The organism is Enterococcus sp. 9D6_DIV0238 (assembly GCF_002174455.2).
Classification (GTDB): domain Bacteria; phylum Bacillota; class Bacilli; order Lactobacillales; family Enterococcaceae; genus Enterococcus_L; species Enterococcus_L dunnyi.
This window is the reverse complement of sequence record NZ_CP147246.1, coordinates 3,371,713-3,429,383: the sequence shown is the minus strand read 5'-3', so window position 1 is coordinate 3,429,383 and position 57,671 is coordinate 3,371,713. Positions and strand designations below refer to the sequence as shown.

The 57,671-nt window shown below is 39.6% G+C and carries 51 protein-coding genes (2 of these 51 only partly in view); 5 read left to right on the top strand and 46 right to left on the bottom strand.

The window, feature by feature from the left end:
• From A5889_RS16130 to ssnA, 31 genes are all read right to left on the bottom strand, one after another.
• Positions 1-169 carry the beginning of an NCS2 family permease gene (locus tag A5889_RS16130; RefSeq protein WP_087639794.1) on the bottom strand. 1,106 nt of this gene lie to the left of the window's left edge, so only the first 169 of its 1,275 coding nucleotides appear in the window; the start codon lies at positions 167-169; its stop codon lies beyond the left edge, outside the window.
• Positions 170-473: 304 nt separating this feature from the next.
• Complete coding sequence (gene nifJ, locus A5889_RS16125) at positions 474-4,013, bottom strand: pyruvate:ferredoxin (flavodoxin) oxidoreductase (RefSeq protein ID WP_087639793.1); 3,540 nt, start codon at positions 4,011-4,013, stop codon at positions 474-476.
• Positions 4,014-4,036: 23 nt separating this feature from the next.
• Positions 4,037-5,464 (bottom strand): NADPH-dependent glutamate synthase, encoded by a 1,428-nt coding sequence (gltA, locus tag A5889_RS16120; RefSeq protein WP_087639792.1) that lies wholly within the window; start codon positions 5,462-5,464, stop codon positions 4,037-4,039.
• Positions 5,464-6,297 (bottom strand): sulfide/dihydroorotate dehydrogenase-like FAD/NAD-binding protein, encoded by an 834-nt coding sequence (locus A5889_RS16115; RefSeq protein ID WP_087639791.1) that lies wholly within the window; start codon positions 6,295-6,297, stop codon positions 5,464-5,466. Before A5889_RS16115 ends, gltA begins: the two co-directional genes overlap by 1 nt.
• A gap of 61 nt (positions 6,298-6,358) precedes the next feature.
• On the bottom strand, positions 6,359-6,802 hold the full coding sequence (locus A5889_RS16110) for a flavodoxin (protein ID WP_087639790.1): 444 nt from the start codon (positions 6,800-6,802) through the stop codon (positions 6,359-6,361).
• A 306-nt stretch (positions 6,803-7,108) separates the two neighbouring features.
• Complete coding sequence (gene yqeB, locus A5889_RS16105) at positions 7,109-7,939, bottom strand: selenium-dependent molybdenum cofactor biosynthesis protein YqeB (protein ID WP_087639789.1); 831 nt, start codon at positions 7,937-7,939, stop codon at positions 7,109-7,111.
• Positions 7,927-8,655 carry a selenium cofactor biosynthesis protein YqeC gene (yqeC, locus tag A5889_RS16100; protein ID WP_087639788.1) on the bottom strand — a complete coding sequence of 243 codons (729 nt, stop codon included), beginning with the start codon at positions 8,653-8,655 and terminating at the stop codon, positions 7,927-7,929. The genes yqeB and yqeC overlap by 13 nt, the downstream gene beginning before the upstream one ends.
• The gene (locus A5889_RS16095) at positions 8,643-8,900 is read right to left on the bottom strand and encodes a DUF3343 domain-containing protein (RefSeq protein WP_087639787.1); all 258 of its coding nucleotides are present in this window, start codon (positions 8,898-8,900) and stop codon (positions 8,643-8,645) included. The genes yqeC and A5889_RS16095 overlap by 13 nt, the downstream gene beginning before the upstream one ends.
• Before the next feature lie 16 nt (positions 8,901-8,916).
• Positions 8,917-9,507, bottom strand: a complete 591-nt coding sequence (gene yedF / locus A5889_RS16090; RefSeq protein WP_087639786.1) for a sulfurtransferase-like selenium metabolism protein YedF — start codon at positions 9,505-9,507, stop codon at positions 8,917-8,919.
• Between the two features lie 16 nt (positions 9,508-9,523).
• The gene (gene selD, locus A5889_RS16085; protein ID WP_087639785.1) at positions 9,524-10,546 is read right to left on the bottom strand and encodes a selenide, water dikinase SelD; all 1,023 of its coding nucleotides are present in this window, start codon (positions 10,544-10,546) and stop codon (positions 9,524-9,526) included.
• Positions 10,547-10,566: 20 nt separating this feature from the next.
• Complete coding sequence (gene sclA, locus A5889_RS16080; RefSeq protein WP_087639784.1) at positions 10,567-11,718, bottom strand: selenocysteine lyase SclA; 1,152 nt, start codon at positions 11,716-11,718, stop codon at positions 10,567-10,569.
• The gene (locus A5889_RS16075) at positions 11,715-12,311 is read right to left on the bottom strand and encodes a nucleotidyltransferase family protein (RefSeq protein WP_087639783.1); all 597 of its coding nucleotides are present in this window, start codon (positions 12,309-12,311) and stop codon (positions 11,715-11,717) included. Before A5889_RS16075 ends, sclA begins: the two co-directional genes overlap by 4 nt.
• Positions 12,312-12,431: 120 nt before the next feature.
• Positions 12,432-15,008 (bottom strand): selenium-dependent xanthine dehydrogenase, encoded by a 2,577-nt coding sequence (xdh, locus tag A5889_RS16070; RefSeq protein ID WP_087639782.1) that lies wholly within the window; start codon positions 15,006-15,008, stop codon positions 12,432-12,434.
• A 106-nt stretch (positions 15,009-15,114) separates the two neighbouring features.
• Complete coding sequence (locus tag A5889_RS16065; protein WP_087639781.1) at positions 15,115-15,867, bottom strand: acyl-CoA dehydratase activase; 753 nt, start codon at positions 15,865-15,867, stop codon at positions 15,115-15,117.
• A 4-nt stretch (positions 15,868-15,871) separates the two neighbouring features.
• Positions 15,872-17,032 (bottom strand): double-cubane-cluster-containing anaerobic reductase, encoded by a 1,161-nt coding sequence (locus A5889_RS16060; RefSeq protein ID WP_087639780.1) that lies wholly within the window; start codon positions 17,030-17,032, stop codon positions 15,872-15,874.
• A gap of 22 nt (positions 17,033-17,054) precedes the next feature.
• The gene (locus tag A5889_RS16055; protein WP_087639779.1) at positions 17,055-18,149 is read right to left on the bottom strand and encodes an ABC transporter substrate-binding protein; all 1,095 of its coding nucleotides are present in this window, start codon (positions 18,147-18,149) and stop codon (positions 17,055-17,057) included.
• A gap of 5 nt (positions 18,150-18,154) precedes the next feature.
• Positions 18,155-18,889 (bottom strand): Rossmann-like domain-containing protein, encoded by a 735-nt coding sequence (locus tag A5889_RS16050; RefSeq protein ID WP_087639778.1) that lies wholly within the window; start codon positions 18,887-18,889, stop codon positions 18,155-18,157.
• 14 nt (positions 18,890-18,903) lie between these two features.
• Positions 18,904-19,683, bottom strand: coding sequence for an ABC transporter ATP-binding protein (locus A5889_RS16045; RefSeq protein ID WP_087639777.1), 780 nt, complete (start codon positions 19,681-19,683; stop codon positions 18,904-18,906).
• 16 nt (positions 19,684-19,699) lie between these two features.
• On the bottom strand, positions 19,700-20,725 hold the full coding sequence (locus A5889_RS16040) for a FecCD family ABC transporter permease (protein WP_087640409.1): 1,026 nt from the start codon (positions 20,723-20,725) through the stop codon (positions 19,700-19,702).
• Between the two features lie 30 nt (positions 20,726-20,755).
• Entirely contained in the window at positions 20,756-21,766 is a 1,011-nt protein-coding gene (locus A5889_RS16035) for an XdhC family protein (protein WP_087639776.1), read from the bottom strand.
• Positions 21,763-22,137 (bottom strand): winged helix-turn-helix domain-containing protein, encoded by a 375-nt coding sequence (locus A5889_RS16030; protein WP_087639775.1) that lies wholly within the window; start codon positions 22,135-22,137, stop codon positions 21,763-21,765. The genes A5889_RS16035 and A5889_RS16030 overlap by 4 nt, the downstream gene beginning before the upstream one ends.
• A gap of 64 nt (positions 22,138-22,201) precedes the next feature.
• The gene (locus A5889_RS16025; RefSeq protein WP_087639774.1) at positions 22,202-22,786 is read right to left on the bottom strand and encodes a nucleoside-triphosphatase; all 585 of its coding nucleotides are present in this window, start codon (positions 22,784-22,786) and stop codon (positions 22,202-22,204) included.
• A 102-nt stretch (positions 22,787-22,888) separates the two neighbouring features.
• Positions 22,889-24,208 (bottom strand): nucleobase:cation symporter-2 family protein, encoded by a 1,320-nt coding sequence (locus tag A5889_RS16020; protein ID WP_087639773.1) that lies wholly within the window; start codon positions 24,206-24,208, stop codon positions 22,889-22,891.
• 97 nt (positions 24,209-24,305) lie between these two features.
• A complete protein-coding gene (locus A5889_RS16015; protein WP_087639772.1) occupies positions 24,306-24,686 on the bottom strand; it encodes a RidA family protein in 381 nt (126 codons plus the stop codon).
• 39 nt (positions 24,687-24,725) lie between these two features.
• On the bottom strand, positions 24,726-25,664 hold the full coding sequence (gene arcC, locus A5889_RS16010; RefSeq protein ID WP_087639771.1) for a carbamate kinase: 939 nt from the start codon (positions 25,662-25,664) through the stop codon (positions 24,726-24,728).
• Positions 25,665-25,962: 298 nt separating this feature from the next.
• Positions 25,963-27,156: a knotted carbamoyltransferase YgeW gene (gene ygeW, locus A5889_RS16005; protein ID WP_087639770.1), complete on the bottom strand. Its 1,194-nt coding sequence runs from the start codon at positions 27,154-27,156 to the stop codon at positions 25,963-25,965.
• A 120-nt stretch (positions 27,157-27,276) separates the two neighbouring features.
• A complete protein-coding gene (locus A5889_RS16000; protein WP_087639769.1) occupies positions 27,277-28,593 on the bottom strand; it encodes a YgeY family selenium metabolism-linked hydrolase in 1,317 nt (438 codons plus the stop codon).
• A 6-nt stretch (positions 28,594-28,599) separates the two neighbouring features.
• Positions 28,600-29,793, bottom strand: coding sequence for a diaminopropionate ammonia-lyase (dpaL, locus tag A5889_RS15995; RefSeq protein ID WP_087639768.1), 1,194 nt, complete (start codon positions 29,791-29,793; stop codon positions 28,600-28,602).
• Positions 29,794-29,846: 53 nt separating this feature from the next.
• Positions 29,847-31,229 carry a dihydropyrimidinase gene (gene hydA, locus A5889_RS15990; protein WP_087639767.1) on the bottom strand — a complete coding sequence of 461 codons (1,383 nt, stop codon included), beginning with the start codon at positions 31,227-31,229 and terminating at the stop codon, positions 29,847-29,849.
• Positions 31,230-31,279: 50 nt separating this feature from the next.
• The gene (gene ygfK, locus A5889_RS15985; RefSeq protein ID WP_087639766.1) at positions 31,280-34,285 is read right to left on the bottom strand and encodes a putative selenate reductase subunit YgfK; all 3,006 of its coding nucleotides are present in this window, start codon (positions 34,283-34,285) and stop codon (positions 31,280-31,282) included.
• 123 nt (positions 34,286-34,408) lie between these two features.
• Positions 34,409-35,743 (bottom strand): putative aminohydrolase SsnA, encoded by a 1,335-nt coding sequence (gene ssnA / locus A5889_RS15980; protein ID WP_087639765.1) that lies wholly within the window; start codon positions 35,741-35,743, stop codon positions 34,409-34,411.
• A 432-nt stretch (positions 35,744-36,175) separates the two neighbouring features.
• Here ssnA and A5889_RS15975 point away from each other — a divergent pair, with 432 nt between their 5' ends.
• From A5889_RS15975 to A5889_RS15960, 4 genes are all read left to right on the top strand, one after another.
• Positions 36,176-36,817, top strand: a complete 642-nt coding sequence (locus A5889_RS15975) for a helix-turn-helix transcriptional regulator (RefSeq protein ID WP_087639764.1) — start codon at positions 36,176-36,178, stop codon at positions 36,815-36,817.
• Positions 36,818-37,010: 193 nt separating this feature from the next.
• The gene (locus A5889_RS15970; RefSeq protein ID WP_087639763.1) at positions 37,011-38,363 is read left to right on the top strand and encodes a Mur ligase family protein; all 1,353 of its coding nucleotides are present in this window, start codon (positions 37,011-37,013) and stop codon (positions 38,361-38,363) included.
• Positions 38,353-39,048 (top strand): type 1 glutamine amidotransferase, encoded by a 696-nt coding sequence (locus A5889_RS15965; protein WP_087639762.1) that lies wholly within the window; start codon positions 38,353-38,355, stop codon positions 39,046-39,048. The genes A5889_RS15970 and A5889_RS15965 overlap by 11 nt, the downstream gene beginning before the upstream one ends.
• A gap of 558 nt (positions 39,049-39,606) precedes the next feature.
• Positions 39,607-41,757 (top strand): C39 family peptidase, encoded by a 2,151-nt coding sequence (locus tag A5889_RS15960; RefSeq protein ID WP_176372756.1) that lies wholly within the window; start codon positions 39,607-39,609, stop codon positions 41,755-41,757.
• A 109-nt stretch (positions 41,758-41,866) separates the two neighbouring features.
• Here the strand turns inward: A5889_RS15960 and manA are convergent, their stop codons facing one another.
• From manA to licT, 7 genes are all read right to left on the bottom strand, one after another.
• Positions 41,867-42,841: a mannose-6-phosphate isomerase, class I gene (gene manA / locus A5889_RS15955; RefSeq protein ID WP_087639760.1), complete on the bottom strand. Its 975-nt coding sequence runs from the start codon at positions 42,839-42,841 to the stop codon at positions 41,867-41,869.
• 71 nt (positions 42,842-42,912) lie between these two features.
• A complete protein-coding gene (locus tag A5889_RS15950) occupies positions 42,913-43,920 on the bottom strand; it encodes a serine hydrolase domain-containing protein (RefSeq protein ID WP_176372755.1) in 1,008 nt (335 codons plus the stop codon).
• A gap of 13 nt (positions 43,921-43,933) precedes the next feature.
• The gene (locus A5889_RS15945; RefSeq protein ID WP_087639759.1) at positions 43,934-44,761 is read right to left on the bottom strand and encodes a VOC family protein; all 828 of its coding nucleotides are present in this window, start codon (positions 44,759-44,761) and stop codon (positions 43,934-43,936) included.
• Positions 44,762-44,902: 141 nt separating this feature from the next.
• The gene (locus tag A5889_RS15940; protein ID WP_087639758.1) at positions 44,903-45,487 is read right to left on the bottom strand and encodes a guanylate kinase; all 585 of its coding nucleotides are present in this window, start codon (positions 45,485-45,487) and stop codon (positions 44,903-44,905) included.
• A 112-nt stretch (positions 45,488-45,599) separates the two neighbouring features.
• Complete coding sequence (locus A5889_RS15935) at positions 45,600-47,048, bottom strand: glycoside hydrolase family 1 protein (RefSeq protein WP_087639757.1); 1,449 nt, start codon at positions 47,046-47,048, stop codon at positions 45,600-45,602.
• A 133-nt stretch (positions 47,049-47,181) separates the two neighbouring features.
• Positions 47,182-49,053, bottom strand: coding sequence for a beta-glucoside-specific PTS transporter subunit IIABC (locus A5889_RS15930; protein WP_087639756.1), 1,872 nt, complete (start codon positions 49,051-49,053; stop codon positions 47,182-47,184).
• Positions 49,054-49,283: 230 nt separating this feature from the next.
• Positions 49,284-50,123 carry a BglG family transcription antiterminator LicT gene (licT, locus tag A5889_RS15925; protein ID WP_087639755.1) on the bottom strand — a complete coding sequence of 280 codons (840 nt, stop codon included), beginning with the start codon at positions 50,121-50,123 and terminating at the stop codon, positions 49,284-49,286.
• 406 nt (positions 50,124-50,529) lie between these two features.
• Here licT and A5889_RS15920 point away from each other — a divergent pair, with 406 nt between their 5' ends.
• Positions 50,530-51,150 carry an FMN-dependent NADH-azoreductase gene (locus A5889_RS15920; RefSeq protein WP_087639754.1) on the top strand — a complete coding sequence of 207 codons (621 nt, stop codon included), beginning with the start codon at positions 50,530-50,532 and terminating at the stop codon, positions 51,148-51,150.
• Between the two features lie 57 nt (positions 51,151-51,207).
• Here A5889_RS15920 and A5889_RS15915 read toward each other — a convergent pair whose 3' ends face one another.
• The 8 genes from A5889_RS15915 to A5889_RS15880 all read right to left on the bottom strand — a co-directional run.
• Positions 51,208-52,374, bottom strand: a complete 1,167-nt coding sequence (locus tag A5889_RS15915) for an AI-2E family transporter (protein ID WP_087639753.1) — start codon at positions 52,372-52,374, stop codon at positions 51,208-51,210.
• A gap of 4 nt (positions 52,375-52,378) precedes the next feature.
• Positions 52,379-52,741, bottom strand: a complete 363-nt coding sequence (locus A5889_RS15910) for a PTS glucitol/sorbitol transporter subunit IIA (protein ID WP_087639752.1) — start codon at positions 52,739-52,741, stop codon at positions 52,379-52,381.
• A 160-nt stretch (positions 52,742-52,901) separates the two neighbouring features.
• Complete coding sequence (locus A5889_RS15905; RefSeq protein WP_087639751.1) at positions 52,902-53,081, bottom strand: DNA-directed RNA polymerase subunit beta; 180 nt, start codon at positions 53,079-53,081, stop codon at positions 52,902-52,904.
• A 14-nt stretch (positions 53,082-53,095) separates the two neighbouring features.
• A complete protein-coding gene (gene murA, locus A5889_RS15900; RefSeq protein ID WP_087639750.1) occupies positions 53,096-54,394 on the bottom strand; it encodes a UDP-N-acetylglucosamine 1-carboxyvinyltransferase in 1,299 nt (432 codons plus the stop codon).
• A gap of 105 nt (positions 54,395-54,499) precedes the next feature.
• Positions 54,500-54,736, bottom strand: coding sequence for a DUF1146 family protein (locus A5889_RS15895; protein ID WP_087639749.1), 237 nt, complete (start codon positions 54,734-54,736; stop codon positions 54,500-54,502).
• 550 nt (positions 54,737-55,286) lie between these two features.
• Positions 55,287-55,706, bottom strand: coding sequence for a F0F1 ATP synthase subunit epsilon (locus tag A5889_RS15890; protein ID WP_087639748.1), 420 nt, complete (start codon positions 55,704-55,706; stop codon positions 55,287-55,289).
• 15 nt (positions 55,707-55,721) lie between these two features.
• Positions 55,722-57,128, bottom strand: a complete 1,407-nt coding sequence (gene atpD / locus A5889_RS15885) for a F0F1 ATP synthase subunit beta (RefSeq protein ID WP_087639747.1) — start codon at positions 57,126-57,128, stop codon at positions 55,722-55,724.
• Between the two features lie 280 nt (positions 57,129-57,408).
• Positions 57,409-57,671: the 3' portion of a F0F1 ATP synthase subunit gamma gene (locus A5889_RS15880; protein WP_087639746.1), read on the bottom strand. The gene runs 655 nt beyond the window's last position; only the last 263 of its 918 coding nucleotides appear in the window; its start codon lies off the right edge, out of view — the gene reads right to left on this strand; the stop codon is at positions 57,409-57,411.

The window sequence follows — 57,671 nt, the reverse complement described above, 5'->3', positions numbered from 1 at the left end:
TGATCGAAATGAAGATCGTCCCAAAAATCGTCAGTTCCTTCGGCATTCCCGCTTCAGACAAAATGACTGTATTCACCATGATAATATATGAAATAGCAAAAAACGATGTTGTTCCCGCAACTATTTCACGTTTTAGCCCTTCTTTAGTCAGCTTTTTTATTCGAAACATATAACTCCTCCTAATAATCCACAAATCAAATTTCTATGTATCAATATAATTTGGTATTTTTTACTTAAATATCGAACATAAGGATAACACAATGGAAACGTTTTTTTCAGGTTTCTGATAAATTTTTTATTTTTGGCAAGAAAAAAAGAAGAGATAAAAATTGCTTATGTTTGAGTGATTGCTCATTCCTTGCGAAATCACTGAAAAATCTGACTCTTGATCATTATTCATTAAAAATTAAAGTCCGGGCAAAACTATTTTCTAGTTTTGTCCCGGACTATTTGGTCTTCAGTTGTACGAAGCTTTATTTCTTGATCTGGCTCACTAATTTTACATAGTTTTCTGAGCGGTCTTCCGCGTCTTCCTTTGTTTTCGTCAAAAGATGCTCAACTACTTCTTGATTATCTTTGATCGTGTGTAACGCAGAGAAACGAGTTTGTTTTTCAAGGAAGTCTCTCATCTTACTGAAATCAGCTTTTTTGTAATCGATGATCATTGGGTCTTTGCCCTTTTCAATCAGTTGCGGATTGTAGCGATACAATTGCCAATAACCAGATTCAACTGCTTCTTTGGCTAAAGATAACGTTTCGATCATTCCGCCTTTCACTCCATGATTGATACAAGGAGTGTAACCAATGATCAAAGATGGACCCGGATAACGTTCTGCTTCATCGATCGCTTTGATTGTTTGCATTGAATTTGCACCAAGTGCGATTTGCGCAACGTAAACATTGCCATAGGTCATTGCCATCATACCTAAATCTTTTTTAGAGGTTTGTTTTCCTCCAGCTGAGAATTTCGCAATTGCTGCAGCCGGCGTTGCTTTGGATGTTTGTCCGCCAGTATTCGCATAAACTTCATTATCCATGACAAAAATATTGACATCTGCCCCGCTAGCTAATACATGGTCGATTCCACTGAATCCAATATCATACGCCCATCCATCTCCACCGACGATCCATTGGCTTGTTTTGACGAACAAATCACTTTGCTTATAGATTTGTTCTAATAATGGATCTGATCGATATTCTTCACTTAACACAGCTGCAAGTTTCGTTGCACGCTGCTGTGTTCCTTCACCTTCTAAGTAATGCTCATGCCAATCTTGAAGTAACGCTTGAAGATCTTCCGAGCCTACCTTCTTATCGATAGCCTCTTGAACTTGGTCAGCTAGATATTGACGCTTCGTGTTATTTGCCACATACATACCGTAGCCATATTCTGCATTATCTTCAAATAATGAATTGCTCCATGCAGGTCCTTGCCCGCATTCATTTGTCGTATATGGTGTAACAGGCGAAGAACCACCCCAAATAGAAGAACAGCCTGTAGCATTGGCCATCATCATTCGATCACCGAACAGCTGAGTCAATAACTTGATATATGGTGTTTCACCACAGCCTTCACAGGCCCCGGAAAATTCCATCAACGGTTGATTGAACTGTGAACCTTTTACAGATAATTTGCGGACAGGATTTTCTTTTTGCTGTAACGTCATCGCAAAAGCCCAATTGATTGCTTGTTCTTTTTGTTCTTCGTATGGTTTCATCAGGATCGCTTTTTCTTTTACTGGACATGCTTGAACACACAAGCCGCAGCCTGTACAGTCCTCTAAAGAAACTTGAATACGGTACATCAAGCCGTCAGCGCCGCGCATTTCTCTCGCTACGAAGCCTTCAGGTGCCTCCTGCATTTCTTCTTCATCTGCTAAAAACGGCCGGATCGCAGCATGTGGGCAGACAAAGGCGCACTCATTACACATCGTACATTTATCCATTTGCCACTCTGGAACTTCTAATGCAATGCCGCGTTTTTCGTAGGCTGCTGTTCCCATTGGCATCTCACCAGTTTTCATGCCATTATCGATCAAATCTCCAACAGTCAAGTCATTTCCTTCTTGACGATTGATCGGTTGTAAAATATTCGTGATATATTTTGGCAGCGTTGGATCGACTTTTTCTGGTTCAACTTCGATCGTTGCCCATTCTGCCGGAACCTCTACTTTTTGTAAAGAATCAAACGTACCATCGATCGCTTGGTAGTTTTTCTCAACGATCTCCATTGATTTTTTACCATATGTTTTTTTAACTTCTGCTTTTAATAATGGTAGATATTCGTCGCGTGACATCAAATCTGTGACTTCAAAAAATGCGGTAGACATCACCGTATTGATGCGCCGTCCCAACCCAACTTCACGAGCTAGCTCCACCGCATTGATGATATAAAACTGAATATTGTGTTCTCCAATATATTTTTTCAGTTTAGCTGGTAATAAACGATAGACTTTTTCCTTATCCCAAATCGTGTTGAGTAAGAAAGTCCCGCCATCTTTTAATCCTTTAAGCAAATCATAGTTATGGATATAAGAGGCATTATGACAGGCGATAAAATCAGCCTGCTCTACTAAATAAGTGGATGTGATCGGTTCTTTACCAAACCGTAAATGAGACATGGTCAATCCGCCAGATTTTTTTGAATCATAACTAAAATAAGCTTGGGCATATAAATCGGTATTATCACCGATGATCTTGATTGCTTGTTTGTTCGCACCCACCGTTCCATCTGAACCAAAGCCCCAGAATTTGGCTTGGAAAGTTGTTGGAGCCGTTAAATCTAACGTTTCTCCCTGCGGTAATGAACGATATGTCACATCATCAACGATCCCGATCGTAAAACGTTGTTTTAAATCAGCAAATGGCAATAATAAATGATCATATACTGCTTTGATTTGATTTGGTGTAACATCTTTTGAACCTAGTCCGTATCGTCCGCCAATCACGATTGGACGACTTTCATGTTGATAAAGCGCACTTTGAACATCTAAAAGCAATGGTTCGCCATCTGCACCTGCTTCTTTGGTTCGGTCTAGCACAGCTACCTTTTGAACGGTCTTCGGTAATTTTTCTAATAAGTTTTCTGTTGGGAATGGGCGGTATAAATGAATATTGATAAAGCCGACTTTTCTGCCTTGCCCATTTAGATAATCAACTGTTTGCTGGATCACAGGTGAAGCCGACCCCATTGAAATAATGACTTCAGTCGCATCTTCTGCACCATAATAATCTGTCAAATCATAAGAAGTACCTCTTATTTCGTTGATTTGTTTCATATATTTTTGAACGATCGCCGGCATCGCTTCATAATTTGCATTAACAGTTTCACGTTGTTGGAAATGGATGTCTGGATTTTGAGCCGTTCCTGAAACAGTCGGATGATTAGGATTCATCCCTCTGCGGCGGAAACGATCAACAGCATCTTGATCCAGCATTCCTTTTAAATCATCGTACTCAAGAACTTCGATTTTTTGTAGCTCATGACTCGTTCTAAAACCATCAAAAAAGTTAACGAACGGCAAGCTCCCTTCGATACTCGCTAAATGAGCCACAGCAGATAAATCCATTACTTCTTGGACACTTGATTCTGCCAGCATACAAAAACCAGTTTGACGAGTGGCCATAACATCCCCATGATCACCGAAAATACTCAATGCACTTGTGGTGATCGCTCTAGCTGCCACATGGAAAACAGACGGTAAAAGTTCTCCTGCGATCTTATACATGTTAGGAATCATCAGCAGTAGCCCTTGTGAAGCTGTATAAGTCGTTGTCAATGCTCCTGTCTTCAATGATCCGTGAACCACACCGGCTGCGCCAGCTTCTGACTGCATCTCGATGACCTGAACTTTTTGTCCATATATATTTTTCAACCCATTTTCAGCCCATTCATCTACTAATTCTGCCATTGTAGAACTGGGTGTGATCGGATAAATCGCTGCCACTTCCGTAAATGCATAGGAAATGTAAGCTGCTGCTGTATTCCCATCCATTGTTTTTGTTCTTTTCATGTCTTTTCACCTTTTATCTTTCCTCAGACTTTTGTTGTTGCGGGTATTTTCTTTTGTTCCTGGACATATTTATCCATTTGAACTGCAGCAACTTTTCCGGCGCCCATCGCCAAAATAACTGTTGCTGCTCCTGTCACGATATCTCCGCCGGCAAAGACGCCGGGAATCGATGTTTCTCCCGTTTTTGGATCCGCTTCAATATAACCCCATTTCGTCAACGCAAGCTCTGGGAAAGTGGATAACAACACTTTGTTGGATCCTTGACCGATTGCCTCGATCACTGTGTCAGCTTCGATAATAAATTCACTATTTTTGATTGGAACTGGTCTGCGGCGGCCTGATGAATCAGGTTCGCCTAATTCCATTTTGATACATTTGACCCCTAATAGGTTTCCATTGTCATCGCTTAAATATTCGATTGGATTAGTAAGCCAGTGGTAATTGATCTCTTCTTCAACAGAATGGTGATATTCTTCGATACGTGCCGGCAGTTCTTCCAACGAACGACGATAAACGATACTGACATTCTCTGCACCCATCCGTTTAGCTGACCTTGCTGCATCCATCGCAACATTTCCCCCGCCTATAACAACAACATTTTTCGACTTTTTGATCGGTGTATCATATTTAGGAAATTCATAGCTATGCATCAAGTTGATTCTTGTTAGGTACTCACTAGAAGAATAGACGCCGTTTAAAGAGGTTCCAGGAATCCCCATAAAATTAGGAGCCCCAGCGCCTACCGAGATATAACACGCATCAAATTCTTCCATGATCTCATCCATCGTGATCGTTTTTCCAACGACAACATTTGTTTCGATTTTGACCCCTAATGCTTCAATACTTTCGATTTCTTTTTTTACGATTCTTTTTGGTAAGCGAAATTCTGGAATGCCGTAGGTCAACACACCACCTGCATCATGGAGTGCTTCATAAATCGTAACCTCATAATTCAGTTTAGCTAAATCACCTGCTACAGTAAGCCCTGATGGTCCTGAACCGATCACCGCAATTTTTCCGATGATCGGTCTATCGTTCGATGTCTGCTTTGAAAAATCTTGATTTTCCAAAGCCCAATCAGCAACTAAACGTTCTAATTTTCCAATAGCCACAGGTTCAAAATTTTTCGCTTTGCCTAATTTACAAACTTCCTCACATTGTTTTTCTTGAGGACAAACACGACCGCAAATTGCTGGTAGGTTCGTATATTTTCCTAAAACGTCTGCAGCTTCCTGCATATCACCTTCTTTGATCGCTAGTATAAATCCTGGAATATCGATCATTACAGGGCAACTGGCAATACATGGAGCATTTTTGCATTGAAGGCAACGCTCTGCCTCTGCTTGACCTTCTTCGATCGTATATCCTAAACAAACTTCCTCAAAATTCGTTTTGCGAATTTCCGGCGCTTGTTCTGAAATAGGTGTTTTCGTTCTGCTTTTTCTCGCCATTAGTTTGTCACCTGCGCTTTTTCATAATCCGCCAGACACGTTTCTTCTTCTGCTTTATATTGTTTCATGCGATTGATGAATTCATCCCAATTGACTTCTGTTCCTTTAAACTCTGGTCCATCGACACAAGCAAATTTGATGCTATTATTCACCGTAACACGGCAACCTCCACACATCCCCGTTCCATCGATCATGATCGGATTCAGGGAAACATAGATAGGCAAGTCATGTTTTGATGCGGTTAGTGTACAAAATTTCATCATCAAGCTTGGTCCAATCGCCCAGCTACAATGAACAGGCTCCCTTCTAATCACTTGCTCCATCGCTTCAGTGACTAGACCTTTCATACCTAAAGAGCCATCGTCTGTCGTAATGATCAACTCATCCGAAAACTGTTCGCATTCTTCTTGTAGAATCACTAATTCTGCTGTTTTTGCGCCAAGAATCGTAATCACACGATTTCCGGCTTTTTTCAGCCCTTTGACGATTGGAAAAATCGCTGCAATCCCTACACCGCCGCCAACGATCATCACTGTCCCATAATTTTTGATCTCTGTAGGCATGCCTAGAGGACCCGTTAAGTCTAATAAACTATCACCAGCTTTTAATTTTGACAGCTCGGCAGTCGTCTTGCCAATGACTTGAAAAATCAGACGGATCAGTCCTTTTTCTGAGTCTGTATCTGCAATCGTTAAAGGAACTCTTTCACCGACTTCATTGATGCGTAAAATCACAAACTGACCAGGTTGCGCTTTTGAAGCGATCCGTGGCGCTTCGATCCAAAAATCAAATTCATTTGTTGAAAGTACTTCACTTTTGGTTATCTTATACATATGCTTTACCGTTAATGAATGAATTCATTCATTTTTCCTTCTTTCATATGATTTACAAGCTTTATAAACCTGCTGTCAATTCAGTGACAAACTTCTTCAATGCTTCGACATCTTCATCTTCAGCGTTATTTTCGATTTCGACTGTTTCTGCTACTTTTTTTGCGCCTGCTTTTTCCAACGCTTCAACGAAATCATGAGCGGATTTACAGAACAAGTCCCCATATTCCCGATCTCCCGAACCAACGACACCAAAGATCTTTCCTGATAAGTCTTTATCTTCCAGTTCATCAAAGAAATCTTCAAACTCAAATGGTAATTCTCCATCTCCATAAGTATAAGTCGCGATGACACATGCATCTGCGTCATCAAAGAAGTCTACATCTACCTCTGAGCACTCTTCTCTTTCAACCTCAAAGCCTGCGTCCTGAACAGTACTTTCCAAAATTTCTGAAATCTCCTCAGTGTTTCCTGTCATACTTGCATAAACGATTTTTACTAGTGCCATATTTGCTCATCCTCTCATCTTTTTTACAAAATATTTTAAAGTATAAAAGCTGAACGAAACCCCTTTCATTTCTCTCATACTTATTATCAAAAATATGAATTATTCTACTAGCTTTCAATCAAATTACCTTTTTCACATAATTAAAAATCCAAATAAAACGCTTTCTCTTTTTGAAGACGGAAAGAATCAAAAACTTCACTTATACTATACCATAAACTCAACGTTTAAAACAATAATTTTTAGGTAAAAAAAATAATTTTTAGATAGCAAGATCAATTCTTAAAAGTGATGTCAAAAAGAGCGTCTCTATAGCAACTCCTTTTGACGTCCTATCAACAGAACTGCATCTAAAACAGCGCCGCCTAATGCTCGTGCTTTATCTGAAATAGTATAGCAATCGACCTCTTCTGCCGCTCTCGGGTCGACATCTGCACATTTTAGACCTTTTTGACAAATTACTTGATCAGAAATCAAGCCTCTTAAAACACCTTTTAATGGTGAAAATACTGGTTGATTCCCAACATAAAATAAAAGTTCATCCTTTTGAACGCTGTCTCCAATTTTTTTTATATGCTTTACTTGACCAGAGTCTGGGGAATGAATCACTCGCTCAGCACTTTTTCCGCCAATTTCACCTGGAATGCCCGTATTTGCTAATGCACTTCCTTCAAAATAAAGTCTTCCTAAATAATGACCTCTCATCGTCTCTACAACTACATCAACATCCTCTGATGCAGAAAAACCAGGACCTAATGCAATCGTGATCGGCGCCATCGATCGATTCGTTCCGATATTTCGTTTCGCTAAAATAGCATCAACTAAAATCAACGGTTTTAACTCGTTCAAAGATTCCGCTTTTGTATCCACTAATAAAGGTAAATAACCATTTTTCCAACACTCATGGCATTCATTTTTTGATTCGACTAGCACGGCTTTCATATCTTCAACTTGCTGTTCTTTTTGAAAAACCGCATTACACAAAGCTACAGTTCGTCTAATTGCCAAGGGTTTTTCCGTTTCCAAGATAATGACCTTGAATCCTGCATGGTACAATTTTTGAATGACGCCAGTAGCAAGATCGCCACCGCCACGCACAGCAACAAGGGTTTCAGCAAATGTGTCTGTCACTTTTCCCATAGTACGACTCCTTTTCCAGATTGAACATTACAGGCAATAATTTTAGTCAGCCGCTTCATCAACATGCACGGCAGCAAGGATAAAACTTTTTTCGCCTGATTTAATTGTTCTGAGGTTTCTACCTGATTGATACATAAAATACGATGACCGCGACTCTTTGCCCAGAGACCTTTGGGACTGGAAATAACCTCAGCTAATGTCTCCTCGCAAATCACCTCTCCTGTTTTAGTTCCAGTAGCTCTCAAAAATAAGGGCAAGCGATGGACAGTTGTCTCATCGATTTTTTGATTTAAAACAGAAATCGGAATCAGCCCGATCGTCACAGTGGTCTCAGGAATGACCACCGGCTCAAAAGTTTCCCAGCCTTTCAAAGGCAATTGTTTTGAGCCGTCTGCTTCTAGAAAAATTTTATCGAAGGACGGAAAGCTTTGCTGAACTATACTAGGCGGCGCACTTAATTTATGTGCACCCAGCATATGTGTTCCAGCTAATGTGATCCCTCTACCATCAGTTCCTACTTTAGAGAAATCTTGACAATAGAAAAAGTCGTACAGCTGATGAAGCGGATAGCCAATTTTCGTCGTCGTACTGACTAACACTTTTTCGTGACGATAGCAGTCCGCTAAATACCACATCAAGCTTGTTTTACCGCCGCTTCCAATCAGTGAGATCACTTGTTTCCCCTGAAATGCAAAGCAATCGCTCAATCGTTCCATTCCCTATAGCTCCTTTCGTTATTTTGTTCTTCAATGATAAAAATTTTTTCAATCGGTAAGTCAGCCTGTGATAAACACTGCCGTCCTTTTTCAACATAAGAAGCGTCCAGTCGTAAGCAGATCCCGCAAAAATCACCCAGACTTGTCGGCAACGCCATAACAGAAACTGGGATCTTATGTGCGTCCAAAATTTTTTCACTATGGACAGCATAATGCGTATTTTGAAAAGTCAAAAGGTATTCCATCTTTACACCTCTTTTACTAAAAGTTGATCACTTTTTTTGCTTGAGCCATCACTTCTGTGATTCCATACATATTAGTGATTTCACCGATCGCTAAGCTTTCTTTGATTTGATAAAAGTCCAGACAAGCACCACACGTGCTGATCTGCGTTCCTTTCTCTTCCAGTCTATGCAGATCCTTCAAAGCATTTGACCCTTTATTTGTCAGATATGCTCCACTATTGAAAAACAGTAGATGTTCTGGTGGTGTCTCTAGTTCTGTCAGTGAGTAGATAAAATTTTTAAGTAAAATTTCGCCAAGATCAGGATCTCCTTCACCCATCGTTTTTCTTCCAAAAGCAATCACAAGCTCCTGGTCCGGCTGCTCTGAATCTGCTTGTATTTGTTTTTTAGGTACAGCAATTTGAACAGTCCATTCTGCTTCGTTCACCTGTTTGATCTTAGCCTTCAATTTTAGACCGTGGACCATTTTTTCTATGTTTTTAACTGCGACCTCGTTATCGACCAGTATTTCGATCGATCCACCTTCTGCTTGAATTTCCCGAATGGCCTTTTTGGCTTCAATGACTGGAATCGGGCAGGGTTTTCCTAAAGCATTGATTTTATTCATTTTGTATCCTTCTTTCTTATAAAATAAGCAACGGCTGCTCTGTGACTCTTTCACAGACTTCCCCAATAATGGCAGCAACTGGGTCTTCTTTTTTGATAGCAGTCAAACAAGCCTCTGCTTGTTCTGGTGCTACGCTCAACAAAAGTCCTCCGGATGTTTGCGGATCAAATAATATCTCTTGAAAAGCTGGCGTAACAGCGGATAGATCAATTTTACCAGCCATAAACTGGCGATTTCTTTGTCCAGCAGCTGTCGCTAAAAATTCTTCTGCATAATGATACGCTTCCGGCAATAACGGCAGTTGCTCTGTGTCTATGACGAGTGTTACATGTTTGTCTGCCATCTCTGTAGCATGAACTAACAAACCAAAACCAGTCACATCCGTACAAGCGTGGACTGCAAAATCCTGCATTTTTTCTGCAGCATATTTATTCAGCCGCTCCATCGAGTCAATAGCCGCTTGCTCTGCTTTCTTTGAAGCAACCTGTCCTCTTACAGCTGCTTGTATCAAGCCTACACCCAATGCTTTGGTCAAAATCAAGATATCTCCAGGTTCTGCTGTGTTGTTGCGGATGATTTTTTGTGGATCGATCCTTCCCATTACAGCCAAACCATACTTCGGTTCATGATCATAAATCGAATGGCCTCCTGCCAAAGATGCTTGTGCTTCCTTCAGTTTTTCGGCTCCACCATATAGAATGTCTGAAAGCATCTGCTTGTCCATCTTTTCAGGAAAGCAAACCAAATTCAGAGCAAACAGCACCTCACCGCCCATCGCATACACATCACTCATAGCATTTGCTGCGGCGATCCGACCAAAGGTTTTAGGATCATCGACCATTGGAGAGAAAAAATCAACTGTAGAAATCAGTGCCGTGTCTTCCGAAATTTGATAAACTGCCGCGTCATCAGATGAGTCAAAGTCCACTAATATGCGTTTGTCCGTAAATGTTGGTAAATGATTCAAAAAGCTGGCTAATTCGTTTGGTCCGATTTTAGCGCCGCAGCCTCCTGATGTACATTGTGATAAAAATTCCATCGGTCTCTCCTTACTTTCTATCATTGAGATAAAATTTTTTCTAATGCTGATAATGCATAATCGACTTCTGCTAGCGTTGTCTCCCAGCCAAAGCTAAAGCGGACAGCTCCTGTCTTGAGTGACCCTGCTGTTTCATGAGCCAATGGTGCACAGTGCAAGCCTGATCTCGTAACGATTTGAAACTCATCAGCTAATCGTTGAGCAAGCTCACCGCTATCTATTTGGGGACTAACGAGGGAAACAACAGGGACTGACCGTTCTGCATCCTGGCATCCCAAGATTTCAACCGGCATTCCTTTGACACCATCTAAAAATCTTTTCGTCAACAGTCGTTCATGCATTAAAATTCGATCTAAACCAAGCCGCTGTATTTCTGTGACAGCACTTTTCAAGCTAATGATCCCAAGCATATTCAAGGTGCCCGGCTCAAATTTATCTGGTAAAAATTCCGGCTGTGTCAATAAATGAGAAGCACTACCCGTTCCCCCTGTCAACCAAGGATCAATTTTCTTTTCTATGTCTTTTCCTAAAACAAAACCGCCGATTCCAGACAGCCCCATCAGGCTTTTGTGTCCTGTAAACGTTAAAATATCTATTGACTGCTCTTTCATATCAAGCGGTAAAAAGCCGGCCGTCTGTGCACTATCCAAAACCGTGATGATCCCATGCTTTTTGGCTTTATCAAAACATTCTTTAATAGGAAGTATCGTTCCTAAAACATTTGAGGCATGGGTCATCACCAGCACCTTCGTTTCTCCTCGAATAGCCGTTTCGATCTGCTCAGGGTCAAAGCTACCATCTTTCGCACATACTAAATGTGTAACAGCAACATTTCGTTCCGTCTCAAGAAGATGCAGTGGTCTGGTTACTGCATTATGCTCCACCATTGTTGTCAATACATGATCTCCTGGTTTTAGTAAGCCATGCAATACCATATTCAACGCCATCGTCGCATTAGATGTAAAAATCACATGCGCTGGATCTGGGGCATGAAAAAAATCAGCAAGTACTTGGCGCGCATCAAAAAGTGCACCAAGATCGCCTAAAGCATTGACGCTGCGGTTTGTATTTGTACTATTATTTTCTTTTAAATATGCACAAAGCTCATCGATCGTTGTGTCAAATTTCTGGTTAGAGGTTGCCGCATAATTTAGATAGACAGGTAGTTTCATGATCGTGTCCTTTCCTCTACTTTATTGGCGATCAGCTTTTGATAATCGCTATATGTATCAATGTCCGCTAACCGGTAAGGTTCGTCGACTGGCACCTGATGCCACGCATCAGGATATTTATTTCGGACCTCACGACCGCCAGTACTGCCTGAAACCTGTAATAAATCTGTCCGAAATCGCTTCCCGAAAAAGATTGGACTACTTGGTTTTCCTTCTAATGTAACTGGAAAAACAATATTTTCTGTGGTATATGCTGCTAAAAGCGGTGCAAATAAGCTTTCATCCAACAAAGGCTGATCTACGGTCAGATAAAGGTAACCAGCTCCAGAAGCAAATTGTGTCCCTAAACGTACGCTGGTGCTTTGACCTTGGTCAGCATCGTGGTTCAGTACAACTTTGACGCCTTCAGGTAAAGATATTCCTGCTAGATTTTCAGGTGAAATGACTAAAATTTGTTCAAAAAAGCCAAGCTTCTTCGATAACAAAAGAACGTGTTCCAAAAAAGTTTTCCCCTGATATTCAAGGAATAGTTTATTGGTGCCCATTCTTTTTGAAAAACCAGAGGCCATAATGATCGCACTGATCTTTAGCATCACTTTTTCTCCTTTACGTCTGTTTTACAAAAAAGAAAAAACGCATCCAACTCTTTCAAATAGATGCGTTTTTTCGCCTGTTATGAGCGATTTTCCCAGCACATCACAGTATTACTTTTTTTACTTTTTCTTTTTTTGATAGAAGGTATCTTCCATTGGTAATGTCGGACGCAGCTTACCGTCCAGTGCATAATAAGCACCCGCTAATGCAGGAGCCGTCGGAATCGTTGCCAATTCTCCAACTCCTTTGATTCCGTAGGCCAAACCGTCATGAATATTATCAGCTTGAACTAAGATCGTTTCGATCGGCGGTACTTGTGCCGCGTTCAACAAGCCTAATGTGGCATATTTTGCTTTTACGTACCCATCTTCCATCGCAAATTTTTCTGTCAGCGCATAGCCCATGCCCATGACGATCCCACCTTCGATTTGTCCTTCCGCAGCTTTAGGATTCACAACTTGGCCCATGTCATAAGCAGCAACAAATTTCTCGACTTTCCCTTTTTCATCTAAAATCGCCACTTCAGAAGCATAGCCATAGCCAGCATGACTAACAGGATTCGTCTTGTCATTGATTAATGGATCTGTTTTAGCAGAATATTCACCATAAAATTCTTGCCCTTCTAAATCTGATAACGAACGTCCCATATCCAGCTCATAACGTAACTGCATGGCAGCTCTTCTTGTCGCTTCACCTGTAAATAAAGACTGACGAGAAGCCGTTGTTGTCCCGGAATCCGGTGTACGACGAGTATCTGGTGCTTCTGCTATGATCATTTCCGGTGGTAGATTCAGTGTCTCACAGGCCACTTGCGTGGTAACTGTCGCCATGCCTTGACCAATACATGCTGCACTCGTTCTCACATGAACTTTACCATCTTCTACTGAAACAATACAACGGCCAACATCGGATAAGCCAACACCGATCCCGCTGTTTTTAAAGAAGCAGGAAATACCAGCAATTTCTGCATTTTCGTATGCTTCTTTGACTTCCAACAAGGTCTCTTTTAATGCAGCATTATTTGACACAAGCTGTCCATTTGGTAACGAGTCTCCTGGTGCTACGGCATTTTTATAGCGTATATCCCATTGCGAAATCCCTACTTTTTCTGCCAATAGATTTAAATTACTCTCAATTGCAAAGGCCGTCTGACAAACACCAAAGCCGCGGAACGCTCCAGCTGGCGGATTATTCGTGTATACGGCAAAACCTTCAACATCGATATGTTGATATTTATAGGGACCTGCCGCATGAGTGCACGCTCTTTGCAAGACTGGCCCCCCCAACGAAGCATAGGCTCCAGTATCTGAATAGATAACAGCTTTCATTGCCGTTAGATTTCCTTCTTCGTCACAGCCAGTTGTGAAGTCCATCTCCATACCGTGACGCTTCGGATGGACCATCAAACTTTCTTGGCGACTAAGCAAGACTTTCACAGGTTTCTGCAAACACCAAGCTGCAAGTGACGCATGATGCTGGACACTCATATCTTCTTTTCCGCCAAAGCCACCGCCGACTAATTTTGCTTGGACATGGACTTTTTCTTTTTCTACTCCAAGCATTCTTGCAACTTCTCGTTGTTCATCATAAATACTTTGCCCAGCACTATAAAGTAAAATTCCGTCTTCACCTTCCGGCATTGCAATCGCACATTCCGGCTCCATAAACGCATGTTCATTGATCGGTACAGAATAATGTTGGGTGACGACATGAGCAGAAGCAGCTAGCTGTTCATCTGCATTTCCACGAACAAGGTGCTCATGAGATAGAACATTGCCTTTTTCATGGATCAATGGAGCTCCTTCAGCTAATGCTTCTTCACAGGTGACCACCGGTTTCAACTCTTCATACTCAATTTCGACAAGCTCTTTGATTTCTTCTAATGCTTCTTTGTCTTTAGAAACGACTAACGCTACTGCATCCCCCACATAACGTGTGATTTCTCCTTCTGGAATCATTACATCCCAATCAGATATAAATTCCAAGTGACCGATTTTATTATTTCCCGGTACATCTTTAGCAGTCAGTACCGCTTCACACTCAGGATGCTCTAAAGCTTTGGATGTATCGATGTTCAGGACTTTTGCTCTTGGGTATTTACTACGGATCGCAGAAGCATGCAGCATACCTTCGACTGTGATATCATCTACATAAAGCCCCGTACCTAAAGTCTTCTCAACCGCATCGACACGTTTGAAGTCTTCACCAAGTTTGCCCGTTGAAGCTTCTTCTGGTATGCTCAAATCTTCACGAAACATTTTAGCAGCTAATTGGATCGCTTCGATGATTTTAACATAGCCAGTACATCGGCAAATATTCCCTCTAATTGCTTTACGAACCTCTTCATCGCTTGGTTCTTCTTTTTTGTTCAGTAAGCCTTGCGCTGAGATCACGATTCCCGGTATACAATATCCGCACTGAACTGCGCCCATTTTTGCAAAAGCATATGAGTAAACATCTTTTTGTCTTTGACTGATTCCTTCGATCGTGGTGATTTCCTTACCTTCAAGCTTTTCCAAATTGAATAAACACGCTTTGGAAACCCTTCCATTAATCAGCACTGAACAAGCGCCGCATGAGCCTTGGTTACAACCATCTTTCGTTCCGGTCAGCGATAGATCTTCCCGTAGAAAGTCCATCAATTTTTTGTTTGTGCTGCAAGTTTCAGGTTTGCCATTTACTACGAATGAATACATTTTTTCTTTACACCCCAATTTCTATTATAATATAGCTTTTTATCACTATGATTATAACACAAATTGTTAAGCTAAAAATTATTTTTTAGCAAAAAAATAATTTTATTTAATTCTGCTGCAAACCAATCTGTGCAGCACCGATCGCACCTGCATATTGCGAAAGCTCCTGATCGTAATAGACTGCCATCTTCGTATATTCTTCAATCAATTGTGCCATCGTTTGACTATGTGATAAGCCCCCGGAAAAAAAGATGGGACCTGTTTCTGGATTTACCTGCCTTAATTGATTGCTGATTCGGCTGGCTATCGAATGAAGAACACCTAAAGCAATATTCTCTCTTTTTTCACCTTTTCCGATCAAACTGATCACTTCAGATTCTGCGAAGACGGTACACATGCTATTGATTTTTACTGGTACTGCATGCGCGACAAATGAATCGATCTGCTCAATTTTTTCACCTAACGTTCTCATCAGCACTTCTACAAAACGTCCAGTGCCAGCCGCACATTTATCATTCATACTAAAATCCAGCACTCTGCCAAACTGATCCATTCGAATCGCTTTGCTGTCCTGACCGCCAATATCGATCACATTTTTGATGTCGTCTCTCAAATAAGCGGCTCCTTTTGCATGACAAGTGATCTCTGTTACAATTTTGTCTGCCTGGATCAATTTCCGTCCATAACCTGTTGTAACAATAAACGTTTCTGGTGTATTACCTAATTCCGTAAAAATTTTTTCACTAGCTACTTTGGGGTCACCAGATGTTGATACGAGTTTCTTTTTTTGAAGTTTACCATGTTCAAAAAGAACGCCTTTAGTAGTTGTAGAGCCGCTATCTAGACCAATCACTCGCATAGCTCTATTCCTCCAGCATTTCAATGAATGCGGCAACACGTGTATTGATTTGTTCGATATCTGCTGTCGAATAGTCCGTTTCCAAATAAAGATATGGGACATTCTTTTCTTCTTGGCAAAAACGGCGAACTTTCAATGATTCAATGGAATAGGGATGACATGACTGCAGTACCATATCCAGCACGCCGTCAACTTGATATTCATCGATCATTCGATCCAGCAAATCAAAACGACTTGTATTATTCGACATACAGGCACAGCCGATATCGATATACTTTTCAGCTAACGCTTCATAGACATCTTCTTTTTCTTCATCGACTAATTTTTCCACTGCTTTGGCTACTGTACAATTTTCAAATCCTACGATCGTTCCACCGTTCTCCTCGACTGCACGAATAACTTTTTCAGTTACTCCGCCCATGGGAGATCCTGTGATCAAAATGCGCGGCTTTCCTTGCGGCTGGTGTTTTTCAGGATACTGATCTTGAATAGTATTCGTTGTTGTTGTCAGTTTTTCGATCAAGTCCTCTTTTTCAAATGTATAATTTGCTCCGTACATCACCTTGAAAATTTCTGATCCTTCAATTGCTGGCGGATTCAATTTTCCTAGACCGTAAAAATTTTTGCGTGCTTCACGTTCTCTGTTTTTTAAACGGATCGCCTGACGAATTTGTTCCTCCGTAATTTCTACATCAAGAAATTCCTCCAGCTTTTCTTTGAAACGAACGATTTCATCTTTCCATAAATTGAAAGAAGCAGCTGAATTACGCATATTTGGTAATTGCATCAAATATAGTGGTTTAAATTCTTCCATATATTCATACATTTTTTTCTTGCCATCACATGTCGTTTCACCCACAACTAAGTCAGAAAAGTAGAAGAAAGGACATTTATCTGTTTTTCCAAAACCATAACTTGATTTGATCAATGGGCAGAGATTTCTTGGTAGATCTTCCTCTGCTGCTGCGATGGTTTCATCTGAAGTAGAACATAAGCTGATTTGAACGGCATTTGCTGCTAAGACTATTTCTTCCGGCATAAATGTACAGTAGACACCGATCACTGGTATTCCTTGTTCCTTTAATTCTTTGACTTGAATGAATCCTTGACGACGTGCTTCGTCAAATTCAGTAAAAATTTCTGGGAGTTCTGTTTTTATTTGCATTTTTTTTCCTCCTTATTAGATATTACTGGGCATTTTCTAAGATTGCTGAAATCTGTTCATTTGTAGGTTTTACATGATAAAATAGTTCATAAAATTCTGCAACATCTTGCTTGATATCAAGCTGATATTGCTCTGGATAAATCAATTGACCTAGCCATTGGATCCCGATGATTCGATTGACTGACGGTGGCGAACCTAAGAAATTATATGGCGCTGTCGGAATTTGGTACACTCTATTTTCTTTGACAGCAGTCAATTCTTTCCAAGACTCCTCTGTGGTGATCTGCTTGTAAACATCCTTTGAATCTGCAAGAATATAATCTGGCTGCCATTGGATCAATTGTTCCATCGAGACAACACTTCCAGCACCTTTAGAAACAATATCCACACCGACTGCAGCATTTTTAGCGCCTACCTCATCAAGGACCTGAGCATGAAAAGAACCTTCAGCATTTGTATTTAAACCAGCATTTCCAGAAGCGTAATAAACACTTTTTTGATCTGCAGCTTTCAAGCTTCCTTTGACTTCCTTCGCTTGGACCAATACTTTTTCACAATATGCACTTAATTGGTCTGTTTCTTCTGTGTTGCCGAGCAACTCACCGATTTTTTGATAGGCTTCAGGTAGATTGCTCAGATTTGCCTCAATAAATATCGTAGGAATGTCTAACTGATCCTGTAATTTATCCATATCTTCTTTGACCGTTTTTTTAGCTTCACCGATATCGATCACAACATCTGGTTCTGCCGCACTAAGGGCTTCCATATTCAGACTGGCATTTTTACCGTAAAATTGACCAAACTCAGGTAAGGACTGGTATTTTTGATCAATAAATTCCTTTGATTCAGTTGAAAATGGACTCGCCAATCCAACTAACAAATCTGGTGAACTTGTATATAAAACAAGTTGTGCTAATGGACCAGAAGGAGCGATTTTCTCGATAGTATTTGGTATTTCCACGTCTCTTCCGGCAGAATCAGTAAATACTCGGGTCATCTTTTCTGACTGTGAACTACTGCTTTTACTGTCATTTTTTTGATCATTCTTGCCTGCACACCCTGTTATTACCACCGAGAGTAGCATAAGGACAACTAGCTGAATTGTTTTCTTTTTCATTCTTTCTACGCCTTTCTTTTTTCGATCATGATGGCATGACCGTATTTACTGAGCGGTAATCGCTCAGATGATTTTTTCGCTTTTAATTCAGTCAGAGTATTTTCATAAATAGTTCCTGCCAGCATGTCTATACCATGGTTGAACAAGCTGTTACTCAAAGGACAGCTGGAACCAACTAAAATGGTTTGTGCGTGTTCTGATAACTCCAATAGTCTAGGCAATGTTTTATTGATGATCGTTGAAGCGGTGATGTAAACAGTCGTCATCTTAGGAAGTAAGAATTCACATGCACTAGCTGGATAATCACCATTTCTAGGCTCTAATTCAAAGATGCTGATATTTTTGCTAAGTTCTGGATAACGATCGACAAATGGAAAATGGCCGATCATACCGATTTTTTGCTGATTAGGGTTTTCGATCAATCGATCAAAAGCATCTTTATGGTAGATTTTCTCTGTCTGAAACTGCTTTTTCACTTGTTTATTATCATTAAAAAAGCTATTGATTGCCGCTAATCCAAAACTAGCCTTTTCAAAGTCCCAGGACTTAACAAGTGCTGCAGCTTCTTGTAACTCCATCTGCTGATAGTATTCAAGATTCTGGTATTTTTTGGAAAACTTCATCGCCGTTCCAATCGTTTGATCATTGACCGCAAATGTCCAGCGCTCAGTTTGCGCTAGATCAGAAATCTTGATTCCAGAAGGAATGGCTTCAATCAATTCATCATATAGTTTCCACATGGTTTTCTCTCTTTCTAGTTGATCGTTCTCTTTTTAGGCAAACAAATTCGTTGCTGCTCCATTTCCAGCTCTCTCACAATGACTGGCACCTGATAAATTTCCTCCAATCGTTGGCTCGTCAATACCTCTTTTGGTGCTCCTTGAACAAGCAACTTTCCTTCTTGTAAAATCAATACCTGATCCCCATACTGCAATACATGATTAGGGTCATGGGTAGCCTGAATAATCAAATAGCCTTTTTTACTAAGGGTTCGAATCATCTCCAGCACCATGATCTGATTGCCATAATCCAAATTCGCACACGGTTCATCCATGATGATGATTTTACTCTGTTGAGCAACTGAACGGGCAATGATCACTAATTGTTGCTCGCCTCCGCTGATTTCAGAAAACAATTTCTGCTTTAAGTGTGCAATGTTCAAATCAACTAATGCAGCTTCTGCCAAATCATATTCCGTTTTTCCAGGTTGCTGAAAATGGTTCAAACGAGAGGTCGTCCCCAACAATACCATTTCAAAAACGGTAAATCCTGTTTGTCCATTTTGCGTCTGAGGAATATAAGATATGCACTTAGAAAGTTGACTTCTTGAGTAATGCTGAAGCTCTTTTCCTTCTATCTTGATCACTCCCGAGGTTGGTTTTACTATGTTCAGTAAGCATTTAAACAATGTACTTTTCCCAACCCCGTTCTTTCCTAGTAAACAAACGGATCGTCCGCAGTCCAACTCAAAAGAGATGTTCGTTAATATTTTTGATTTTCTATACGAAAAATTTAGATCTATCACTTGCAGCATATCGATCCCTCCAAAATCAAGCGTTAACAGCACGAGTACTTTTAGCAATCAGAATAAGAAAAATCGGTGCACCAATAAACGAAGTCAGTATCCCGATCGGAATTTCACTTGTCGAGAGCAGGCGAGAAAAATCATCAACAAACAACAAAAATGTACCACCTAAAACAGCACTCACAGGAATGCTATAGCGATGATCGTTCCCTATAACTAAACGTGAAAAATGAGGAACGATCAAACCGACCCAGCCAATCAAACCGCTAACAGAAACTGCAGCCGCTGTGATCAGTGTTGCCGCTGTAATCAAAACAATTCGTAATTGTCTACTGTTAACACCTAGGCTCAAGGCCTCTTCCTCCCCTAATGAAAGGACATTCAAACGCCAGCGCAGGAGAAAAATCGGTATCATGCCAGCTAAAATAAGCGGCACAGCAAAATGAAGATCCTGCATTTTGATTGCAGATAGACTGCCCATCAGCCAATAAGTGATTGCAGGAAGTGTGTTGGTTGGATCGCCGACCAGTTTTAAAAATGAAACAGCAGACGAAAACAACGAACCGATCATCATCCCAATCAAAACCATGTTCAACACAGACTTACTTTTTAGCCAGCGGTTCAATAGCAAAACAACTGCGACAGCCAATAAGCCAAAGAAAAACGATAAAGAAATCACTTGTTCATAGGTCAATGAAAAGAACAATCCGACTGCAGCACCAAAGGCTGCTCCTTGTGAAGCACCCAAAATGTCTTGTGAAATCATTGGGTTTTGGAACAAGGCCTGATAGGTCGCACCAGCAACTGAAATGCCACTGCCGATCACTGCCGCCATAATAATTCTAGGAAAACGAATCTTAAATAAAATGGTTTCCACTTGAGTACTCCAAGTCTGCTCCAGCGGAATTATCTTATTGATCACTGCGCGCAAAAAATCAGTCAGTGTGATCGGATATTTTCCCAGTAAAAAGGAGACGATCAGTACAATAAAAAAGAGAAGGATCGTTCCCAAAAGTATGATTTTTTTGTGCTTAGATAATGATTGACGCATCTCCACTGTGTCCACTCCCAAAAGAGGCTTTTATCTTTCTGCCCGCTTGATGATCAACTCTCCAGCAACACTTATTGCAAGCTCTGCCGGTGTTTCTGCTTTTATTTTTAAGCCGATCGGCATATTGATCCGATCGATCTCCTCAGTCTCGAATCCACATTCTTTCAACCGTTTGATCTGTATTGCTATTTTATGCTTACTTCCCATCACACCGATATAGTATGCGTTTGTCTTCAAAACTTGCTTCGACACTTCAAAATCGAATTGATGCCCTCTTGTCATAACAACAACATAATCTTCTTCGGTGATCTCGACCTTATCCATGATATTTTTTAGATCGAGTACAACACATTGGTCTGCTTCCGGAAAATATTCTTTTGTTAATAATTCGGGGCGATCATCCAGTATAACACAGTAGAAGTCTAATGTTTTCAGTACAGGAACCAACGCTTGTGCAACATGTCCACCGCCGAATATATATACTTTCCCAGTGTTTATAAGAGATTCAACTAAAAATCGCTTGTCTGAATCAGAAACAATCGTCATTCCTTGTTTAAACATAAGCTTCTGAAGTTCTTTCGATTCCTCATTATAAAATCCAGTTTCACGACTATAAAAAGTTAAATGATTCGACGGTTGTTCACCTATTTCAGAAATCAGCCAACACGGTCGATTCTCTTGGTAGTGCTGGTTAAACTTCTGACAAATGACACTAACACTTGGTTCCTGGCAATCAATAAATTGAAAAAGTACTTCTACATTGCCGCCGCAAACCATGCCTAAGTCTGCAACATCGTTCGGCGCTAAAATAAACGTCTCAATTTTTGCTGCTTTCGTTTTCAGTACTTCCTTTGCCAGCTGTTCCGAACGGAATTCAACAGCACCGCCGCCGATTGTTCCTGCAACCCGCCCGTTTTTATCGATCAGCATTCGTGCCCCTTCTCCTCGTGGTGTTGAACCAGAACTTGCAATGACTGAAACTAAAACAGTATCATTTTTATTCTTGATTGCCTGAGACAATCGGTCAAAAATCTCCTTCATGCTTTTTCCTCCAACTTTTCTAAATCCTCACTGAATATTTCATTAAAGTATTGATTCGTGATATGATAGGTCTTTTTTTGAAAAAGTAAAAATTTGGCAGTCAAGCGTTTTCCTTCTCTTGTTACTACAGACCCTCCGCCATTATTTCCTCCGACACTTTTATGCACCAATGGATAGCCTAATTCCTCTTCCGCTTTTTGAATCATTCGCCAAGCTTTGTTGTATGACATTTTCATCTGTTTGGCTGCGGTATTCAAAGAGCCGGTTTGAGAGATCCTCTGGAGCAACTCTACAACGCCTGGGCCAAAAAATATCCGATTCGTACGCAACTTCAAATTAAGTGTGTAATTGAATTTTTCTTTTTCCTCCATATCGTCCCCTCCTTTTTTGATCATTTTCGTTATCCTCAAGAAAGATAACGGCTAGCAAAAAAAATTACTCTTTCAAAAAAAGACGTAGCTTAGCTTCTAGCGAGTCTTGATTCTCTTGCGTCAATGACATGATTTTTCCATTAGCTTTAATAATTTCTTGTTTTAATAATTCTCGTTGATGACTGATTTCAAGTTTCTCTAGAGTATGCTGCTTTTGGTTTTGATAATTTTTTTCAGACTTAAATACCCCTAGAATTTTTTTTGATCGTTGAATCGTTGTCAGCAACTCTTTAGTGAATTTGTCTGACAAGAGCTCTATTCCACCGATTTCATCTAAAAGTATGACTTGCTCTGATCGTCTCGCTTTACGAAGCAATTCACAGCCAAATTCTTCAAAAACCGCTAGATTATGATAACGTTTTCCATTTTCAGTATAAATAAAATAATGATCCTCATTGCTTTGAGAAACTTTTACAGACGAAGATAAGTCCATTGCTGCCCTTAGTTCAAAACCAGTAATGTTTCCCAGTGCATCCCACCTTCGCTCGACATAGAACCCGCCGACTGGAATCGCCAGTTCTTGTAATATTTTTTGCAGCATCGTCGATTTCCCGATAAATTTATCACCCTGTAGAAAAAAATGTCTCATTCTTTCCTCCCTTTATTTGCCCATTATTCCAATTGGTATTGAGGCAAAAATCAACTTTTCGCCTCAATCCATTTATTACCTTTAAGGAGAAAATCCTTACAGTTACTCAAGCGCTACTTCTTTTTCTTCTTTCAAAAGCACATTCAAGAGCACTGCAACGATCGTTGTTAAAATAACTTCTGAGTTGCCAAAAATCGTTGTCACCCAAGGTGGAAATCCGCTCAAGCTACCAACAGATAATGTCACACCTATCCCAAAAGCTAAGGCAATTCCAACGACACCTGTATTTCTTGGTGTTAATTCTTGAGAGGAAATCATCCGAATACCTGTCATTGAGATCGAAGCGAAAACAGAAATCGTTGCCCCGCCGATCACAGCATAAGGAATCGTTGTCAAGATCGAAGCGACTTTTGGAACAAATCCTGCGACCAACAGAATGACAGAAGCAAAAACCATCACATATTTATTGATCACTCTTGTTACAGTTACTAACCCAACATTTTGACCAAAAGTAGCGACTGGAACTGAACCGAAAAAGCTGCCGATAAAGTTTGAGAAACCGCTTCCCATAATTCCACCGGAAAGCTCTTTATCCGTTGGCTCGCGATCCATTGCACCAACAGTCGTAGCTGTAAACTGACCGATCGCCTGCACGGCATCGACAATAAACATGACCACTAAAGTCAAAATTGGAACGAGTTGAAAATCAAGCCCAAAATAAAGCGGTGTGATCACCTGAAACACTGATGCTTCTTGTACAGGGCCAAAATCGACCATCCCTAAAACTAACGATACGATATAACCAATGATCATTCCGTTTAAAATGGACGACAATTTTAGAAACCCTTTAGAAAAATAATTAAAATAAAAGACTACTGCAAATGTCAGTAACGCCACCAGCCAGTTTTGAGCAGAACCAAAATCAGGACTGCCGGCACCACCGGCCATATACTTGATCGCTACTGGAAATAGAGATAATCCAATACTCAATATAACTGTACCAGTAACTAGCGGAGGAAACAATATCCGAATTTTTTTAATCGATAAACCAACTAAAATAACCAAGATACTGCCGACTAACTGTGACCCAAATATTGCGGCAATACCGAAATCTCCCCCAATAGCCATTAGAATCGGTACATAAGCAAAACTCGCTCCCATCATCACAGGCAGTCTAGAACCAACCTTCCCAAAAATCGGAAATAGCTGGATCAACGTAGCAATTGCTGAAAAAATCAGCGATGTCTGAATCATGATCGTTGTATCACCGGAATCCAGATTACAAACTTTGGCAATCATGATCCCTGGTGTAACGATCCCAACGACTGCTGCTACGACGTGTTGTAAGCCCATCGGAACAGCTTCTTTGATCGATAACTTGGCATCGTATTCGAACAATGCCTTTTCTTCCTTTTCACTCATAGGCAAGTTTCCTTCTTCTCTTTTTATTTTAAAAAGGACTGCACTTAACGAGTCTCAAAAATCCGCAACCCTTTTCTTTACGAAAGTCTTTCAAAAATCAATTTTTGACTGCGATTGCTTCTACTTCAAAAAGTCCGTTCTTTGGTAACTCACATACTTCTACACACGAACGAGCAGGAAGAGTGTTTGAGAAGTATTTTCCATAAATGTCATTTATTTTAGCAAAATCTGACATATTCTTTAAAAAGACCGTTGTTTTTACCACATGGTCATAGGTCATACCTGCTTCTTTAAGAATAGCTCCTAGATTCGTTAGTGCTTGTTCTGCCTGTTGTTCAACTGTTTCCTTCATTTCACCACTTACAGGATCAAGTCCTAACTGTCCGGAAATGTATTGTGTCTGTCCTGCGAATACAGAATGTGAATACGGTCCTACTGCTGCTGGTGCATTTGCTGAATTGATCATTTTATTTGTCATCTACTTCACTCCTATTCCTATTTGAATTCGTTAGTTTCTTTATTGTTGAATGGTTGTTCCTGTCTTACCAAGAATCCCATCTTTCGCTTTTTCTAAAAGAGTGATCAACGTTTTACGTCCTGGTTTTGATTCTGCAAATTGAATCGCTGCTTCAACTTTCGGCAACATCGATCCAGGCGCAAACTGACCATCTTTGGCATGTTGTTTCATTTCATCGATCGTAACATTCGTTAATTCTTTTTGTGTTGGTTTACCAAAATCGACACATACTTTTTCAACAGCTGTCAAAATGATCAATAAATCAGCATCTACCAATTCTGCTAGTAATTCACTACAAAAGTCTTTATCGATCACTGCTGGAACACCGCTCAAATGATTGCCTTCCTTAACGACTGGAATTCCACCGCCGCCACAAGCAATCACTGTTTGGCCAGACTTGATCAATGATGTGATCGTTTCAACTTCAATGATTTCTTTTGGTTTTGGTGAAGCAACGACTTGGCGATAGCCTCTACCTGAATCTTCAACGACTGTTACGTGTTTCTCTTTCACTAATTGATCGGCTTCTTCTTTAGACATAAAACGTCCGATCGGTTTTGCTGGACGCTCAAAAGCTGGATCTTTTGGATCTACACCGACTTGAGTGATCACCGTTACTACAGGCTGTGTGATATCACGGCTTAGCAATTCTTCCCGAAGAGCATTTTGTAAATCATACCCAATATAGCTTTGACTCATGGCTACGCAGACCGATAATGGAACTGTTGGGTATTTTTCAGGATTGCTTAAGGAAAGTTCTTCCATCGCTAATTGAATCATCCCAACTTGAGGACCGTTCCCATGTGATAAAATCACTTCATATCCTGCTTCGATCAAATCCGCGATTGCTTTTGATGTTTCTTTGACTGCGGTCATTTGTTCTGTTAAATTATCCCCTAAGGCATTTCCGCCAAGGGCAACGACTACTCGTTTTACCATTCAATCATCCACCTTATCGTTTCGATATTTTAGTAAAAAAGTAAGATGCTTTCTCTTCAATAAATCCTGTCAATGAGTGTTAAGAAAAATCTGAATTGTGCATGAAGTGGTCAGAACCTGTGGACAGCAGATTCGTCTCAAAACAAACTTTTCTTAACCGATAGCCAATATAAATGGACTTGGAAAGGTCTTATTATCATTTCAATGGTATTTCTAAAAGAGAGCAAATTATTTTACTAATAACTATCATCATTGATAGAAAAAGCATCTCACTTCATGCCAATGATCTTTACACCGTTTATTTTACTTCTCTCGGTGTCGCTTTTTGTTCAAGCTCTTTCAATGTTTGTTGCGGGCTCTTCACTTTACTTAAGAAGATCATTGCCGCAATGATATATGGTTTGTAGCTAGCTTCTTTGTATAGAGGAACACGGTAACGATCAAAGACAGAGGCAGCTACTTCTCCTTCTTCACAGCTAACGCCAGTGATATCAGCAGGCAAGCAGTGCATATATAATGCTTTGCCGTCTTTTGTCGTTTTCATCAATTCTTCCGTACATTCCCAATCTTTATGGTTGGAATTATCTGCTAATAATTCTTTTTCTAGCGCATCGATCCCAGCTTGATCGCCTTCACCGTATAATTGTGTGCGTTTTTCCATCGCTGCAAATGGTGCCCAGCTCTTAGGATAAACAACATCAGCATCTTTGAACGCTTCTGCCATGCTGTTTGTTTTCGTAAATGAACCGCCTGATTCAGCAGCATTTTTCTTCGCTACTTCTTCTACTTCCGGCATGATCTCATAGCCCTCTGGATGAGCTAAAACAACATCCATCCCTAAACGCGTCATCAAACCAACGATTCCTTGAGGAACTGATAATGGTTTGCCGTAAGATGGAGAATAAGCCCAAGTCATAGCGATTTTCTTGCCTTTAAGGTTTTCAACGCCACCAAATTCGTGAATCAAATGAAGTGCGTCTGCCATCGCTTGTGTCGGATGATCGATATCACATTGTAAATTGACTAATGTCGGACGTTGTTCTAATACGCCATCCTTATGTCCTTCTTGAACAGATTCAGATACTTCATGCATATAGGCATTTCCTTTACCGATATACATATCATCCCGAATCCCAATGATATCTGCCATAAATGAAATCATGTTTGCTGTTTCACGAACCGTTTCACCATGAGAAATTTGACTTTTTCCTTCATCTAAATCTTGAACTTCTAATCCTAAAAGGTTACAAGCAGATGCAAAACTAAAACGAGTTCTCGTTGAGTTGTCACGGAATAAAGAAATTCCTAATCCGCTATCGAAAATTTTCGTAGAGATATTGTTTTCGCGTAAATAACGTAGCGTATCTGCTACTGTAAAGACCGCTTCTAGTTCATCACGTGTTTTTTCCCAAGTTAAGAAAAAGTCATTTTCGTACATTTTATCAAATTCTAATTTGTCCAATTTTGCAATATATTCGTTAAAAGTTTCCATGTTATTTCTCCCTTTTGATTAGTAATAGCGAAAGGACCGCCCTGATGTCCTTTACTCATCAGGACGATCATTCGATGATTCCTATTATTTTTTTTGAGACTCACTTTCTTGCGAGATAACTTAGTTGTTTTCGCAATAAACACTTGGCAATGCAGCATAAACTGCTGCACAACGAACCAAATCGTCTTTCCATGTTTTTTCATTTGGCGCATGTGCTTGTGCTTCGGCACCAGGTCCGAATCCAATACATGGAATGCCGTTACGGCCCATGATCGATACACCATTGGTTGAGAAGGTCCATTTATCAAGAAGCGGACGTGCTTTACGCATTTCAATAGTTTCTTTTGAGCCTTCACGTTCTTCCCCGTAAAGATTTCTGTGTGTTTCCATCAATGCTTTCGTTACACCATGGTCTTCTGGGATCACCCATGTTGGGAAGTAACATTCGATCGGATAAGACAAGCCTGTGTAAGATGGACGATCATAGTCATACATTGATACAACAACATCATCACCATATTTTTTAACTGCCGGTAATTGACGAATCTCTTCTAGACAGCTTTCCCATGTTTCGCCTGCAGTCATACGGCGGTCTAATGAAACAGTACAACCATCAGCAACTGCACAACGGCTTGGAGAAGAGTGGAAAATTTGCGAAGCTGTAACGGTTCCGCGACCTAAGAAACGAGCTTCTTTCCATTCCGGATTGTATTTTGGATCAAGCATGCGAACTAAACCTCTGATCGCTGTACTTTCTGTGTCGCCATTATTATTCAATGCACGCACATCTTGTAAAATATCTGCCATTTTATAAATCGCATTGTCTCCGCGTTCTGGTGCAGAGCCATGACATGAAACACCTTTAACTTCAACTTTGATTTCCATACGCCCACGTTGCCCACGGTAAATTCCGCCATCTGTCGGTTCAGTCGACACAACAAATTCTGGACGAATGTTGTCTTCTTTGATGATATATTGCCAACATAAGCCATCGCAGTCTTCTTCTTGCACAGTCACTGTAACTAATGCTGTATATTTTTCAGATAATAGTCCTAAGTCTTTCATGATTTTTGCGCCGTAGATAGCGGAAACGATCCCGCCCTCTTGGTCAGACGTGCCGCGGCCGCCGATTTCTGAATCTGTTTCGTACCCGTCATATGGATCGAATTCCCAGTTGCTCATTTCACCGATTCCAACTGTATCCATATGTCCGTCAAAAGCAATTAGCTTTTTACCAGTTCCCATATATCCTAATAAGTTTCCTTGAGGATCAACTTCGACTTTATCAAATCCTAGTTTTTCCATTTCTGCTTTCGCACGATCCATTTTTGCGCCTTCTTCAGCACTTTCTCCCGGAATCTTTACAAGATCACGTAAGAACTTGATCATGTCTGCTCTGTAACCTTCTGCTGCTGCGTTAATTGCTTTGAAATCCATTTACCATTACCCCCATAAGATTTTTTTATAATTATCTGGATCTGTATCGCCTTCTGTTGAAAACATCAAGACGGTAGAATTTTCATCCAGTTTCAAGACATCACGTAATTCTTTGTACTCAGGATCTCTCATAGCAGTTGCTACTAAGCCCATTGCTACAGCTCCTGATTCTCCTGAAATCACTTGCGGATCACCTTTTAATGGCGCTCCGAGCATTCTCATTCCTTTTTCTGAAACCCAATCTGGTGCTGAAACAAAAACAGACGTGTGATTTTCCAAAATATCGAATGAAATCGTATTTGGTTCACCGCAGGCAAGCCCTGCCATAATCGTTTGTAAATCTCCTTCAACAAAACGAATCTTGCCGTCTTTTTCGATCGCCGATTTATATAAACAATCTGCAGCTTGTGCTTCAACAACGACCATGGTCGGAGGATTATCCGGATACAAATTGGCGAAATACCCAACGACTGCCCCAGCTAAGCTTCCCACACCTGCTTGAACGAATACATGTGTTGGACGCTTATTCCCTACTTCTTCTAATTGTTTAGATGCTTCTAAAGCCATTGTTCCATAGCCTTGCATGATCCAGGTCGGGATTTTCTCATAGCCGTCCCACGCAGTATCTTGGACCATGACACCGTTTTCAGTTTCTTCAGCCATTTTGTTCGCCATCCGAACGCACTCATCATAATTGACTTCTTCGATCGTGACTTTGGCGCCTTCTTTTTCAATGTTTTCCTTCCGTGTTTGTGTTGAACCTTTCGGCATTAGCACAACTGATTTTTGCCCTAATTTATTTGCCGCCCAGGCAACACCACGCCCGTGATTTCCATCAGTTGCTGTAAAGAATGTTGCCTGACCGAATTCATCACGCAGCTTATCAGAGGTTAAAACATCGTAGGTCAGATCAGATACATCTTTCCCTAATTTTTCTGCAATGTAATTTGCCATCGCAAATGAACCGCCAAGTACTTTAAAGGCATTCAATCCGAAGCGATAGGATTCATCTTTAACAAAGAAGTCTTTTAATCCTAAATATTCAGCCATATTTTTTACTTCAGCCAATGGCGTTTGGCTATATTGCGGAAAACTCTGATGAAAAGCCAACGCTTTTTCAATCGAATCCTTCGACATCAGTGATAAATACTGATCGTCTGTTTTAGGCATTTCATTTGCCGTCCATTTTATTTTTTCCAAAAATGTTCCCCTCCGTATTTATTATTTAAATCAACATGGGTTGATTGATTCCATTACTTATTTTGACCGATCGTTCTAAAAACAAATCGACCTTTTTTCTCATTGATCATCTGCCCCTCTTCAGCAACTTTTTGCCCTCTAAGATAGACAGAACGAGCAGCTCCTTTTGTTTCAAAACCGTCATAGGGGGTATAATCCACATTTTGCAGCTGTGTCGCCGCAGAAATCACACCCGATTTTTCTGGATCCCAAACAACGATATCTGCATCACTGCCTTGTTGGATCACACCTTTTTGCGGATACAATGCAAATTGCTTAGCAATGTCTTCTGAAAGAAGCCCCACCATACGTTCTAGGGTGATTTTATTTGCTGCTACACCATAGGTATAAATCAGTTCCGGCCTTGTTTCTACACCGGGCATCCCATTTGGAATTTTACTGAAATCAGTTCTTCCGATCGTTTTTTGTCCTTCGAAATTAAAGCTACAATGATCGGTAGAGATCGTATCGATTGTCCCTTCAATAACACCTGCCCATAAAGCCGCTTGATCTTCTAACGAACGTAACGGCGGTGAGCAAACGTATTTAGCTCCCTCAAAATCCGGACCATCATACAGATGTTCGTCCAAAACTAGGTATTGCGGACAAGTTTCAACATACACTTTTTGCCCTCTTTCACGGGCCCGGTGAACAGCTTCTAGAGAACGTTTTGTGCTAAGATGCACAATATTCACTGGCAAATCTGCTAGATCAGCAATCATCAGATAACGCTCTACCGCCTCTGCTTCAACAGAGTCTGGTCTCGTTAGCGGATGATAATGAGGACTTACTTTTCCTTCTGCTACAAATTTAGCAATCATTTCATTGACCATGTCGCCATTTTCACAATGGATACCAAGCATGCCTCCAAACGTTCGAATTTCCTGCATTGCTTCAAAAATTTCAGCATCCTTTGTTCGTAGATTATCGTAAGCCATATACATCTTGAAAGAAGTGATTCCAGCATCGATCATCGCTTTGATCTCTGCTTTGATTTCAGGATTCCATTCAATGATCGACATGTGATACGTATAATCACATGAACTATTTCCTTCAGCTAAATGATCCCAAGCAGCCAGGCAGTCTTTCAACGAACTGCCTTTGCTTGGTGTGGCCATATCGATAACGGTCGTTGTTCCCTTGGCAACAGCGGCTTTACTGCCTGTGTAAAAATTATCAGCTGTCCCCATCGAACCTTTTCCATTATTCAATTCTAAATGTGTATGCGCATCGATAAATCCCGGTAGTAAAAAACATCCTGTGACATCTTCTACCTCGGACTCACCTATTGCTAAATTTGTTCCCATTTCAATGATCGTTTCACCGTCCAGCCTGACATCCAGCTGGCGACGATCTTTTGCGGAGACTACAACTCCGCCTTTCAAAAGAATAGACATATCTTAACCTCCATCGATTCAGAAGTTGTTTTTTGGGCAACTCATGTCTTTTACATTTGCATACAATAATCATAGCTTTCGATCATCGTATCCATCAATTCAATTAAGTCTTCCGGAATATCAAGGTCAGCCTGATCCAAACGAATAGTTGAAACATTGCCCCATAAACGAACCAAGCAAACTTTTTCTCTCGAATCGATCACATAGAATCCGGAGTTTGTACTATCGTTGAAATCAGCTTCGGTATTAAACAATGTGAATTTGTCCTTGTATGGTGCACTTGCGTAAGGACAGAAGGTCTCACAGTTACCACATTCATTACACATCCGATCTACATGGACGATCTGCGGTTGCCCTTTCACCGTTACAACGATATTGGCGCGGTTTGGACAAACATCCATACAAGATTCACAAATCGTTGAACATTCCAGGCAATTTGAAGCTTGGCCGCACAGTGCTTCATTTGGTTCAAGAATGCCGCGTTTATTGCGAACTGAAGCAACGTCGCTGTTCAAATTTGTTTGCTCATAATGTTCATTATGGATTTGGCAAATGTTGCTGGCAGCTTTTGTCGCATCTGCAATTGCTTCGACGATCGTTGCTGGACCTAAATTCGCATCACCAATCACGTAAACATCTTTTAAATTTGTTTCAAGCGTTTCTTGATTTGAAACAACCTTTCCATACTGATCAGTTGTAATGCCGATCGATTGGTAAAAATCAGTATCGACTTTTTCACCAACTGCCGCAATCACTGTATCTGCTGGAACCTCTGTCAATTCACCTGTACCAACTGGTCTACGACGCCCCGAAGCATCACGTTCACCTAAACGCATTTTTTCACAAGTCAGTAGACCGTTCTCCAATTTGATTGGGGACAACAGTTCTAAAAATTCCACCCCATCTTCCAAAGCAAAGTACAATTCTTCTTCATCCGCCGGCATATTTCGTTTGTCACGACGATAAACGACAGAAACTTTTTTCACGCCTGGCAGCGTAGTGGCTGCTCTTGCGCAGTCCATCGCTGTATTTCCTCCGCCGACAACGACGATTTGTTCACCGTATGGATTGACTTGAGTGTTTTCTCTATTTGCTTTTAAGAATTCAAGTGAGTTTATTGCTTCTCCTGATTCAAGTCTCAATTTGCCATGTTTCCAGGCACCGATCGCATAAATGACATTCGTGTAGCCTTGTGCTCTCAATTCTTCTAAACTTGGTGCAGCTTGACCTGTTTTAAATTCCGCGCCCATGAATTTCGCCATTTCAACATCATTTTGAACAGATTTCATTGAAATTCTGAATTCTGGAACGATTTGACTACAAACACCGCCGATCGTATCAGCTTTTTCAAAAACGGTTACCGGCATTCCTTCACGAGCAAGCAAGAAGCCAGCCGAAATTCCAGCAGGTCCCCCACCGACAACTGCCGTTTTAACAGCATTTTCTTTACGAACCGGTTTCGTCATCGAAGCCATTAATTCATCATAAGCATGCTCAGCGGCTTCCAGTTTTGCTTCACGGATCTTGATCGAGCCTTCATAGAATTGACGTGTACATTTCGTCATACATGGATGAGCACAAATCGTTCCAGTGATGAATGGTAACGGATTCTTATCAACGATCACTTTCAGTGCTTCTAAATAGTTGCCTTCGCTCACATAACGGAGGTAAGCCGGAATATCCTGATTGATTGGACAGCCGCCATCACTTCGACATGGAGCTGTATAACAGTTTGTCAATGGAACAGTTGTCCGAAGCTTAGGACTTTCTGGTAATTTAATCGATTTTTTATAGCGACTTTGCGTTTTTGCTTTCTCAACGATTCGCCCTAATTTTTCCAAGTTTACTTGCACATCCGTTGGATAATCCGAATCACCCAATAAATTGGCCACCTGATTCATTCGTTGATAACCGCCCGGCTTTAATAATGTCGTTGCCATCGTGATCGGCCAAATCCCAGCATCAAAAATGTCTTTGATATTAAAAATATCTGCTCCGCCAGAGTATGAAATTTGCAGTTTGCCATCAAAGGCATCTGATAATTTTTTGGCAAGAGAAATACTTAACGGGAATAATGACCGCCCTGACATGTACATTTCATCTCCAGGAAGCTCATCTTCTGCGATCCCCACAGGAAAAGTATTCGTGATTTTCACACCAAAGTTCAATCCTTTGCTGTCTGCTAATTTTTGCAGTCGTTGCAGCATCGGCACTGCATCTTCAAATTGCAGATCTTCTAGGAAATGATGATCATCAAACACCATATAATCAAAACCTAAATCGTCCATTGTTTGACGTGTGTATTCATAACCAAGCATCGTTGGATTACATTTGATGAATGAATTAAGACCTTTCGTTTCCAATAAATAGGTCGTGATTCGCTCGATCTCATCTGAAGGACAACCATGCAATGTTGATAATGTGATGGAACGACACACGTTTGGACTGATGCTGTCAATGTATGCTTTATCAATATGCTTGAACTGCGGCAAATACTTATACGCAGCTTCAATACACTCTGCCCAAATCGGTGTGCCTTGTGCATCTTGCATATCGGTAATATATTTATCAATTTTCGGAGACTGAATTCCTGCTAAGTCATATCCAACACTCATGTTAAAAATAAACCCGTCCGGATCGCCCAATCCCAATTCTTTACTCAACAGTTTTAAAATAAACCATGCTTTGACATATTCATCATACGCTTGCGGTACTTTTAATTCTGTCGACCATTCGACGTTATAACACTCATCAGCCGCAGTAATACAAGGTTTACTAACAGGCAAATCCTCTCCGTCGATGATCTGTACTGTTTTCACTTCAAAAAAACGTGAACCAGTTAAATAAGAAGCAATGATGTTTTGTGATAATTGCGTATGCGGTCCAGCAGCAGGACCACACGGTGTCTCCATTTTTTCACCAAAAAGCGGAATTGTTTTAGTAGGGTCTGCTTTGTAAAACTTTCGTACACCGAAAATAGTTGATTCATTTTTATATTCGTTTAAAATCCAGTTCAATAACCCATCGACCGAGATCGGATGCATGATATCACTCATGTGTGTCACTCCTTTTTTAGTTTTCTGCTTTGTTAAGATCAGCTTGAACAAAGAGCCCTCATTTAGCTAATTGTCTCAGTGTTCAACCTGAAAAAAGTTTCTACGCTAATTCATTATTAACGATCAACCGTTGATTCTGTTCCAAAGGCTTTGTGCTTGCGCTTGTGCATCATGCCAAATTTTTGCTTCGTCAACCCCTTGAACTTCACGATTTCTCATACGAATCTCGCCATTGATGATCGTATCTGTTACAGCTCCGCCATTCATTCCAAAAAGAATATGAGAATTGTAATTATCTTTTGTCATCGGTGTCGGGCCTTTATAATCTAAAACGATCACGTCTGCTGCTGCACCTGTTTCTAAAACCCCTAGTTTCTTTTCAAAGTAGCGATTCGCCATTTTAGGATTATTATTGAAAAGCATTTCAGGAATTTCTGCCCAGGCAGCATTAGGATCTGCTAAATGATGCTTATGGATGATATTGCCGACTTTATAGGATTCAGTGACATCATTCGTATAGCCATCTGTTCCAAGCCCCATTAAAATACCATAGTTATTAAACATCCGCATTGCTGGCGGACACCCAACTGCATTGCCCATATTTGACTCTGGATTCGTCACAACCATAGTGTTTGTGTCTCGTAAAATTTCCATTTCATGAGGACCGATATGAATACAGTGACCTGCCATCGTTTGTTTGCCTAAAATGCCAAGATCGAAGAGACGATTGATGATCGGTTTCCCATGTTTTTTCAATGAATCATAAACATCTGCAATATCCTCTGCGATATGGATATGATACCCCACGCCTTCTGGAGTATTGGCAGCACAGTGTTCTAGCGATTTATCTGATAAAGTGAACGCTGCATGCATGCCCATCATTGCTTTTTGCATATCATCGTTTCTAGCAGCACTCGCTTTGATAAAATCAGCATTCTCTTTTACAGCTGCTTTCATCTTCTCTTCCCCATCTCGATCAGAAACCTCATAGCATAAACAAGTTCGAACACCTAATTCATCTGCTGCGTTTGATAGTTGTGTTAAGCTTCCTTCAATCGCGCCATAGCTTGCATGATGATCGAAAACCGTTGTGACCCCATTTTTGATACTGTCCAGATAGGCAATTTTTGCACTATGATAAGAGTCATCTAAATTCAACGTACGATCGATCCGCCACCATTGTCCTTCTAATATGTCCATAAAATTCTTTGGATGATACCCGTTGATGCTCAAGCCTCTGGCAAATGTGCTGTAGATATGATTATGCATATTGATAAATCCCGGCATGATCACACCGCCTTTGGCATCTATGAATTCAGCCTCTGGAAATTCTTTACGCAGATCAGCTGTTGAGCCTACTTTTTTGATCGTCGTTCCCTCAAGTGCTACACATCCATCGTCATAAAAAGTTCCTTGTGCATCTCTGGCAATCAACCGTCCATTTCCAACTAATAACATCATTGCTCCTCCTATAAGTTCAATTTTTTAATTTTCCACAAATAAGTAATCGCTTACAAAATAACTAGTTCAACTATTCACGAAAGTATAAATAGTTGGCTGTTCGATTTTTTTCTGTTATTCTAAAAACAGATGAAAGCGTTCGCATCATTGCTTTCAGCAAACTATTTCCTCTAACTCGAGTAAATTATACCACTTAACCTAAAAAAAAACAATGCTACCTAAAAAATATTTTTTAGTGCATCGTGACCATTGTCTTGTATTATAAATTGGCGCATGATATTATTACAAACAGAAACTGATAAAAGACTTTCCTTTGTTTATTGGAGTACATATATTCGTTCTTGATTTTCGTATCTAGGGCTTATAAATCAAAGAACTATCTTACTTATCGAGTTTTATTATTTTATACACATTAGAAAGGAGAACCTTATGCTTTCAGATGAAAAGTTAATTTTTCTTACGCAAGTTGCCAAAGCCTTGGCAGGTCAGTTTGGCGAAAACTGTGAAATAGTGATCCACAAAATCAATGAAGACAATGTAAACAATACGATTGTATCCATTGAAAACGGTCATGTTTCTTCCCGTCAGCTTGGAGATGGTCCTTCTCAAGTCGTTCTTGAGGCGTTGAAAAAAGATCCAGCTGATTTAGTTGACCACATCAATTACCTAACAAGAACCCACGACGGACGAATCTTAAAATCAAGCACCATTTATTTTAAAGATAAATCCGGAAGCTTAGACGGAATTTTTGCGATCAATTATGATATCACCTCTTTGATCGCGGCTGAATCTACCTTAAAATCTTTGATTTCAATTGATGAACAAGAAGACAGCAACAAAGAGCCAGATTATATTCCTCAAGACATCAACGAACTCTTAGATGACCTGATCGAAGAATCTGTTAAATTAGTGGGCAAACCTGTTCCGCTTATGACCAAAGATGATAAAGTAAAGTGTATTCAATTTTTGAATAATAAGGGCGCATTTTTAGTCACAAAGTCTGGAGATAAAGTCGCTAATTTCTTTAATATTTCCAAATACACGTTATATAGCTATATCGATGCGAAATAATCAAATCTGGTGGCTGGTAGATTCCTTTTTTAAAGGAACGACCAGTCACTTTTTTTATACGTTAGTATAAATTCTTTATATTATAGTAAGAAAAAGCAAAAGGAATTAATTTTTTTTTTCAGTTGTGTTATTATAGATTGAGTTTATTGTTGTCTTTAGACACGAATAATTGAGACAAATTGGAGGTCACTTTATGGGAATCAGAAGCCATGCAGCGATTTTTGCTGGAAAAACTTCTCAATGGTTATTACAAACATTTTTTAAAGGCGGCAGCAGCTACCCTGGAAAATTAGCATTAAAAATCGATCCTAAAATTTTAGATACATTAGCAAAAGACTATGAAATCATCGTTGTCACAGGAACAAACGGAAAAACATTGACGACAGCTTTGACTGTTAATATTTTAAGACAAGAATTCGATCATGTTTTGACGAATCCAACTGGGGCAAATATGGAGCAAGGCATCGTTTCAACCTTTTTATCTGCCAAAAATAAAGGAGCAAAACAAAAGTTTGCTGTTCTTGAAATCGATGAAGCCAGCTTAAGCCGTGTAACTAAATATATTGAACCAAAACTATTTTTATTTACAAATATTTTTCGTGATCAAATGGACCGCTATGGCGAAATTTATACAACGTACAAATTGATCGTCGATGGTGCTGCGCAAGCACCAAACGCACCGATTTTATGTAATGGTGATTCACCGATCTTCAATTCCATTGAAACGATCAATCCTAGAAAATATTATGGCTTCAATCACCAGCCAGATGAAGAACAGATGGCGCATTATAATACAGACGGCTTGCTTTGTCCTAAGTGTCATCATATCTTACACTACAAAATGATCACGTATGCGAATTTAGGAAAATATTATTGTCCAAATTGCGACTTCCATCGTCCAGAATTAGATGTTCAATTAACTGAGATGGTTCGAATGGATAACGTTTCTGCCGATTTTGTGATCGATGGCGCAGAATACAACATCGCAGTTGGTGGAATGTATAATGTGTATAATGCTTTAGCAGCCACAGCAGTAGCTGAACACTATGGTGTTGCACCTGAGAAAATCAGAGCAGGTTTAAGCTACGATGAAAAAGTTTTTGGCCGTCAAGAAGTCATCACCATCGAAGGAAAACAATGTACCTTGATTTTGGTGAAGAATCCTGTAGGTATCAATCAAGTTATCGATATGATGGGGCTTGCCCCATACTCCTTCTCACTGGTCTCATTACTTAATGCGAATTACGCAGACGGGATCGATGTGAGTTGGATCTGGGACGGAGATCATGAAGCATTGGCTACAATGGACATTCCAGAGATGATTGCAGGTGGCGACCGCCATCAGGATATGGCTCTGCGTTTAAAAGTTGCGGGCATTCCAGAGGACAAATTAAGAGAAATCCCTGCGATAGATGATGTAATTGCTGCGATCAAAGAGCTGCCAACAGAACATGTTTACGTTCTAGCAACCTACACAGCAGTTTTACAGTTACGAAAATCATTAGCTGCTCAAGGCTATATTCAAGGAGGAATGAATGGTGCCTAAAGAATTAGTTGTTTGTCATTTATACGGAAATTTACTGAATACCTATGGTGATAACGGAAATTTGTTGATGCTTAAATACCTTTCTGAAAAAATGAATGTGACTTTTCGTTCGGAGATCGTCAGTGTTTATGAAGATTTTGATCCCCAAAAATATGATTTAGTCTTTATTGGCGGAGGTCAAGATTTTGAACAGCTGATCATCTCGGATGATATTCAGACAAAAAAAGAGACATTAACAGAATATATCGAGAATGATGGCGTCATGCTGGCGATCTGCGGCGGCTTCCAATTACTTGGGCATTATTATATGGGTGCTAAAGGGGAAAAAATCCACGGTATTGGTGCCTTAGATCACTATACATTAAGTCAAGACAATAACCGCTACATTGGGGATATCGTTATTCATAATGAAGAATTCAACGAAACATATTATGGTTTTGAGAATCATAATGGCCGAACCTTTTTGGGTAAAGGTGAGCGTCCACTTGGAAATGTTGTTCAAGGAAAAGGCAATAATAATGAAGATGGTTCTGAGGGTGTCATCTACAAAAATGTCTTTGGCTCTTACTTCCATGGTCCGATCTTGGCTAGAAATGAAAATCTTGGTATCCGATTGATCAAGACAGCTTTGGAAAAAAAGTACGGAGAACCTTTTGTCATTCCTGAGGAAATGATTCTAGCTTAATAACAATCACCATAGGATCGATCCATAAAATACAAGAATTTTTATTAAAAATTGAGCCGTAAGCAACTGTTATTAAGAAGATAACACCTGCTTACGGCTCTTTTGTGTGCTGTGATTATACTTCGATCGCCTGTACTCATTCGCTCAGCTTGAACCGATATATTTTACATTCCTCTACTGATCCTTTTTATAACAGCCAGTTCTTTTAGTCTTACTAACCTTAGTACGCTCAACGTAATTTCTAAGATAAAGTATCCTATAATGATATGATAAGAACAGCTAGAATTCCATTTTTGAAAGATAGTCTCACAAGTCTACTTGAAAATCAAACAACCTACCTCTTCCCTATTTTACTATAGCTAATCATTATACATATAGCTTGTTTTTTTGCCATAAAAGTGTTCCCCTTTATCCCTGTGGCTAAGTGGTGCAGTAAAAGTCGTAATATGCTAAAGTTAAAAGAGCGAATGAGAATAATAAAAAAAGAACAAATTATCCTCACAGAACACTCATACATTTGCGACTGGTATCTAAATAAATCAACTGGAGGTAACGATGATGAAGAACTCATTTTTTTTGCTAATTGGGGTTGTTGCTGTTTTTACATTTGGCACAATTAGTGCTTCATCTGAAGAGGTAGTCATCGAGTCTCAAACTACCATTGAAGATGAAATAACTGAAACGACAACTAGTGAACAAGTAGTACAGAGCACGGAAAGTACTACGGAGCCTACAGCGACCAGCTCTGAAAGTACTACCACATCCGAACCAGAACCTACAGCAGAAAAAGCAGCGCCAATGTCTCTCACTTATTCAATTTACAATGAACAATCAGGCTGGCAAGCTGTACAAAACAATGGCGCGATCGTAGAATACCCTAATAGCAGAATTGAAGCTTTCAAAATAACTCTCGAAGGTGCTTCTGCAGAATTAGGTACTGTGCAATACCGTGCTCATGTAGCAGATATCGGCTGGCAAAATTTTGCTGATACCGATAGCATTAGCGGCGTCTCTGGAAAACGGATGGAAGCAGTCCAAATCCAGCTAACTGGGACACTCAAAGAAACCTATGACATTTACTACAGACTACAGGTTCAAAATTTTGGCTGGCTGGATTGGGCAACGAATGGACAAAATGCTGGTACGACCGGTTTTTCTTATGATATCAAAGGACTCCAGATTCAACTAGTAGAAAAAAGGCAAACGGCACTTGGTACAACACCCCGCCCCTTTGTTCAATATAAAAAGCCAAATATAAAATACCAAAGTCATATCCAAGATATCGGCTGGCAAGGCGTCAAAATGAATGGTCAATTGAGTGGAACAACTGGTCAATCAAAGCGTATGGAAGCAATGAAGATCGCAGTAGACAATCTGCCTGTTTTAGGCGGGATCGAATACCGCAGTCATGTGCAGGATATTGGCTGGCAAGGGTATGTTGCCAATAATGCAATGACTGGCACGATGAAGCAGTCGAAACGAATGGAGGCCTTGAGTATTCGTTTGACTGGAGAAATGGCTCAGCACTTCGATGTTTATTATCGAGTTCATGCAAAAAATTTTGGCTGGTTGGACTGGACCAGTAACGGACAAAATGCTGGTACAGCAGGTTTCAGCTATCAATTAGAATCCATTGAAATCCAATTGGTCAAAAAAGGGGCCGCTTCACCTGGTCCAGTAAAACGTCCCTTTGTTCAATACAAACAGCCTACAGTTTCTTACCAAAGTCACGTCCAAGATAAAGGCTGGCAAGCGCCAAGTACGAGTGGCCAACCAAACGGATCTATCGGTCAAAGCAAGCGTGTAGAAGCAATCAAAGTAAACGTCAGTAATGCCCCAGTATCTGGCAGTATCGAATATAGAACGCACGTTCAAAACATTGGCTGGCAAAAATACGTAGCGAATAATAAGCTAAGTGGAACCACAGGTCAATCGAAACGTGTAGAGGCTTATGATGTGCGACTGACTGGAGAATTAGCCAAACATTTCGATGTCTATTATCGAGGGCACATTGAGAAAATAGGAAATTCAGGCTGGAATAAAAACAGCGGGATTGTCGGCAGTTCAGGATTTAGTTTGCGTTTAGAAGCTATAGAAATCCAACTTGTGCGAAAAGAACATAAAGCTCCGTCCCTTTCTAAAAGCTTTTGGGAAAATAAATCGGCAGAATTGAATGTACCATTCATCAACCAATACGCTTCAAATGTGCCTATGGGGTGTGAAGCAGCCTCTTTATTGCAAGCTCTCAAAACATTAGGCTATGCCAAAAACTATACTTTAACAGCATTTCTTAATGAAATGCCGATCTCATACAATAATGACCCTAATAACGGATTTGCTGGAAACCCATATATAATTATGACAAATGGCGTTTACCAATCGATTTTTGCACAACCATTAACAACTTGGGGCAAAAAATATGGCAACGTACAGAATATTTCTGGCAGCTCTGCTTCTGATTTGAAATTGCAGCTAACTTTAGGACGTCCGATCGTTGTGTATGTCACTTATAATTTTGAATCTCCAACTTACGGCTACTATTTTTGGGGCAAAGGAGTAGACAATGCCCATATCATGACCTTAGCAGGCTATAACAGCAAAACCAAGAAATATTTAGTTTCAGATCCAGCTAAAGGAAAATATTGGGTCGACTATGCTGTTTTTGAGAAAGCATATAATCTTACTAAAGGAGCCGTCATTGTTCGGTAATATTCAAAGCAACTAGTCATAAAGAACCTGCCTATATAAACACAGGCAGGTTCTTTATATATTTCATCTATTCTAATGATTCAAACATTTCTAAACAATCCCAAGATGCCTACGCATTCTCACCAGGCTCAGACGCAATGATCGTAACATCACCTTCAATACGCCATTTTTTTATATCACTTGGTAGGATAAAACTGCTGCCTTTTTTCAACTCATAGCTTTCAGCTTTCATTCCATCTTCATTTTCGACGACCAAATTCCCAGCACCATCAATGACCGTAGCCAAAGTGTACGGCGCATTTTTCGTTAACTTCAAGATACCTTTCACTTGCCATTCATAGACATTGAAAAATGCTGTCTTTAAATAGGTAACGATGCTTGATTGTCCTTGATTTTGCTGCTGAATAGTTAATTGCGCATCTTTCGCCGGAACTGTGGTCACGTCTACTGATTGCTGAATATGCAATTCACGCGTCTGACCTTGATCGTCTTTTCGATCATAGTCATATACACGATAAGTCGTATCACTACTTTGTTGTGTTTCTAAAATCATGATGCCTTTACCAATCGCATGGATCGTTCCGCTTGGGACATAGAAAAAATCTCCTTTTTTTACAGGAACCTTCCGCAATAAATCATCCCAGCGACCTTCTTTGATCAATGTTTCAAGTTCTTCACGAGTCTTCGCGTTGTGACCATAAATGATCGTTGAACCTGGTTCTGCATCGATAATGTACCAGCATTCTGTTTTCCCTAATTCTCCTTCATGAGCCAAACCATAGGCATCATCTGGATGAACTTGTACAGATAAATCATCCTCTGCATCTAAAATCTTCGTCAGTAAAGGAAATACATCTCCTTTAGCATTACCGAATAATTCACGATGGTTGGTCCATAGATCATCAAGTTTCTGTCCTGCAAATTCACCATTTTCCACGACGCTTACGCCATGAGGATGCGCACTGATCGCCCAGTCCTCTCCAATTTTGTTGCTAGGCAGATCAAAACCGAATACGGTATGTAAACGATCCCCACCCCAAATTTTTTCTTGAAAAACAGGTGTTAAAAATAAAGGTTGCTGCATTGTTTGAGACTCCTTCCATTTTTGCTCGAATTTATTATACCACTAAAAAGAAAGCGATTCATCTTTGCTTGTTATTTTTCTTTTAAATATATTTGAATCAGTTCATCGCGCTTTTGAATATAGTCTGCTCTTCGATCAATCGGATGAACACGATTTGAAAGAAAAATAAACGCTTCTTGCTTTAGGACATCAATCAGTAAAAAGGTCCCTGTATACCCTGTATGGAACAATAACGGTCGCTTCTCCTTGTCATCTTTTAAATCCCAACCTAGTGAACGGTGTCCTTTTTTATCGGGTGTTTGATCCGATAAAAGTGAGACAATCGTTTCTTTTTTCAACAATCTTCTAGAACCAGCCAACCCTTGTCTCAGATACATGCCAACAAATTTTTTTAAGTCAGCTAAATTTGTAAATAATCCAGCATTTCCAGCATGTTCAGCTAAAACCAACGCTTTTGGATCATGAGTTTGCCCACGTATAAGTCCTCTAACTGGATGCTTTTCGGTTGGGACAGTTTTCAAAGACTCTTTCGGTAAAAAACAACTGTCATTCATACCCAAAGGCTCTAGCACTCGCTCTTTAAAGATAACGATAGCATCCTTACCTAACAAATGTTCCAACATGAAGCCTAGAAGTATCGTTCCAGTATCTGTATAGGCTACTTTTTTTCCAAGCTGATCGCCAGACCGAACATGATAGTATGCTTCCCGCAATTCTTCTTTAGATAATTCGTCACGGTTCTCGATGTAGCTTTGAATATCTGATGTATGAGTCAATAAATGTCTGATCGTTATTTTTTCATCATTGAACACTGGTAAATAGTTGTTAAATGGTTGATCTAGATCGATCAGGCCTTCTTCCAATAATTGAAGAACAACCGTTGTAGTACAAATGACTTTCGTCAAAGAAGCCACATCAAAAAGCAGTGAAGGCGTAAGCGGCTCTATGCTTGGAATGACTTGAGCACTGCCCCACGTATGATCTTCACTGTAGCCGTTTATGATAAATGAAAAGCTCGCACCTGAAAACGTTCCTTGATTCATGAGCTGTGTGATTTTTTCTTTTGTTCTATCGTACATCTTATTTTCCCTCTTAGTTTCTTACAAACCACCATTCAATATTACTTGGATCGTAAATAGTTAATATCGTTCGTTTATTATCGATAAAAAATGCCTGATTTTGTTCTTCCAAGTGCCCTTTCAAGCGGATCATTTCATCTTCCTGATCAACATTCAGCACAAAGAAATCGATCCCTAAAGTATCTTTTGTTGTTGCTTTTTTGTTTGACTGCTTTGAATGCTCCAAATGAATAAAAAAATTATGATCATTGATCGCTAATGTATCTTCACTATCTGATTTAGGAACCATCCCTAAAATTTCTTGATAGAAATGATAGTGTTCTGACTTATCATCAACATATAATTTCACTCGATCCAATCTGACTTCTGGAGACAGATTCGTGTATAAAACTTTACTAGATTTGATCAAATGCTGAATATCCAGTTCCTGCAATGACGTTTCCGTCTGCTTCGTTTCATCATTATACGTAATAGCGATATCATTGCCTTCAGGATCACTTAAAAACACACTTTTTCGACCATTTTGCTGAATGGCGCATGTAATTGGATAATCATGAACCGTAATTCGCCGCAAAAGACTGCTGAACTCTTCCAATGTTGGAATCAACAAAGAAAAACAGACAGATTTCTCATCTACTTCCACCTGTTCAGATTCTGTTTCTTCTAATATAAGTAATCGACTGTCTCTTTTCAGAGAACCAAAAATAGACAAATTATTTTCTTCTAATTTTAACACAAAACCCAACACATTCTTATAAAAGCTGACCATCGTTTCTACATCTTTTATCCGAATTGCAACCGTTTCTACATAGACATCTTTCGATAGTATAAATTTCTCCATTCGACTTCCCCCTCCGAATGTCTCCTAGAGTTTATTTTATACGTGTCTCCTGATTTCAGCAAGCAAATACGCTTATCAATAAAGGTCGTACAAAAAGCATTTTTAGCACTAAACTACTTGCTCTATAAAAAATAAACTTGCCTAGTCATGTTTTTTTATGCACTCTTCGACGATGTGAGCTAAACTCTTCACAACACAATCAAATGGCTGGTTTGCATCTATAATGAAGTGTTGAGGATAGTGTATGATTTTTTCTTTATTTTTGATTTCTTGATCATATAAAGCAGAACGTTCCTTAATGATCTCAGGCAAATCTCCTCTTTCCTGTAATCGTGTCATCACATTCTCTTTAGATACATCTAAAAAAATCGGAACCACCATCGGTTTAAACAGCTTTTCGATCGCCTCAAATCCCTGAAAGGTTAAAACATCATACGCACAATGTTTCGATGTTTTACGCAGCAGTTCATCAATGCCCACTCCATATTTTTGTCCATTATAGGTATCATATTCTGCTAAAGCATTTGACTGAATCAAGTTCTGGAATTGTTCTTGTGTTTCAAAATAGTAATCGATTCCCCCTTGTTCTCCCAGCCTCTTTAGTCGGGTCGTGTGAGAAATCACTTTATAATCTTTTGGAAGAACAGCTTCTGCAACCTTTGTTTTTCCAGAGCCGCTTGGACCGATAATAATAAAAAATAGATGTTGTAATGAAGGGTTTGTCATTGGTTTTCCTCCTTTGAAAACTTAGCACAACTATACAATAACTGAACGATTGCTTCAACTAAAAAAAGCAGCCGACCATAACTTGAAAAGTTACAGTTCAGCTGCAAGAGTATTAATTTAGATCCTGACCATTTGTTTCAATGACTTTTTTATACCAGTTGAACGATTTTTTCTCATAGCGATTCAATGTTCCTTCGCCATTATCATCTAAATCTACATAAATAAAGCCATAACGTTTGCTCATTTCACCCGTCGATGCACTAACAAGATCAATACATCCCCAAGGCGTATAGCCCATTAGATCAACACCATCTTTTATTGCATTAGACATCGCTTCAATATGGCGACGCAGATAATCGATACGATAATCATCTTCTACATAGAAGTTCTCGTCAACCTTATCGATCGCTCCTAAGCCATTTTCAACGATAAATAGTGGTTTTTGGTAACGGTCATACAATTCATTCAATGCAATTCTCAAGCCTTCTGGATCGATTTGCCAGCCCCATTCACTTGCTTCTAAGAATGGATTACGTACACCACCTAGTAAGTTTCCAATCACTGTGTCTTCTTCTTCAGCTGTCTCATTGACTGCTGATGACATATAGTAACTGAAACCAATATAGTCTACCGTATATTTCTTCATCAATTCCAAGTCATCTGCGCCCATTTCTAATGCAGAAACACCATATTTTTCAAACATACGTTGTTGATAAGCAGGATATTCACCGCGAACTTGTGCATCCGTACAATAGAAGTTGAATTCCTGATTTTGAGCTAAGGTCGCCATTTGATTGACAGGATTAGCATCGATACTGTAAGTAGTTGCATAAATGATCATACATCCGATTTGCATATCTGGATTGATTTCGTGTCCGATTTTCACTGCTTTAGCACTTGCTACAAACTGATTATGCCATGCTTGGAAAACATTTTGATAATCGCCGGCTCCAGTCGCTTTGACCATTCCCTGGCTAAGTGCTGGAAAATGGAAAGCAGAATTGATCTCATTGAAGGTCATCCAATATTTTACTTTTTTACCATAACGATTCAAAACGACCGTTGCATATGTTTCAAAGAAATCGATCAACTTACGGTTCTTCCAGCCGCCATATTCTTTAGCCAAATGTAATGGCATTTCGTAGTGAGAAATCGTCACAACAGGCTCTATCCCATGCTTCAAACATTCTTCGATCACTTGATCATAAAACTTCAAGCCAGCTTCATTTGGCGTAGACTCGTCTCCTTTAGGAAAAATTCTAGCCCAAGCGATAGAAAAGCGATAACATTTGAACCCCATTTTTGCAAATAGTGCGATATCTTCTTTGTAGCGGTGATAATGATCGATGCCACGATGATTTGGGTAAATATATTTATCCTCATCGATCTCCCAATTAAAGGTATCACTGCCTAACACTTGAAAACGCTGCTTGCCACCAGGCATCGCATCTGCAACAGATAATCCTTTACCATCTGAAAGATAGGCTCCTTCTAGCTGATTCGCTGCTGTTGCACCGCCCCATAAAAATCCCTTTGGAAATGCAGTAGTTTTGTTTGACATATAATCGTCCTCCTTAAATTTATAAGCGTGACAAGCCCATTTGATCCTCGTTAGAAAAAATAGAGCTGCTTTCAACTTGACTCTATTTTTATCCGGTTTTCCTTGATACTACTTCAAATAGCCAAAAATCTTTTTAGCGAACCACTGCCAGGAAGTCTTCACCATGAAGCACTTCTGTTTGATTCATATCTAATACATCAAGAAAATCAGCACTATTTGTTACGACGATCGGCGTAACAACTGGATGTCCAGCTTCTTTGATTTTATCGATATCAAATTTGATCAATAAATCACCTTGTTTCACTTTATCCCCTTGTTTTGCAAGTATTTCAAAGCCGTCACCATTCATTTCAACAGTGTCCATGCCAATATGCATCAGCACTTCCGCTCCATCAGTGGTAGTAATACCAACTGCATGCCCTGTTGGGAACAACGTAGTGATTTCTCCATCTGCCGGAGCATAAAGTTCACCGACTGTTGGTTCAACTGCAATTCCTTTCCCTAAAGCGCCAGATGAAAACACTTGATCTTCTACTTTATCTAAAGGAACGATTGCACCTGTTAATGGACTGGATAAAACAATTTTATCACCTTTTGCAGCTGTTTGACTTTCTTTTGTTTCTTGTGTTCCAGCAGCTTCAACTTTGTCATCAAATCTCAAGATAAATGTTAGAACAAAGGCAACTACAAAGGCGATAGCCGTTCCGATGATCGCTGCGATCATACCTGATGTATCTTTTGTTTCTTGCGGAATAAATCCTGGTAAGCTCAACAAGCTGATCAACCCAAATACAAAGTTTTGAACATGACTAAAGCCAATATATGCACCACCGATCGCACCACCGATACAAGCGGCGATAAATGGTCTTTTCAGAGGAAGCGTTACACCATAAACAGTTGGCTCAGTAATCCCAAAGACAGAAGTCATTGCAGATGATAATGCTAAACCTTTCAATTTTACATTCTTTGTCATGAAGAACACGGCTAAAGCTGCACCACCCTGTGCTAAAACAGCTGGTAATAACATTGGCGCCATTGTATCAACACCACCGCCTGCTTCAGATAAGTTTAGCATCATGATCGGCACAAAGCCCCAGTGCATCCCAAACATTACGAATACTTGCCATAAACCACCCATTACAGCACCTGCGATAATTGGACTAAAACCATAAATACCATTGTAGCCTTTACCTAATAGATCACCTAAAATTGTACCGATCGGACCGATCGCAATAAATGTTACTGGCGCCATTACCAAGAAAACTGCTAATGGAACACAGATAATTTGCAAGAATGACGGAATAACTTTTTTGAAAAAGCGTTCAACATAGCTTTGTACGAACACAGCCAAAATAATTGGAATAACTGAAGACGTATACGCACTTGCACCGATAATCACTGGAATTCCAGCAAAGCTTAAAGTATTACCTGCTAGTGCCGAAATACTTGGATGAACTAACGCCATCGCTAAACAGACTGCCAAAAATTCATTTGTCTTAAATTTCTTCGCCGCCGTGAATGCTAGAAGAATCGGTAAGAAGGTAAAAATACCATCAGCGATAGAAAAAAGTACTACATAGACACCAGATTCTGCTGTCAACCAATTCAATGTGAGCGCTAAAGTCAAGAACCCTTTTAAGACCCCAGCTCCTGCCATTGCGCCTAAAAATGGTGTAAAGATAGAAGAAATAATATCGATCAATTGATTAAAGATATTTCCTTTAGGTCCTTCATCTTTAGAATCACTATTGTCCCCTAAACCACTGTGAGCCATCAATTCCTTATAAACATCACTAACATGACTTCCGATAACGACTTGATATTGTCCGCCGCTTCTAACGACTTGAATGACATCTGGATCTTGATTTAGCTTATCAGTTGCTGCTTTCTCCTCGTCTTTCAATTTGAAACGTAAACGAGTTGCACAGTGTACAACGCTATTTACATTCTCTTCTCCGCCAACCATCGATAACACGCGTTCAGCGATTTCTTGATTTTTACTCATAATCATTTTCTCCCTTGCTTAATTTTATCAGGCTAAGTGCTCTTTCTCATTAAATGAAAAGAGAACCGTCCATATTTTTGATTTTTTTATATAAAAAAACCTAAACTGAAAAAACAATACTCGCCTATACATAAAGAAAAGATACGTATAGATGAATCGTTTGTTTTTTCAATCTAGGTTTTGCCTGCTAATCAGTAACAATCCGCTATGATTGAATGTTTTTGATGAAACTACTTTTTATCTCCAACCACTCGTTGGATATGTATGGTTAGATAAATTTGTTCAGCCTTATCGATCGGCTTTTGATATGTCTTAACTAGATAATCATTGATTCTTTGTACCGATTGAAATGCTTTCGGATACTTACTTTGAATCAATTCATAGAGAAAATCATCTTCTTCATCGTGCGCTTCATTTTGCAGATAGCGTTGTGCAAAATACTGCAGATGTGTCACGATTCGTTGATAATTCAAGGAATCTTCGTCAAATGGTTTCCCAAAGTAACGGCTAATGATCGTCAAGATATCCCGTACCATCTCAGTAGCTGACATGGTCACTTCCATATTCCCGTTTGCTTGTTCACTATTGACGATATGAAAAGCAATGAATCCTGCTTCACTCTCAGAAAAATCAACAGCTAATTTCTCTTTGATCAACTCTACACCTTTTTTAGCGATCGCAAACTCTTTAGGATAAAACTTTTTAGTCTCAAACATCAATGGATTGGGCATCTCCAATCCTTCTTTTGCCCGCATGATCGCATAATGGATATGATCCGTCAACGTTAAGTAGATATTTGAAGAGAGCTCGATCCCTAAATCAGCTTCTGCCATATCAACGATCTTTTTAACGACCTCGACTTCCTCCATAGGAATATCTGCAAATAATTGCTGAAATTGTCCTGAGGTAACAGAATCTTTTAGAACAAACTCTTTTTCAATAAAGGTTGGATCGATCAAGTCTCCAACTTTTTTTTGAAATGCTAATCCACGGCCCATACAGACAATTTCTTCACCTGATTCATTTTTTGTCATAACGACATTGTTGTTTAAAATTTTTTCAATATACATGATGAACCTCACTTTTACAAATACAAATGAAAAAAACCTAGAATCCGCCCACTACTACAAACTTATGGAAGATTCTGGTTTTGCCTGCCGAACAGTAACAATCCTTAATGCATGCTTAGCATACCATTATTTTAAAATAGATGCAACCCTTTTCAAAAAAGGAATTGAGAATTTTTTTAGAATCGAATAAAAAATACGGTGTTCCATCTCAGAATATGACTCCAAAAGAGATCATCCACAAAATAAAGATTTATGGCTGCTCAAACACTCGATGTTTTTTACCAAAAAATCATATACAAACAATTTTTATATAATTTTCGCAAAAACATTGATTTTCTTACTTTTTATTAGTAAAATAAGTCTTGTTTACAAATAAAGATACTTAGGTATTTAAAGGAGATTTTATATGTCAAAATTATTAGTTGTCAAAGCACACCCGCTTACAAAAGAAGAATCACGTTCTGTACGTGCATTAGAAACTTTTTTAGAAAGCTATAAATCAGAAAATCCAGCGGATGAAATCGATGTTCTTGATGTTTATGCTGATTATGTTCCTGAAATCGATGAAGAATTATTATCTGGTTGGGGAGCATTACGTACTGGTACAGAATTTACAGCTTTAAACGAAAGCCAACAATCAAAAGTAGCACGTTTCAACGAGTTGACTGATCAATTCTTAGCTGCTGATAAAGTTGTTATTGCAAATGCCTTATGGAACTTAAACGTACCTACTCGTTTGAAAGCATGGGTCGATACGATCAACGTTGCCGGCAAAACGTTCAAATATACTGAAGAAGGACCAAAACCTTTAACTGAAGGTAAAAAAGCTCTACACATCCAATCAAATGGCGGCTTTTATGAAGGACAAGATTTCGCGTCACAATATGTTAAAGGGATCTTAAACTTCATCGGAGTTTCTCAAGTCGATCAATTATTTATTGAAGGAATCGACCATTTCCCAGATAGAGCAGAAGAATTATTAGAAACAGCAATGAACCAAGCAACGACTTTAGGTAAAACTTTTTAAAATAAAAAAAAGAGCGTGGGACAAAACTAAAAATCAGTTTTGTCCCACGCTCTTCTTTTATTCTTCTTGATTTTGTCCCTCTTCTTCATGATACAAACTTGATACATCTTTATACCACTCAAAAATATGGGTAATGATAACTTTAGCCGCAGCATAGACTGGAATACCTAAAATCACTCCTACCACACCAAAAAGCTTCCCAGAGGTCAATAAAACCACTAAAATCGTTACTGGATGAATATCCAGCTGACTACCTAAAACAAGCGGTGAAATCACACGGCCCTCGATCGTTTGTTCAATAACAAAAACGACTAAAACTTTTATTAACAGAACAGGACCGCCTACGATCCCCAAAAATATAGCCGGAATCATTGCTAAAAATGAACCAAGATATGGAATCAAATTCAAAAATCCAGCTGTGATCCCTAACGTGATCGCATAATCAAGCCCGATGACCGAAAACCCTATAATGAACATCACCGCAACTGCAAACGCAACCGTCAACTGCCCGCGAATATAAGATGACACTTGTTCATTCACTTCACTCAAGACCCTCAATGTTGGCTTACGCATTTTATTTGGTAAAAATTTCATAAGATAAGGAGCCAACTGTTTGCCGTCCTTTAGAAGATAGAACAAAATGAATGGCATCGTAACGATTGCCACAAAGACAGTTGCTACAGCGCCCACAAAACTTCCTAATCCTTGAACGGTAAACGTAGAGATATTGCGGATCACATCACCTAATGAATTAGTCAATTTATCGCCCATATCCTCTAACTGTGTACGGAATTGCGCGAAAAGCGGATCACTTAAAATTTCCTGCATCTTTTTATCGATCGTTTCGATATATTGAGGGAAATGATTCCCAAAGCTAATGGTTTGCTCTTGTATTTTTGGAACAATTACAACTAATCCCCAAATGATCAATGCAACAACGATAATGAACAAGCCAATGATGCTCCAAATCCTTGGAATCTGCTTCTTTTCCAAGAAATCAACTACTGGATTCATTAAATAATACAAGATACCTGCCATGATCAATGGTAGGCCGACGACACCAATAAACTGCCAGACTGGTGTAAACAGGTAGGAAACCTTAGTAAAAACCAAAATGATCAATAAAATCAGCAATACGATCAATAAAGCTGTGACCACTTGATTATTCAAGAACCAACGCCAAAACCACGAAAGGCGTTTTTCTTTGTCCTTTTCATTTTTCATTTAATCACACTCCAGAAGACACATAGTCAATTGTTGTTCCGATCTGAATCTTCGGAAGGGTTGTTGGATCAAGATATAAACCATTGACAATAGGATCTTCCTCAGGTATATCAGTAAAAACTAAAGTGACATGGGCAATGCTGTTTAAATTTTCATTCGCATATGACCCCACATAACGAATCGTGTATTCCTGTTCGTCAATTTTTAGTCGGTCTCCTTCTTTCATTTTCAATGATCGTGTTTCTTGAAATTTTTGAATTACGGAATATTCTTTTAGTCCTTCTGTGGCACTTTCACCAAATAGAATGATCATTGGTTCTTTTTCATCCAAGGCTTTTGCACCAATTTCGGTAACTATTGCTTTCATCACATAATCTTCCCTTCATCTAGTATTCACTTTTAATTATAACATAGAACATTTTTTCTAAATCACTATTTTGAACTAAAACACGATTCTTATTTTCTTATCACTTTTTATCTAAAACGAAAAAAATCACCACAAACAAAACGTTTGTAGTGATTCATTATCAAGATTTAAAAAAGTCTAGAATATGAGCCCAAATTTCTTCTTTAAATACATCTTTAGGATTTCCTCCACCGATCACACCGTAACCGATCATCGTACCGGCAACAAATAAAATGATCACTAAAGAAATCACAACTAAGACTTTCAACAAAGTCACTATTATATAGCGTGTCGAACTCATATTTTTTTCCCCTTTTAAAGAATTGCAGATAGATTTTTTTCAACAACTTTTTCGTCGTTGACACGTTCCACTTTTGCTCCAAGTTTTTGAAGTTTTTCATGGAATTTATAATAACCGCGGTCTAGATACTCTAGATGAGAGACACGAGTGATCCCTTCAGCACGTAAACCAACTAAAATCAATGCTGCAGCTGCACGTAAATCTGTTGCTTCGACAGCAGCTCCTTGTAAACGTTGTGTCCCATTGATGATAGCAACATTTCCATCGATCTTCACGTCTGCATTCATACGCTGCATTTCTTCAAGATGTTGGAAACGATTTTCAAAAACAGTTTCAGTGATAACACTTGAGCCATCCGCTACCATTTGCATCGCTGTCATTTGTGCTTGCATATCTGTTGGGAAACCTGGATGAGGTAAAGTTTTAACATCAGTTGGTTTGATCACTTTAGGACCAACAACACGTAAACCGCCTCTTTCTTCACGAATCACAGCACCCATTTCAGTCAATTTAGAAATCAACGGACGGTTGTGTTCTGGAATAGCTTCTTCGATCAGTACATCCCCTTGTGTCATTGCCGCAGCCACCATGAAAGTACCTGCTTCAATACGGTCTTGAACGATCGAATGTTCAACAGCATGAAGTTTTTCAACGCCTTCGATACGCATCGTTTCAGTCCCAGCACCAATGATTTTCGCACCCATTTTATTAAGGACATTAGCTAAATCAACGATTTCAGGTTCTCTAGCCACGTTTTCGATGATCGTAGTACCTTTTGCTTTAACAGCCGCCATCATGATATTTTGTGTTGCTCCAACACTTGGAAAATCTAAATAAATCGTGTTTCCTGTTAATTCTTCAGCAATGGCTTCAATATATCCATTTTTCTGGATGATCGTCGCACCCAATGCTTGAAATCCTTTTAAATGTAAATCAATTGGGCGTTTACCGATGGCACAGCCACCAGGCATTGCTACTTTAGCATGCCCATTACGAGCCAATAATGGCCCCATAACGACTATCGATGCTCTCATTTGGCTAACATATTCATAATTTGCTTCAATGCCTAACGGTTGAGTCGCATCTATTTTAACTTGGTTTAATTCTTCATTGAAATCAATATCTACATTTAAATGTTTAATTACTTGGTTCATTGTAAATACATCAGAAAGAATCGGTACATTATTTAATGTCGTTGTTCCTTCTTCTGCTAATAGGGTCGCTGCTAAAATAGGTAATACTGCATTTTTAGCCCCTTCGATCTTCACAGTTCCTTTTAATTGGTTACCACCATGAACAATAATTTGTTCCATTTTGTTCCCCCCAAAAAAATTAGAATTGGACGTCTCGATCCAAAATCTTTTCTATTATACCACTATTTTATAAAAAATAGTACCTTTTCTTTTCATTCTTCATTCTTATTGGAAAAATACTATGAATAAATTACGGCACAACGCAATAAATTCTAAGAAGAATGAACTGACTGTATAACCGATCACAATTGAAAATAACACAATCAGCAAACGCACCTGATTCGTCAAATGCGCTTTAAAAAACTGCTCGATCCGAATAGACTGCATTGCCCAAAAACTTACATAAATAAACAGCATGTGACAAATGATCCGAATCAACGCATCAATTCCATAAAATTGCATAATATACTCCTTAAATTAAAAGCGGAATGAGCCCGCTTAGTCTTGACTAGAAAATAGGAAATATTGATTGAGGCGCTCTTTGCCTCACTCAATATTTATCTTTTTTCCGAAGAGCTAGCCTGTGTAGCTAGATAACAATAATGATCAACACTTTCTTACGAAAGTCTTGTACTGTTCATCATCAACTTAAATACTTTCGTTGTGATTCTCAGCAAAAGCGGAATTACCCCGATTAGTCTCAACTAGAAAATAGGACTGAGGCGCTTTTACCTCATTCAGGTTTTATCTCTTTCTCGAGAGATATCGAGCTTTTTCCCACAAAAAATGTTCATCACTAACTTTATTTTTTAATAGTATGTATCTCTCTAACTAAGTAACATAAAACCAGTTTATCACAAATCAGCAAAAACAAAAAATAATGTTTCTTATTTTTTAATTAATTACTTTTTATCTCTCAAATCCATGTATACTTTTAAAACAAGAAAAAGTCTGGGATAAAACTAGAAAACAGTTTTATCCCAGACTTTTATTCTTAATGAAGAATATACTATTACGTATGTTTAGATACATTGATCCGATTGATCGCTCGATGTAAAGCAACTGTTGCTCGGCGCAATTCATCTGTATTAGCATTTTCTTTCGCTTCTTGGATCATCCGTTCAGCACGCTGTTTTGCTCTCTCAGCACGGCTAACGTCAATGTCTCGTTCACGTTCCGCACTATCTGCGATGATCGAGATAACATCATCACGAACTTCCATGATACCGCCATTGACTGCGATCCAATCGACGTGAGTGTCGGAATCTGTTCTTTTCACACGAACCTCGTCTATCGCTAAAGGAACAATGATCGGCGCATGTTTTGGCAAAATACCGATCTCACCATCCGTCGTTTTAGCCACAACGATCGTTGCTCGGTGATCATAAACTAAACCATTAGGAGTAACCACATTTACAGTTAAACAGTCCATCTGTGTTCCCTCCTTCTAGTAATTCAACGTTTTCGCTTTTTCAATGACGTCTTCGATCTTGCCGACGCTACGAAATGCTTCTTCTGGTAGATCATCATATTTTCCATCAAGAATTTCTCTAAATCCTCTAACGGTTTCAGCAACTGGCACATAAGAACCTGGCTGACCAGTGAACTGTTCTGCTACATTGAAGTTTTGTGATAAGAAGAATTGAATTCGACGTGCGCGTCCTACCAAGATTTTTTCTTGATCAGATAATTCATCCATCCCTAAAATAGCGATGATATCTTGCAATTCACGATAACGTTGAAGTACATGCTGCACTTCTGTTGCAACTGCATAATGCTCTTCACCAACAACTTCCGGCGCTAAGGCACTAGATGAAGAAGCCAACGGATCAACCGCAGGGTAGATTCCTTGCTCCGTCAAACGACGTTCTAAGTTGGTTGTTGCATCCAAATGGGCGAAAGCAGTTGCTGGAGCTGGGTCAGTATAGTCATCGGCTGGCACATAAATCGCTTGGATAGATGTAATAGAACCCTTTTTAGTTGAGGTTATACGTTCTTGCAATTGACCCATTTCAGTAGCTAACGTTGGTTGATATCCTACAGCTGACGGCATCCGGCCTAACAAGGCAGACACTTCTGAACCCGCTTGTGTGAAACGGAAAATATTGTCAATAAACAGCAATACGTCTTGTCCTTCCACGTCACGGAAATACTCAGCGATCGTCAAACCGGTCAGTGCTACACGCATCCGTGCACCTGGCGGCTCGTTCATTTGTCCAAACACCATCGCTGTTTTTTCAATAACACCGGAATCTTTCATTTCAAAATAAAGGTCGTTCCCTTCACGAGTTCGTTCACCTACACCGGTAAATACTGAAATACCGCCGTGTTCTTGGGCAATATTATGGATCAATTCTTGGATCAAGACGGTTTTACCTACTCCGGCACCCCCGAAAAGTCCGACTTTCCCCCCTTTTAAATAAGGAGCCAATAAATCGATTACTTTGATCCCTGTTTCCAAAATTTCATTACTTGTGCTAAGTTCATCAAAAGCAGGCGCTTTTTTATGAATACCGCTACGTTCTGCTTCTTCAGGGAATGGTGCTTCCAAATCGATAGTGTCACCTAACACATTGAACACACGTCCTAATGTTTCTTTTCCTACAGGAACTGAAATTGGTTTACCTGTGTCGATAACTTCCATTCCACGTTGCAGACCATCTGTTGATTCCATAGCGATCGAGCGGATAACACCATCGCCCAATTCCAAAGCAACTTCTAATACAACTTTTTGTTTTTGTTCGCCGTTTTTATAAACGACTAATGCATTATTGATATCTGGTAAGGATTGATCTAGTGAAAATTCCACGTCGACAACGGGACCAATAACTTCAACAATCTTTCCTGAACTCATGTCTTTTCCTCCGTTTCGTTTATAGAGGTCATGAAACTATCACTTTGGCAAGAGCAGTTGGAGCACAAGATAACTAGCCACTTTTTGGCTATTTAGCTTGTGTGAAACTGTCGAAGCGCCTGATAGTTTTATACCGTTTGTAGAGGTCACAAAACTATCGCTTTGGCGAAAGCAGTTGGAGCACAAGATAACTAGCCGCTTTTTGGCTATTTAACTTGTGTGAAACTGTCGAAGCGCCTGATAGTTTTATACCGTTTATAGAGATAGTGTTTCATCCTACTTATTCTAGTGCTGCTGCACCAGCCACGATCTCTGTGATTTCTTGAGTGATTGCTCCTTGTCGAGCTCGGTTATATGAAATCGTTAAATCACTAATAATATTTTGAGCATTATCCGTTGCCGTTTTCATAGCAGTCATACCAGCAGCATGTTCAGCTGTTTTGGCATCGATAATGGCTCCATAAATCAAGCTTTCCGCATATTGAGGCAATAAATTATCAAGGATCGCTTCTTTTGAAGGTTCCAATATATATTCTTGCTCAT

What these genes read in the sequence shown, in the direction of transcription:
- A5889_RS16060 (WP_087639780.1), bottom strand. Translation starts at nt 17,032, where the DNA reads ATGCAAATAAAAACAGAACTCCCAGAAATTTTTACTGAATTTGACGAA.
- A5889_RS15970 (WP_087639763.1), top strand. Translation starts at nt 37,011, where the DNA reads ATGGGAATCAGAAGCCATGCAGCGATTTTTGCTGGAAAAACTTCTCAA.
- ygeW (WP_087639770.1), bottom strand. Translation starts at nt 27,156, where the DNA reads ATGGAAACTTTTAACGAATATATTGCAAAATTGGACAAATTAGAATTT.
- A5889_RS16050 (WP_087639778.1), bottom strand. Translation starts at nt 18,889, where the DNA reads ATGTGGAAACTATATGATGAATTGATTGAAGCCATTCCTTCTGGAATC.
- A5889_RS16110 (WP_087639790.1), bottom strand. Translation starts at nt 6,802, where the DNA reads ATGGCACTAGTAAAAATCGTTTATGCAAGTATGACAGGAAACACTGAG.
- atpD (WP_087639747.1), bottom strand. Translation starts at nt 57,128, where the DNA reads ATGAGTTCAGGAAAGATTGTTGAAGTTATTGGTCCCGTTGTCGACGTG.
- yqeB (WP_087639789.1), bottom strand. Translation starts at nt 7,939, where the DNA reads ATGGGAAAAGTGACAGACACATTTGCTGAAACCCTTGTTGCTGTGCGT.
- xdh (WP_087639782.1), bottom strand. Translation starts at nt 15,008, where the DNA reads ATGTATTCATTCGTAGTAAATGGCAAACCTGAAACTTGCAGCACAAAC.
- A5889_RS16115 (WP_087639791.1), bottom strand. Translation starts at nt 6,297, where the DNA reads ATGTATAAGATAACCAAAAGTGAAGTACTTTCAACAAATGAATTTGAT.
- licT (WP_087639755.1), bottom strand. Translation starts at nt 50,123, where the DNA reads ATGTATATTGAAAAAATTTTAAACAACAATGTCGTTATGACAAAAAAT.
- A5889_RS16075 (WP_087639783.1), bottom strand. Translation starts at nt 12,311, where the DNA reads ATGCTAAAGATCAGTGCGATCATTATGGCCTCTGGTTTTTCAAAAAGA.
- A5889_RS15920 (WP_087639754.1), top strand. Translation starts at nt 50,530, where the DNA reads ATGTCAAAATTATTAGTTGTCAAAGCACACCCGCTTACAAAAGAAGAA.
- A5889_RS16065 (WP_087639781.1), bottom strand. Translation starts at nt 15,867, where the DNA reads ATGCGAGTGATTGGTCTAGATAGCGGCTCTACAACTACTAAAGGCGTT.
- A5889_RS16055 (WP_087639779.1), bottom strand. Translation starts at nt 18,149, where the DNA reads ATGAAAAAGAAAACAATTCAGCTAGTTGTCCTTATGCTACTCTCGGTG.
- A5889_RS15965 (WP_087639762.1), top strand. Translation starts at nt 38,353, where the DNA reads ATGGTGCCTAAAGAATTAGTTGTTTGTCATTTATACGGAAATTTACTG.
- A5889_RS16095 (WP_087639787.1), bottom strand. Translation starts at nt 8,900, where the DNA reads ATGGAATACCTTTTGACTTTTCAAAATACGCATTATGCTGTCCATAGT.
- A5889_RS15950 (WP_176372755.1), bottom strand. Translation starts at nt 43,920, where the DNA reads ATGTACGATAGAACAAAAGAAAAAATCACACAGCTCATGAATCAAGGA.
- A5889_RS15940 (WP_087639758.1), bottom strand. Translation starts at nt 45,487, where the DNA reads ATGACAAACCCTTCATTACAACATCTATTTTTTATTATTATCGGTCCA.
- A5889_RS16025 (WP_087639774.1), bottom strand. Translation starts at nt 22,786, where the DNA reads ATGAGACATTTTTTTCTACAGGGTGATAAATTTATCGGGAAATCGACG.
- A5889_RS16020 (WP_087639773.1), bottom strand. Translation starts at nt 24,208, where the DNA reads ATGAGTGAAAAGGAAGAAAAGGCATTGTTCGAATACGATGCCAAGTTA.
- A5889_RS15930 (WP_087639756.1), bottom strand. Translation starts at nt 49,053, where the DNA reads ATGAGTAAAAATCAAGAAATCGCTGAACGCGTGTTATCGATGGTTGGC.
- nifJ (WP_087639793.1), bottom strand. Translation starts at nt 4,013, where the DNA reads ATGAAAAGAACAAAAACAATGGATGGGAATACAGCAGCAGCTTACATT.
- ygfK (WP_087639766.1), bottom strand. Translation starts at nt 34,285, where the DNA reads ATGAGTGATATCATGCATCCGATCTCGGTCGATGGGTTATTGAACTGG.
- A5889_RS16000 (WP_087639769.1), bottom strand. Translation starts at nt 28,593, where the DNA reads ATGGATTTCAAAGCAATTAACGCAGCAGCAGAAGGTTACAGAGCAGAC.
- ssnA (WP_087639765.1), bottom strand. Translation starts at nt 35,743, where the DNA reads ATGTTATTAGTTGGAAATGGACGGTTGATTGCCAGAGATGCACAAGGA.
- gltA (WP_087639792.1), bottom strand. Translation starts at nt 5,464, where the DNA reads ATGGCGAGAAAAAGCAGAACGAAAACACCTATTTCAGAACAAGCGCCG.
- A5889_RS16030 (WP_087639775.1), bottom strand. Translation starts at nt 22,137, where the DNA reads ATGGAGGAAAAAGAAAAATTCAATTACACACTTAATTTGAAGTTGCGT.
- A5889_RS15975 (WP_087639764.1), top strand. Translation starts at nt 36,176, where the DNA reads ATGCTTTCAGATGAAAAGTTAATTTTTCTTACGCAAGTTGCCAAAGCC.
- A5889_RS16035 (WP_087639776.1), bottom strand. Translation starts at nt 21,766, where the DNA reads ATGAAGGAGATTTTTGACCGATTGTCTCAGGCAATCAAGAATAAAAAT.
- A5889_RS15945 (WP_087639759.1), bottom strand. Translation starts at nt 44,761, where the DNA reads ATGGAGAAATTTATACTATCGAAAGATGTCTATGTAGAAACGGTTGCA.
- yqeC (WP_087639788.1), bottom strand. Translation starts at nt 8,655, where the DNA reads ATGGAACGATTGAGCGATTGCTTTGCATTTCAGGGGAAACAAGTGATC.
- sclA (WP_087639784.1), bottom strand. Translation starts at nt 11,718, where the DNA reads ATGAAACTACCTGTCTATCTAAATTATGCGGCAACCTCTAACCAGAAA.
- A5889_RS16015 (WP_087639772.1), bottom strand. Translation starts at nt 24,686, where the DNA reads ATGACAAATAAAATGATCAATTCAGCAAATGCACCAGCAGCAGTAGGA.
- A5889_RS15895 (WP_087639749.1), bottom strand. Translation starts at nt 54,736, where the DNA reads ATGCAATTTTATGGAATTGATGCGTTGATTCGGATCATTTGTCACATG.
- A5889_RS16045 (WP_087639777.1), bottom strand. Translation starts at nt 19,683, where the DNA reads ATGCTGCAAGTGATAGATCTAAATTTTTCGTATAGAAAATCAAAAATA.
- selD (WP_087639785.1), bottom strand. Translation starts at nt 10,546, where the DNA reads ATGGAATTTTTATCACAATGTACATCAGGAGGCTGCGGCGCTAAAATC.
- A5889_RS15890 (WP_087639748.1), bottom strand. Translation starts at nt 55,706, where the DNA reads ATGGACTGTTTAACTGTAAATGTGGTTACTCCTAATGGTTTAGTTTAT.
- A5889_RS16040 (WP_087640409.1), bottom strand. Translation starts at nt 20,725, where the DNA reads ATGCGTCAATCATTATCTAAGCACAAAAAAATCATACTTTTGGGAACG.
- hydA (WP_087639767.1), bottom strand. Translation starts at nt 31,229, where the DNA reads ATGTCTATTCTTTTGAAAGGCGGAGTTGTAGTCTCCGCAAAAGATCGT.
- yedF (WP_087639786.1), bottom strand. Translation starts at nt 9,507, where the DNA reads ATGAATAAAATCAATGCTTTAGGAAAACCCTGCCCGATTCCAGTCATT.
- murA (WP_087639750.1), bottom strand. Translation starts at nt 54,394, where the DNA reads ATGGAACAAATTATTGTTCATGGTGGTAACCAATTAAAAGGAACTGTG.
- A5889_RS15960 (WP_176372756.1), top strand. Translation starts at nt 39,607, where the DNA reads ATGAAGAACTCATTTTTTTTGCTAATTGGGGTTGTTGCTGTTTTTACA.
- manA (WP_087639760.1), bottom strand. Translation starts at nt 42,841, where the DNA reads ATGCAGCAACCTTTATTTTTAACACCTGTTTTTCAAGAAAAAATTTGG.
- A5889_RS15910 (WP_087639752.1), bottom strand. Translation starts at nt 52,741, where the DNA reads ATGAAAGCAATAGTTACCGAAATTGGTGCAAAAGCCTTGGATGAAAAA.
- A5889_RS15915 (WP_087639753.1), bottom strand. Translation starts at nt 52,374, where the DNA reads ATGAAAAATGAAAAGGACAAAGAAAAACGCCTTTCGTGGTTTTGGCGT.
- A5889_RS15905 (WP_087639751.1), bottom strand. Translation starts at nt 53,081, where the DNA reads ATGAGTTCGACACGCTATATAATAGTGACTTTGTTGAAAGTCTTAGTT.
- A5889_RS15935 (WP_087639757.1), bottom strand. Translation starts at nt 47,048, where the DNA reads ATGTCAAACAAAACTACTGCATTTCCAAAGGGATTTTTATGGGGCGGT.
- arcC (WP_087639771.1), bottom strand. Translation starts at nt 25,664, where the DNA reads ATGGTAAAACGAGTAGTCGTTGCCCTTGGCGGAAATGCCTTAGGGGAT.